Source organism: Mucilaginibacter sp. AK015 (assembly GCF_014200785.1).
Lineage (GTDB): Bacteria > Bacteroidota > Bacteroidia > Sphingobacteriales > Sphingobacteriaceae > Mucilaginibacter.
This window is the reverse complement of sequence record NZ_JACHCV010000001.1, coordinates 1-57,671: the sequence shown is the minus strand read 5'-3', so window position 1 is coordinate 57,671 and position 57,671 is coordinate 1. Positions and strand designations below refer to the sequence as shown.

Genomic DNA, 57,671 nt, shown 5'->3' with positions numbered 1-57,671 from the left:
TAAGGCCCGATTTGCCGTCAAACAAAATTATCGCGTCTGACGGGGCTTCGCCCACGGTTTTACCTGCTGTTACTACGTTTGGTACGGGTTCCCATACTTCGGTATCTTCCGGTTTACCGGTTTGTGCATTTGCCATATAGAATCCTCCTGTAAGCAAAGCTGTTAATATTACCTTGTATTTCATTTGTTTATAGTTTGTTATTTGCTGATTTATATGTGCAATGAATTTTTCATGTAAGCGCTGCTCTGCGCAAGGCTCTTGTACGGATCTATATTGGTGTAATTTTCCTGCTCCACAATAAAGTGCTTAATGCCTGCAAGTTTGGCCTTACCCAGTATAGTTTTAAAATCGATGGTTCCGCTGCCAATTTCGGTGTTCAGTTCGTGGTTACCTTTATCCATATCCTTCACATGCACCATAGCAAAACGCCCCGGGTGCTGCTGAAATATCTTAACAGGATCGTGCCCGGCACGTACCACCCAGTAAATATCCATTTCCATGCTTACCAGCGATGGGTCTGTTTTAGCTAAAATGGTATCGTAAAAAGTAGTGCCTTCTACCTTTTCCCATTCAAAGTTATGGTTATGGTAACCCAGTTTTAACCCATGCGATTTGCAAATAGCGGCCGCTTTATTCATCTTGTCGGCTATCTTGTTGAAATCGGAGGCGGTTTTTATAAAGTTGTGGTCTAAGCTTGGTATAACTATATAAGTTTGGCCGGTGGCTAATGCAGCATCAATGTAGCTGTTAAAGATATCCATTTTACCGGTGCCAAAAAACTCATCCAAACCGTAGTGGCCGCTTGGGGTTTTTAAACCATTTGCCTTTAACAATGCGCTAAACTCTTTTGCCTTAAGTCCCCAGAAACCATTCTGGGCAGAGTAACCAAAGGTTTCCACCTCGCTGTAGCCGGCCTTTGCAACTTTGGCAATAACGCCCTTTACATCTTTAGGCAACTGATCGCGCAGGCTATACAGCTGCAGGCCAACACCATTGGGGGTTTTAGCCGATAACAAATTTGGTGCAAGCACCATACCTGCCGAGGCTAAGCCCGCCTGTGTTAAAAATTTTCTTCTGTTTATCATTTATTTAATTGGTTGATGTAATTGTATTGTATAGACGTAATGCCCGCCTTATGGTTTAAACGTCGCAGATATGTACTGCCTTACCCAGGGATAACAGCTTGTCTTTTTGCTTAGGGATAAACTCCTGCGCAACAAAACCCTTATGGCCTACTTCTAAAACGGCTCGCATAATTGCCGGATAAAATAATTCCTGCGTCTCGTCGATCTCGTTACGGCCAGGTACACCGCCGGTGTGGTAGTGGGCAATGTACTGGTGATGATCGCGAATGTTGCGGATTACGTCGCCCTCGTCTATCTGCATATGATAGATATCATATAGCAGCTTAAAATTTTCAGACCCCAGCCTTTTACAAAGTTCGGCGCCCCAGGCGGTGTGGTCGCATTGGTAATCCTTATGGTCAATTTTGCTGTTAAGCAACTCCATTACCAAAACAATGTTGTGCTGCTCGGCCAGCTTAACCATTGGTTTCAGGCCTTCAACACAGTTCTTCCATCCTTCTTCATCGGTTTTACCCCGGCGACTGCCGCTAAAGCAGATCAGGTTTTTATAACCCGCTGCCGCCACTTTGGGTATCATGGCCGTATAGTTTTTATGCAGTTGCGCGTGAAACTGCGTATCCCCGAACCCATCGGTAAGGTTTATTTCGGCGCCATTGCACATGGACGAAAACAGCCCGTATTTTTTTAGCGTAGGCCAGTCGTCCGGGCCAACCAGATCGATACCCTTTATGCCTATATCCTTAGCCGCAGCGCAAAGCTGCTCAACACTAATATCGCCATAGCACCAGCGGCATACCGCATGGTTTATATTACCTTTCAGTTTATCGGCCATTAATTCGTTCCCTTCCGGCTTGAAAGACGACAGCATACCCGATGCGCCTATTGCCGCGGTACCCGCAAGCAAATTCTTTATAGCCGACCTCCTGTTTGTACCTGCCATGATTATACTTCTACCCTGCCTGCGTTTGGTTCTTCGATATCTAAACCCGGTTTTGCCTGTATCTGGTTGGTATCTTTAAAGAAAATAACAAACACCAGGAACACGAACGCGGCTATACCCGCCGGTATTAACCAAATGGTTGTCCAGTTATGCGAAGTATCAGATGTTTTCCAATGGTCGACAACAGGGCCTGATATGTATGATCCGATAAGCATACCCACCCCATAAGTTGCAAGGGTAATAAAACCCTGCGCAGCACTTTTAAAGCGTTCGCCTGCAAGGTTATCGGTATAAATTTGCCCGGTTACAAAGAAAAAATCGTAGCAGATACCATGCATTACTATACCTGCTATAAGCATCCAGTAGTTTGAACCGGTATCGCCGTAGGCAAAGAATATATAACGCAACACCCACGCCAGCATACCAACCGCAAGCATTTTTTTAACACCAAGGCGCACAAAAAACAACGGCATCAGGGCCATAAATACCAGCTCGGATATTTGCCCCATCGATTGTTTGCCGGCTGCAGCTTTCATACCAACCTCGTTAAGAAAGGGGTTTGTAAAATTGTAATAAAAAGCCAGCGGCACGCATATAGCAACGGATGCCAGGAAGAATATTAAATATGACCTGTTTTTTAACAAACCGATAGAATCCAATCCCATGATATCGCTTAGCGATGTTTTCTGACCTTTTTTTGCCGGCGGGGTTGCAGGCAATGTGAAACTTAATAAACCTAATATTAACGAGGCGATAGCAGCCATTTTAAAGGTTAATACAAGCGAATTGCTTTGCTCCCAGCCGAGCCATCCGATTGTTAAACCGGCGATGATCCAGCCTGCTGTTCCGAAAATACGTATTGGTGGAAACTCCTTGCTTGGATTTAACATTTGCTTAAACGATACCGAGTTTACCAATGCCAGCGTAGGCATGTAGATGATCATGTAAGCCAAAATAACCGGGAAAAAACCCTCGAAATTAGGTATGGTTGTTATGTAGTACAACAACGCCGCGCCTGTTAAGTGTAAAATTCCCAAAACCTTCTGGGCCGAGAAAAACCTGTCGGCGATTAATCCGATAATAAAAGGCGCGATGATGGCACCCCACGATTGGGTTGCATAAGCGTTACCATTTTGTACACCCGTTGCACTTAATGTTTTGGTTAGATACGTCCCCATAGTTACAAACCATGCACCCCAGATAAAAAACTCCAGGAACATCATGGTGGATAACTTAACGCGTGTTGTTGCGGTCATAATTTTTTAAGTTTAAATTGGTTTAGGGTTGCTTGGTTTATTCTTTTACTGATAAAATATATTTCACCATTTCTTTCGCGTCGTTTACAGCCAGGTCCGGGTGCGCGGTCATAGGTACCGTACCCCAGTTACCGCTGCCACCTTTAATCACCTTATCAGCAAGTTTATCAATATCCGATTCGGTATATTTCTTGGCTATATCAACCAGCGCGGGCCCTATTACCTTACTATTGGTATTATGGCAGGTATTACAATCGTTGTTTGCCATCAACGCCTCGCCTTTGTTATCAGGCGTACCGGCCGCTTTGGTTGTACCGATGTTATTTGCTGCGGTATCATTAGCTGCATCAGAGTTATGCGCTACCGCCGCCTGGTCTGTCGCTTGCGCGCTATCGGCCTCACTGCCACCGGGAGGTTTTGATTTATCGCCGCCGCCGCAAGCTGCCAAAGCCAAACTTAATCCTAATATTACAAATATCTTTTTCATGTGTGTTTTAGTTTTATTAGTAGATTGATGTGTTTTTTTATAATCCTATCAGCGATCTGTTAAATGCATCGTCGCTGCCCGATGCTGCAAAATCATCAAAGGCCCGTTCGGTAACCCTGATAATGTGGTCTTTTATAAATTGAGCGCCTTCGCGTGCGCCATCTTCGGGGTGCTTAAGCGCGCATTCCCACTCAAGTACCGCCCAGCCTTTATAATCGTACTGGGTAAGCTTGCTGAATATCGCCTTGAAATCAACCTGCCCATCGCCTAACGAACGGAAACGGCCCGCGCGGTCAATCCAGTCTGAATACCCCCCGTATACGCCCTGCCTGCCGGTAGGGTTAAATTCGGCATCCTTTACATGGAACATTTTTATACGTTCGTGGTAAATATCAATGTATTCCAGGTAATCCATTGCCTGCAACACAAAGTGCGACGGATCATATAACAAACAAGCGCGCTTATGGTTGTTTACCTTGCTCAAAAATCTTTCGTAGCTAACGCCATCGTGCAGGTCTTCGCCGGGATGGATCTCGTAGCAAAGATCTATGCCATTCTCATCAAAAACATTCAGGATGGGTTCCCAGCGTTTGGCAAGCTCATCAAAAGCCGCGTCAACCAGGCCTGCGGGGCGCTGCGGCCAGGGGTATACCATATGCCATATCAAAGCGCCGCTAAAGGTAACGTGCGCATTAAGCCCAAGATTTTTTGATGCCTTGGCAGCCGCATGCAATTGCGATACCGCCCATTTTTGCCTTGCGGCGGGGTTGTTTTTATAAGCATCGGGCGCAAAGGCGTCAAAAAGGCTATCGTAAGCAGGATTTACCGCTACCAATTGCCCCTGTAAGTGTGTAGAAAGCTCGGTTATTTGTAAGCCGGCCTCGTTCACGATGCCGTTTATTTCGTCGGCGTAGGTTTTACTGTCGGCAGCTTTTTGCAGATCAATAAAACGCAGGTCGTTTGTAGGCAGCTGCACCCCTTTGTAACCCAAACCGGCTGCCCATTGGCAGATAGATCTGAGGTCGTTAAAAGGCGCTGTATCACCAATAAACTGTGCTAAAAATATGGCCGGTCCTTTTATGGTAGTCATACGTTAGATAGTATATTTTGTCCATTTTTCGTCGCTTGCGTTTGATGCAACAACGTTATTTATAAATGCCATTCCGCGTATACCATCATCAACCGACGGGAAATCTATCCACTCGGGTATTTCGCGGCCCTCGATTTTTGCGCTAAGTGCCAACGCGAAGTTGCGGTACAAATTACCGAATGCTTCCAGGTAACCCTCAGGGTGCCCGCCCGGTGTACGGCAGTTTGATGATGCTGCACTTGATAAGTTAGCAGTGCCTGCACGTAAGATCTCGGCAGGTTTGTCGAGCCATCTTACAATGAGCGTATTAGGTTCCATCTGGTGCCACTCAAGCCCGCCATTCTCACCGAAAACACGGATAGTTAAAGCATTTTCTGAGCCGGCAGCCACCTGGGAAGCGATAAGCGTTCCGGTAGCCCCGCCATCAAAACGAAGCAAAACTGCCCCGTCATCATCAAGCATACGCCCATCAACTACAATGTTTAACGAAGCGCTCAATTCCGAGATCTTTTGACCTGAGATATATTCTGCCAGATGAGCAGCGTGTGTACCAATATCACCCATAGCACCCGCTTTACCGGATTTAGACGGATCGGTACGCCATGAGGCTTGCGCGTTACCCTCACGTTCTGAAAGGCGGCTTAACCAGCCTTGCAGATACTCAACATATATTTTTCTTACTTTACCTAATGCGCCGCTTTTGATAAGCTCGCGCGCCTCTTTTACCATCGGGTAACCGGCATAGGTGTGGGTAAGCAATAGCATCAATCCTGTTTCCTCAACTTTTGCTTTTAGTTGCTGTGCTTCCTCAAGGGTAAAAGTTATCGGTTTTTCTATAACCACATTAAAACCGTTTTCCAAAGCCTGCATTGCCGGGGCAAAGTGGGCAAAGTTTGGTGTAACTATCGTTACAAAGTCCATACGTTCGTCGGCCGGGCGTTGTGCTTCGGCCTTAAACATTTCATCGTAAGTGTTGTAAACTCTGTCCTGGTCAAGGAATAGGATACGCCCGCTTTCCTGGGCTATATCCGCGTGCATGCTCAAAGCGCCGCAAACCAGCTCTATCTGCCCGTCCATGTTGGCTGCAATACGGTGGATAGCCCCTATAAAGGCATCCTTTCCGCCGCCTATCATGCCCATGCGCAATTTTCTGTTACTCATATAGTGTAGATAAACTTTTAAAAACCACTCCGCTGCTTAAGCCGGGTGGTTTTTAAGAGTATAAAATTAGATTTAAAAGTAAAACCCCTCCGCCGTAAGCGTAAGGGCTTGTTAATATTTACGAAAGCGCCCAGGCCTTGTCGCCCTTTTTGTAAGGGTAGTCGCCTATGTACTTACCCGGTACCGGCACATAACGCAATGCCTTTGTAGCACCGACTTCTGATGTGAAGAAACCAAGCAATGTCAGCTGTTTTATCATCGAGAAATAGTGGTTAGGATCTTCGGGCTTTTTGGTTTTTGAGTATTCTTTCGCCTCTTTATCCAGTTCGGTCAGCAACTCTGTGCGTTGTTTGGCATCGGCTTCCATAAAGGATTTTTTGAATTTTTTGTTGCTGGCATCTTCCAGTTGAGACAGACCTTTTTTGAAAACCTTTTGGTCGTCTTCCGTGTAGCAATCCCTAACCATTATGGCCATAAAGCCACCAACATTTGCCGCTTTTGCACCGGGCGTTGATGTTTCGGGTAAAATGGTTTCGCCTACTTCGTTTAAAAAGGCGGTAGTATCTTTTGCAAACAAGTCGTCAGTATTTACTTTACTGCCCGATTTGCAGCCTGATATAAAAAGTTCGGCACCAATTACCGTTCCTCCTATTATCAAACCCACTCTGCTTATCGCGTCTCTTCTATTCATTTTATTATTGATTGAATTAGTGAACTATGATTTAATGATTAAGCTTTCAACTCGAAACCTGCAGGGTACTGGCGTTTAACGTACTGGTTAACAGCGTCAAAGTTAGTAACCTTCATGGCCTGGTTATCCCATGTGTATTTAATGGTACCACCTTTAAGGTCGTGGCCGCGCACTGCAAGGTTTGCCATCAGCAAAGCCTCGGTTAACGGACCCGCAACTTCAAACGGAGAGCTTACTTCCATTTTTCCGTAACCGGCAAGGCAAGCCTCAACCCATTGCGCGTAGTGGCCGTTGGCACCGCCCGGTACACGCTTGTATTTTTGCGGCGCGTTAGCTTCCTGCGTGCGCGATTTTGGCAGCAGGGTAGCCGCATCAGAGTAGGTGCTGGCGTACATTTTACCTTTTGTACCAATAAATAGGGTACCGTTACCTTCTTCGCCGCCCCATTTTTCGTTAGGGCCAAGCTCATCAGGTCTTTCGGGCTGTATACCCCCATCCATCCAGTGAAGGGTTACATCACCTTTGGTTTTGTTGGTTTTAGGGAAGGTTAATGTAATGTGGCTTGACGGAGGGCAGCTTTCAGGGAAAACGCCTTTTTTAAACTCATCTACATAAACACTGCCTACACTGGCCTGTACATCTTTAACATACTGTATGCCCAATACGCGGAACGGCGCTTCAACCAGGTGGCAGCCCATATCGCCAAGGGCGCCGGTACCGTAATCCCACCATCCGCGCCAGTTAAATGGCACTAATTTATCTACGTAATCTTTTTTAGGCGCTGTACCCAGCCAAAGGTCCCAGTCAAGCTCTTTCGGGATCTCGGCCTTGGTGGTGGGCCACTGTATACCTTGCGGCCATACAGGGCGGTTTGTCCAGCAGTAAACGGTATGCACATCGCCTATCAGGTCGGCATCATACCATTCTGACATTAAGCGGGTACCATCATTTGATGCACCCTGGTTACCCATCTGTGTAACTACTTTGAATTTTTTTGCAGCGTCGGTTAGTAAGCGCGCCTCCCAGATATCATGGGTAAGCGGTTTTTGCACGTATACGTGCTTACCCATCTGCATAGCGTTATAAGCTATTATAGCGTGGTTATGGTCAGGAGTTGATACCGATACCGCATCAAAGTGCTTGTGCTCCTTATCGTACATCTCGCGCCAGTCTTTATAATACTTGGCTTTAGGGAACGATGCCCTTGACTTTGCCGCGCGACGGTCGTCAACATCGCACAGGAAAGCTATGTTTGCCTTGCCGCTTTTTGCAAAATTGGCAATGTCGCTTTCGCCTTTACCGCCGGCGCCAACGCCTGCAACATTCAGCATATCGCTTGGCGCTGTATAACCGTTACCGCCCAATACAAAGCGCGGTACTATCATGAATCCTGCGGCCGCCAGCGCGCCCGACTTTATAAAATTCCGCCTTGACGGATTTGAGCCTGTGGTTTCTTTTTCTTCAGTCATTGTTAGTCGAATTTCAATTCTGTTTAAATATTACCTTTTTTCAATTCATCAACGGCAAAGTTTGCCGCACGTGCTGTAAGCGCCATGTAAGTTAACGATGGGTTTTGACAAGCCGCCGAGGCCATTGCCGCGCCATCTGTAACAAATACGTTTTTAGCATCCCAAACCTGGTTGTAAGCGTTTAATACCGATGATTTTGGATCGCGGCCCATGCGTGCTGTCCCCATCTCGTGGATACCGCGGCCTAATACCGGCTCGGATGTATAGGTTTGCACGTCTTTAACGCCTGCGTTCTCCAGCATTTCCTTTGCGTCGTTCATCATATCTATACGCATTTTGCGCTCGTTATCCTTACACTCCGCGTCAATAGCCAGTATTGGCAGGCCCCATTTATCTTTTCTGGTTTTATCCAGGTAAACACGGTTTTCGTGATATGGCAGGGTTTCGCCGAAGCCACCCATACCAAAGCTCCATGAACCCGGTTCTGATAACGCATCTTTAAAGTCACCACCGATATTCATCTCTGCAATATCACGGCTCCAGCCGCTGCGGCTGCCCCCGCCCTGGTAACCAAAGCCGCGGATGTAATCGCGTTTTTCGCCATTCAGGTTGCGGTAACGTGGTATGTATATACCGTTTGCACGGCGACCAAAATAATATTTATCCTCAAAGCCTTCTATGCGGCCGCCTGCGCCAACACCAAGGTGGTGGTCCATAACGTTGTGGCCAAGCTGGCCGCTGCTGCTGCCTAAGCCGCCTTCCCATACGTCGGTAGCCGAATTCATTAACACCCAGGCACTATTTAGTGCCGATGCGTTAACAAAAACTATTTTAGCATAAAACTCATAAGTCTTGTTGGTTTCTGCATCCAATACTTCAACGCCTTTTGCTTTTTTGGTGTCTTTATCGTAAAGTATCCTGGTTACGATAGACCATGGGCGAACGGTTAAGTTACCTGTTGCCATAGCTGCCGGCAAAGTAGCCGACTGCGTGCTGAAATAAGCGCCAAACGGACAGCCTAACCAGCATTTATTACGGTACTGGCAGTTTGTACGGTTATTGTGCGGTACGGTGATGTTAGCAGTACGGCCAATTATAAAATGCCTTGCTTGTTTGTAAAATTCGTCGTAACGTTTTTTAATATCCTTTTCTACAACATTCATTTCCATCGGCGGCATAAAATCGCCATCCGGAAGGATTGGAACGCCATCGCGGTTACCAGAGATACCCGCAAATTTTTCTGCATAGCTGTACCATGGCGCAAGGTCCTTGTAACGGATAGGCCAGTCGGTACCTATACCATCTTTTAAGTTCGCTTCAAAATCGGTATCGTGCCAGCGGTACGATTGTCTGCCCCACATTAACGAACGACCACCAACATGGTAACCCCTAAACCAGTCGAAACGCTTAATTTCGGTGTACGGGCTTTCCTTTTCGTTGGTCCAATAGTCAAGGTTGGTTTCATTTAAAGGGTAATCACGCTTTAAAACCGGGTAATCCTCTATCATTTTTTGCGTTCGGCCACCTCTGTGTTCAAATTCCCACGGGCCTTTATTAGCGTTCACATAATCTTTAATGTGCTCGATATTTTTACCGCGCTCTAACATGATGGTTTTTAAGCCTTTCTCGGTCAGTTCTTTTGCAGCCCAGCCGCCTGAGATACCTGAACCAATGACTATCGCGTCATAAGTGTTTGTAGACATAAAAGTATAGCGTTAAATATATTTGTTTAGTAATTGGATGTCTCGTCTAATGTATGAATAAAAATTATTTTACAAATATTACATTGTGTTTTTTTTACACAATGCATCAGTTGGCAGTTTCTTGCAGGCAGTTGACAGTGTTTACTGCAAACTGCTTACTGCAAACTCGCTTACACGTTCCCCTTTTTCATTTCGCTTACGGCGTGGTCAACCGCGCGGGCGGTAAAGGCCATATAGGTAAGCGATGGATTTTGACAACTGGTTGATGTCATGCTGGCCCCGTCTGTAACGTAAACGTTTTTACATGCGTGCAGTCGGTGCCATTTATCAAGCATCGATGTTTTTGGATCATTACCCATGCGTACACCACCCATTTCGTGAATATCAAGCCCGGGCGCCCGGTGATCTGTAGATGCCTGGATATTGGTGAAACCCGCCGAGGTGAACATCTCTGTCATCTGCTCCACGTAATCCTTTTTCATTTTCTCGTCGTTATCGTCGTAATCAACAGAAATTCTTAGCTGTGGAATGCCCCACGGGTCTTTCAATGATTTATCTAACGTAACGTAATTTGTTTCTTTGGGGATGGTTTCGCCCATCATGTGCGAGCCTACGTGCCAGCCACTCAGGTCTTTTTTAACCAGGTTGTCTTTCAGGGTTTGGCCAATGCCCTCGCTGCTGTTCTGTTGCCAGCGGTAAGCGCTGAAACCGCAGGCATACCCGCGTAAGAAATCGGTTTCTTGCTTGTAAACGTTCCTGAAACGGGGAATGTAACCACCGCCCGCAGGGTTTCGGCCATCGGTTGTCCATTCCTTAGCGCCGTCGTACTCGGCATTTATGTGTGCCGAATAATTATGAAAGGCTACGTATTTACCCAATGTACCGCTATCGTTACCTAACCCGTTAGGGAAACGGTTTGATGTTGAATTAAGCAATATCAGGTTACTGTTTAATGCCGCTGCGTTTACAAAAATAACATCAGCATAGTATTCAATAGCTTCTTTGGTGTTGGCGTCAATAACCCTTACCCCCGATGCCTTGCCTTTCTTTTCATCGTAGATGATTGACTCGACAACCGAATGCGGCCTTAAGGTGCAATGACCAGATTTTAAAGCCCACGGTATAGTAGATGCATTCGCGCTGAAATAGCCGCCAAACGGGCAGCCGCGCTGGCACAGGGTACGTTCCTGGCATTGCGCCCGGCCCTGGTCCAGATGTATTTGGGTGGGTTTTGATAAGTGGGCGCAGCGCGCGCTTATTACGTGCCTGTTCTTATACGTTTTTTTTACGTGGTTGCTAAAATAGGTCTCTACCGCATTTAGGGGGAAAGCCGGTAAAAACTCACCGTCGGGCAATTCGGGGATGCCATCGCGGTTGCCGGATATACCCGCGAATTTTTCTACATAGCTATACCATGGTGCGATATCCTTATAACGGATGGGCCAGTCAACCGCAAAACCATCGCGGGCAGGGCCTTCAAAATCAAAGTCGCTCCATCGCTGGGTTTGGCGCGCCCAAAGCAACGATTTACCGCCTGTTTGGTAACCGCGAATCCAATCGAACGGCTTTTCCTGCACGTACGGGTGTTCGGCATCCTTAACAAAAAAATGTGCCGCATCTTCGCCAAAGGCGTAGCAACGGTTTACAATGGGGTTTGCCTTTTGCACATCATCGGGCAACACGCCATGATGCGGGAACTCCCAGGGATATAAGTTTGTTGTGGGATAATCTTTTATATGCTTAACATCGCGGCCGCGTTCAAGCACAAGCGTCTTAAGGCCTTTGTCTGTAAATTCCTTGGCTGCCCAGCCCCCGCTCATGCCCGATCCGATAACTATGGCATCAAACGTACGATCTTTAACACTATCTATATTTAAATTGGCCATAATTATACCGCTGCGAGCTTTTTAACCGGGTAGTAAGCATTATATCTTCCCGGTACCAGTTCATAAACTATTTGCTTTGTCATAAAGTATTTAGAGGTTGTGTACCCAAATACCGTTTGTTCTTTTACCATCCTGTAAAATGCCATCAGCTTTGCATTATCCTTATAATTTTTATCATTGCTGTGCTGTTCAATACCGCTCACAAAGGCGGTACGGTCTTTTACCGAACATTTGCTAAAAGGCTGCCCGTGCTGTTTTTTTACCGCGCTCTCAAAATCATCAAGGCCGGCAATAAAATCGTCCTGATGTTCTTTATCGTAGCAGTCGTCTATCATTTTAAAAACAAATAAATGCAGGCCAAGGTCTTTTGCGCCTGGTGTAGCCGTTTTGGGCAAAATAGTTTCGGTAAGTTCTGTTACCAGCGTTTCCTGGTCGGCATTAAGCTTAAGGTGTTTCAGCTGCACGGTGGGCTTGCCCTTGTCGTTAAGGCACGACGGCAGTATGGCCGCACTGCCTAATATGAGGGCCATATTCCTTATCGCTATCCGCCGGTTTATCTTATTATCCAATATCTTTAAAATTAGTAAGTGTTGAAAATACAGTTACTGGGTGTAAGGTAGTTTTTAACTATTAATATCCCCACTTTTTCATGGTTTGTAAATCAATTTTTACACAATCGAACGGATCTACTCCCTGGTACGATTCCTGCTCGATAATCAGGTAAACGGTTCCGCCTGTTTTTTTGGCTGCCTTTAACACATCCTTAACCGGTAACACGCCCTTGCCTAAAATGGTGCTCTCGTAACCGGTGCCTTCGGTATTGGTGGCACTTTTTACCTCGTCTTTTACGTGCATGGATACAAACCGGCCCGGGTATTTCTCGATCAGCGAAATGGCGTTATTCTCGCGGCCGAACATGTTACCAATATCCAGCTGCTGCGAAACCTTATCAGGGTCGGTGTTTTGAAGGATGTAATCGAACAGGCGCATATCGCCTACCATTGTGGTAAATTCAAAATCGTGGTTATGGTAGCCAAACTTCATGTTGTGCTGCTGGCAAAGCTCGCCGCTTTTGTTAAACTGCTCAAGTGTGCGTTTCAGCAAGTCGGTATCATGGCGTACCTTTTCGTCCATCCAGGGGCTTATCACAAATTTCTGGCCCATATAGGCCGCGTCTTCCACCGTATATTTCCATACATCTGTAAAATCGTTTTTTGCGGCATCCCAGTGCTGCGGGGTCATTACGGTGTGGCCGCTTGGCATTTGCAGCCCCAGGTCGTCCAGCACTTTCTTAAACTCTTTCGCTGTCCAGCCGTAAAATTTGCGGTTAACATAGTTAGCATGCTCTACGTGCTGGTAGCCCATATCCGACAGTTTTTTTAACGAGCCGGCGGGATCCTTCATCATGGCATCGCGTACGGAATAAAGTTGTAAGCCAACTCTTTGAATGCGGCCCGGCGCTGCAAACAGGTCGCCCGGCATTAAAGCTGCTGCAGTGGCTGCAATAGCGCTGTTTTTTAAAAAGGTTCTGCGGGATGATGTCATTTTATTTTGAGATTTAGTTGATGTTAGTGTTTACTTATAGGAAACGCCGGAAATAATAAATTGGTATTGCTTACAAAGGCAATGTGCTTACTATCAGGCGACCACGACGGCGTATTGATAGTACCCTGGCCACCATATAAATAGGCAACGACTTTTGACGGGCCGCCGCCAACCGGCATTACACGTATATAAACGTGTTTATAAAAGGGATGATCGCCCGGAGCCACTTCATTTTTAAGGAAGGTGATGTACACTATCCATTTGCCATCGGGCGATACATGCGGGAACCAGTTATTATAATCGTCGTTTGTTATTTGTGTTTGTTCGGTACCGTCGGCTTTCATGCGCCAAACCTGCATCAGGCCTGTACGTACCGAATTGAAGTAAATGTATTGGCCGTCGGGCGTGTATTCGGGCCCGTCATCAAGGCCGGGGGTGTTAGTAAGCCTTTCTTCGTGGCCGCCGGCAACCGGCACGCGGTAAACGTCATATTCTTTATTGCGCTCGCCGCAAAATACCAGGTATTTACCATCCGGCGACCAGCCGTGCATATAAGATGCGCCTTTGCCTGTTTCGGTAACCCTGCGTGGCTCGCCGCCGGTAACCGGTACCACGTAACCTACCGAAGGTGCACCGTTATCGTTGTTACTGATAGTTAACCATTTGCCGTCAAATGATAATACATGGTCGTTGTTATTGCCTTTAGCCGAGCCGGTGTTTAACACGGCGGGCGCGTTGGTAGCCAGGTTATATTTATACAATAAGCCCTCGCTGTTATATATAAGCGACTTGCCATCGACCATCCAGTTTGGCGCCTGCAACGATTTTGGAGATTGATAAATGATACGGCTGTTTTGCGTTTGCATATCCAGCACCTCTATGTTGCTGCCAAGGTATTGTTTATAGGCTACCAGGCTTGCAGGTGCAGGTACCACTATCCGAACGTTATTAAAAACGGTCTTTTCTACCACGTTAGGATTATGCGAGCACACAAATATGCCTACATAAACTTCATCGCCCAGATCGATATCAACCCTTTCTTCGGGGCCGAATACATCGCCTTTGCGGGCTGCCGACATGGTGTAGGTTTTGCCCTTTCGTTCTAACTGAATAACCCCCGCGGCAGTAATGGCAGATTTTTGTTCTTTGGTGCTGTCGCCATCGGCGGCGCGGTATTGCAATGATGTAAGCCCATCGCCATGCACAACCGCGTTAACATGCGCCGAGTTACCTGCCAATGATTTGCGCACCATTAAGCCGAATTTGCGGTGAGCTTCGGTACCTTTGCCAATAAAGGCGGCATTGGTACGCAATATAAAATCACCTTTCATGCGCTTCCATACAAAATGGAATTCATCCTTATTAAACCAGATATTGGTACCTGAACCTGCAACCGTGTATTGCTGAGCGGCGGCATTGTAGATAACACTTCCCTTATTTTTTACAGCACCTATATCGCCATTGCCATCAAATATGCCTATCGGCTTATTTTGCGCGAATGCTGCCGTAACAAATATTACACCTGCCAGCAAGCCGGCAAATACACAAGTGGTTTTTTTAAGCATTGGCTTTTTAGGGATTAGTATAATTGGTTTGCCTAAGTTATATATTCATTTGTAAAAATCACAGTTTAGGCGTGGTTTTTAGACAAAAAAAGGGGCACTTGCGTGCCCCTGTCTCTCATCCCTTAAACATAGGGTTAAAAAAGTATCATCATTTGTTAAATAACTTCAGTTGCAAATATTTGCTTGCCGGTTGTAGGGCAAAACACGGGTTCGGCAATCAGCTTAACACCTGGTTTAATATATTCCTTATAAAATTGCTTCTTTGAATCGTGATAATGGCTGATAGCGCCAATCATGTGCATAAATTTAATGTAGTACCACGCGCTGTCAACCTGGTAAGGTTTAAAGCCCGAACGCGCGCTTTTAGGAAACAGGTGGTGGTTGTTATGCCACTCGCCGGCCACAATACCCGGCCAAAGCTGGTTAACCGACATATCCTTGCGGTTATGATCTATCCCCTCGCGGCGTTTGTCCTGCCCCTTACCGTGGCCTTCGTAGTTAAAAGTGCGCACGCCAACGGCCCAAAAACCGGCCGCGCCAAATATGGCACAAGCAAGGCCCATACCGCCAAGCAGGTAAAATACCGTAAACCAAAATGCCCAGTTGGCAATAACACCCAATATCATGTGGAACGGGTTTGCCACCGAGCCCCATTTTTTATATTGGGCATAAGTATTACAGGTAACGCCTGTGTGTTTCATTAAAGTAAGGCAGCGATTGTACCCTTTTTCGTCAAGGTTACGGTTAACGGGCTGGTGATTTGCATCTGCCAAAAAGCAATACAGGAATCCGCCCTGCGCATTATAAGGGTCGCCCGGGGTATCTGATAAGGCGTGGTGTACGTGGTGCGATATGGCGTATATCTCCTCGGGGATGATTTTAAGGGTAAGGTTTTGCGTAATAAACCGCCAAAAGTTATTCCTGAATTTGAAAGCGCCATGCGTGCAGTACCTGTGATACCAAATGGTGCCATGCGTACCCATTACCATCATGCTGTAAACAAAGGCTATAATTAAGCCTGTTATAGTGAAATATTTAAAAGCAAAAAGGAACAGGAATGGCGCCAAACAAAACACCATCGCCCAGCTTGTAAACGAAAGCCAGTTTTTTTTGTCTTTAAATATATTTAGTCGTGAGAAAAATTCAGAGAATATTTGTTTTGGAGTGGGCTTAGACAGGTTACCATCGGCATCTTTCCAACCATATGAGGGTTCTTGTAGCACATCGTGTATAAATGCCATTAGCAGCGGATTTTATTTTTAATCTTTAAGTTTATAGGGGAAATTTACGGAATAAAGATAGTCAAAGTTTTTTAAAAATCGTTAAAAAAATTAAAGTATAATTAATTTGTCAGTGTAATGTCTGGTACTTAGCATAATACAATACTAACGGGGTTAAACTTATTGCTGCCTTCATTGTCATATATACAACTGTAACGTTATAATACCGGCAGCGTTGATGCCATGGTTGGTTAGCTTTACTTATATTTAGGGCATGGAAACCACAGATCAGATCTATACATCAAAAAAAGGTTTTGTCATTTACTGCGTTTTGGGGCTGATTTCCATAATGCTGGTAAGCTACTGCTTTCACAAGCTTTACCTGCCGGCAATACTTTGTTTTGCGGCAACAGGTATAATTATTTTGCCGATAGTATTTAATACCAATTATACTATTACCGGCACCGGTAATTTAAAAGTTCGCTGTGGTTTTTTTGTTAACCTGACCATACCGGTTGCCGATATTAAAAAGATAACGCCTTGCAAAACTATATTAAGCGCGCCCGCCCTTTCATTCGACAGGCTGGAAGTATTTTATAATAAATACGACTCTGTGGTGATTTCGCCGGTAAATGCCGACGATTTTATTGCACAATTACAAGCGCTAAACCCGGCAATTGAATATACCCATAACGCAAGCTAAAACCTCTTACTTACAAATGCTAAAACGCTACATATTATTATTCGCGACCGTTTTTTTTATTAACCAGTGTTTAGGGCAGGACACCATCCAGGTAAAACGGAAATTGTCTAACCAGGTAACCGAAGTGTTCACGGTATTAAAAAGCAATGTTAATATAAGGCATGGATCGTTCAGCGCCCTTTATAAAAACAAGGTGCCGGTTGCCAGCGGCACGTATGGCAACGATAAACGTGTTGGTTTATGGCGGTTTTACAACCCCAAAGGTGTGGTGCTGCAAACCTATGATTATAGCCATAGCCGCTTATTTTACGAAGCGCCTGAAGACAGTACATCACATCTTTCTTACCTGGTAGATAAGGAACTTAAAGCCGGCGACAGAGTTATAAAACCTATAAAGATAGGCGGCACATTTTATGGTTATCTGCCCTATTTAACATTGTTTAAACTGCCTAAAGATCTTGATTTTTACCGGAACCAGCTTACTGCTGTTGTAGAATTGCTGGTAAGCCCGGGGGGACGCCTTGCCGACTATAAAGTAAACTTTTACATAGGTGATATTTCGGCTATACCTTTCAGAACCATCAACATGAACCTAAAACTGCCCGACCCTGCCTACCTGATGTTTATACCCGCCCGGTTAAATGACGAACCTATAGCATCTACCATAAAAATAAGATGCGTGGTGAACGGTGCAGGCCATCTTGATTTTGAATAAGGATTTGATAGCCATAAACAGCAAGAGACGCGAAGCTTCGCGTCTCTTGCTGTTTATATGCTGCTGCTATTAATGTGCATGATGACCATCCGGGCCGTGCGCGTGGCCGTGCGATAACTCTTCGAGCGTTGCAGGGCGCACATTTAGGATCTCGCCTTTGAAGTGCAGTTCCTGGCCTGCCATAGGATGGTTAAGGTCCACAATTACTGAATCCTCGGTAACCGAAACAACCTGGCCCTGAAAACGGTTGCCATTGTTGTCCTGCAAAGGTAAAACCTCGCCTATTTGCGGTAGGTCCTGCCCCTGAAACATCTCTTTTGGCAGGTTAGCTACGGCTTCTTCATCAAACTCGCCATAACCTTCGGCCGCTGATATGCGGAAATCGTAAGTATCCCCGGTTGACAGGGTACTTAATTCTTCTTCAAATTTTGGTATCATTTGCCCGGCGCCAAACAAAAAAGTTAATGGCTGCTCCTGCGTCGCGCTTTCCTGTAACCCTTCGGTCCCGTCCTCTTTTTTTACATACAGGTCGTATGTTAATGATACTACGTGTTGTGGTTGAATTTTCATTTCATAGTTGTTTTAAAGGCTTGGAACTCCATCCCTGGCGTTAGCCGGGGTTATCACAATACCTGTTTATTTGTATAAGGAATTAATTATTTATTTGTTTTAACGCGTCGGTGATATTATACACCGGCAGGCCGCAGGTTTTATCCCTGCATACAAATATCCGGGTATCACTGTTAAACCTTTCAGCCAGCAAAGGTAAACTTCCATCCTTACCTCCCAACATTATTTTATTAGGGATGTAATTTTGTTCCATTTCAACACGCTTCGCTTCGGCATTGTTACCGGTGATGGCCACCTCATAGGTGCCAAAAACTTCGTCGAGCAGCAGCATGGTCCAGTTTGCATAAGCCGTACTGTATTTTGCCAGGTGGGGCACAATATTTCGCAGTAATTGTGCCGATACCTCCAGGTAACCCTGGTTATCAAAAAACAGCCCCAGTTTTTTAAGGTTACGCGCCATAACCGAGTTCGATGCCGGTATCACTCCATCCATAATTTCAGATTTACGGGCGATGAGTTGCTCGTCGTTATCGGCTGTGTAGTAAAATATGCCGCCGTCTGCATTGTAATAATGTGCAAGGGTATAGTCGGTCAGCTTCTGGGCCTGTATCAGCCAGTCCTCGTTAAAGGTAACTTCGTACAGGGCTATAAACGCGTCGATGACGTTGGCGTAATCGTCAAGAAAAGTGGCCGCATTATCCTTGCCGTCCCTTTTATATACCCTTGAAAGTTTGGCACCATTTAGCATATTATCATTTATAAACTCCGCGTTCTTCAACGCCAGCGTTAAATATTCGGGTTTATTAAAAGCACGATAAGCTTCGCAAAGGCCTTTCAGCATCAGACCGTTCCATGACGCTAATATCTTATTATCAAGCCCCGGGCGCACGCGTTTACTGCGTGCTTCTAAAACTTTTTGCCGGGCAGTGTTAATCCGGCTCGTCAGTTCCTCAACGGCCAGGCCCAGCTTTTCAGCCAGTTCTGCATCCTCCTCGCGGCGGAGGAAAACGTTTGATGCCTCTTCTTCCCAGTTACCATCTTCGGTAACATGGTAGTAGATATTGAACAGGTCGGCATCATTGCCTAAAATCTCTTCTATTTCAGCTTTGGTAAAAATGTAATACTTACCCTCCTTGCCTTCGCTATCGGCATCCAGCGCCGAGTAAAAACCATTTTCGGGCGATGTTAGCTCACGGCTTACAAATGCGATGATCTCGTCGGCAATGGTTTGGTACAGCGGGTTGGGTTTCCAGGTGTGGGCTTCGGCGTATAGATTAAGTAACTGGCCATTATCATAAAGCATTTTTTCGAAGTGGGGCACATGCCAAACCCCGTCGACCGCGTAACGGGCAAAGCCGCCGCCAATATGGTCGTAAATACCGCCAAAGGCCATTTTTTTTAAGGTTAGCCTTACATTCTGGGCAACTCCTTCATCCTTCATCAGGTAGGCATAACGCATCAGAAATTGCACGTTAGCCGGCATCGGGAATTTTGGCGCCCCGCCAAAACCACCTTCAACCGGGTCAATGTACCGGCGCCACGTAGCCATTATCGTTTCCAGGTCGGCCCTGGTATATTTCGGCTGTTCGGCAACAAAAGCCACCGATTCGTATTGTTTAATGCCTTCGGTCAGTCGCACAGCGTATTCTTCGGCTTCTTCGGGTTTGGTCTTGTAAAAATCGGCCAGGTTTAACAGCAGCGATGCCCAGTCGTTCTTGCGGAAATAGGTACCGCCGTATATTGGCCGCTGGTCGGGCAGGCAAATGCAGTTTAGGGGCCAGCCGCCGCGGCCGCTCATCAATTGTATGGCGCTCATGTAGATCTGGTCTACATCCGGGCGCTCTTCCCTATCCACTTTAATGCACACAAAATATTCGTTCATTACGGCGGCCACACTTTCGTCCTCAAAGCTCTCATGCTCCATAACGTGGCACCAGTGGCAAGCCGAGTAGCCAATGCTCACCAATATCAGTTTATTCTCGTCCTTTGCTTTTTGCAGCGCTTCGGTACCCCAGGGATACCAGTTGACCGGGTTATTGGCATGCTGCAGTAAATATGGCGATGTGGAGTTGGCAAGCTTGTTCATAGGGTGGATGTTGTACTTAGATAATTGGCTAAATTGTTAATTGTTTTGAGGATGTGCAAATTGCAGTGCGTCATTGTTACCCTTCTTTACTCACCCGGTCATTGCTTCGCCCGACCACCCTCTCTCCGCTGCGCGCAAAGAGGGTCGAAAAATCTTCTCCTCACCCTCTTTGCGCAGCAGAGAGGGTCGCGCACGTAGTGCCACGGGGGAGTCCAGCTCCGGCAGATCATTTTACTCACCTGGTCCTTGCTGGCCCGACACCTTTTTCTTCGCTTATGCGGAAAGACGGAAATACAAAATTCCTCACCCTCTTTGCGCAGCAGAGAGGGTCGCGCACGTAGTGCCGCGGGGTGAGTCGACCGATAATTTGCTATATTCACAAAACTAAACATGTCTGATACCACCAAACTCAAAGCCGCCAAAACTATCATGTTGCTGGCCGCTGTCTATAATATTTTTTGGGGAATCGTTATATCGGCTTATCCGCAGATCATACTTTTCGGCAACCCGCCTACCGATTTCCTGCTTATCATTCTGCGTTGTGTAGGGATGCTGGTTGGCGTTTACGGCATCGCTTATTACTTTGCATCTAAAGACCCGGTTGCTTACTGGCCCCTGGTATTGGTAGGCTTTATCGGCAAACTGCTGGGGCCAATCGGCTCGGTATATTACATCTGGCTGGGCAAACTGGCACCCTCCTTTTTTTGGGTAAACGTTTGGAACGACTTGATATGGCTGCTGCCCTTTGGCTGGATAATATATCAGGCTGTGAAAAAAAAGCTATAAACCCATCGGAATAACTCAAGCCTGGCTGCCATTTTTTTTTGGCAAAAACGGGCTAAAACGAATACGAGTTAAACGCATGAAGGCCGTTTCAAGGTCGTTTTTGTCCTTAAAAAGGCCGTTTAATGGTGCTCATATTTCAGCGTAATTTCAACTATAAAGAAACGTAGCTTTACCCGGCGAATGCTCAACGTTGATAAGATTAGGCGCCGTGGAAAATTTCAGTTGCCAATTTATTTAGCTTTCCCGAGCAAAACACTAATTTCGCGGTACAAGAAAAGAGGAACTGGATTTGGATTATTTAGCAGGGTTAAACCCCGAACAAAAAGCCGCCGTACTACAAATAAAAGGCCCGGTAATGATCATTGCCGGCGCGGGTTCGGGTAAAACACGTGTGATCACATACCGCGTTGCACACCTTATACGCAGCGGTGTGGATAGCTTTAACATACTGGTACTTACCTTTACCAATAAGGCTGCCCGCGAAATGCGCGAGCGTATTAATCACATTTGCGGCCCCGAGGCCAAAAACATCTGGATGGGTACCTTCCACTCGGTTTTTGCGAAGCTTTTAAGGGTCGAGGCTGATAAAATTGGCTACCCCAACAACTTTACCATTTACGATACCGACGACAGCAAAAGCGTTATCCGCGCCATATTAAAAGAGATGCAGCTGGATGATAAGCTGTATAACCAGAATTTTGTATACAACCGCATAAGCGCGGCAAAAAACAACCTGGTTGGCTGGCAGGAGTATCAAAATAACGACCAGATACAGGCCGATGATTTTAGCAGCGGGCGCGGTATGCTGGGTAAAATATACGAAACCTATGCACAACGCTGTTACCGCGCCGGTGCAATGGACTTTGACGACCTGCTTTTTAAAACTAACGAACTTTTAAAGAACCACCCCGACGTACTGAACAAATACCAGCAGAAGTTTAAGTACCTGATGGTGGACGAGTACCAGGATACCAACTTTTCGCAGTACCTTATTGTAAAACGCCTTGCCGCCGTAAACGAAAATATTTGCGTGGTAGGCGACGATGCGCAGAGTATATACGCCTTCCGGGGTGCCAATATCCAGAATATCCTGAACTTTGAAAAGGATTACCCCGACCTGAAAGTGTTTAAACTGGAACAGAATTACCGGTCGACCCAAAATATTGTAAATGTTGCCAACAGCGTAATCGCCAATAACAAAGAGCAGCTTAAAAAGCATGTTTTTTCGGAGAAGGAAAGCGGCGACAAAATAAAGGTGATGCGCGCGTTTAGCGACAATGAAGAAGGCAAACTGGTTGCTGATGCCATTATGTACCAGCGAACCTCAAACGGCCTTAAATGGCACGATTTTGCCATCCTTTACCGCACCAACGCGCAATCGCGCTCCATGGAAGAGGCCCTGCGCAAAAACGGCATCCCTTACAAAATATACGGCGGTTTATCGTTCTATCAGCGTAAAGAGATCAAGGACCTTATAGCGTACTTCAGGCTTACATTTAACCCTAACGACGAGGAAGCGCTTAAACGTGTTATCAATTACCCAAAACGTGGCATTGGCGACACCACTGTTGACCGGATAATTGTAGCTGCCGACAAAAACAACATCACCCCTTTCGAGGTGATCTTGCAGGCTAACCGGTATATTGATAAAGTACCCGCATCGTTAAACGCCTTCGCGGCTATGATACAAAGCTTCCAGGTAATCACCAAAAACCAGAGTGCTTACGAAGCGGCGCTGCACATTGCGCAGCATTCCGGTTTGCTTAAAGACCTGTACGAAGATAAATCTGTTGAAGGACTTAACCGTTACGAAAATATACAGGAGTTGCTGAACGGTATCAAAGAATTTTCGGAACGGGAAGATATTGAGGAAAAGGGCCTGGATGTTTTTATGCAGGACGTAGCCTTATTAACCAACGACGATAACGACAAGGATAAAAATGCTGATACCGTATCGTTAATGACCATCCACTCCTCAAAAGGCCTGGAATTCCCGCAGGTACACATCGTCGGGCTCGAAGAAAACCTGTTCCCGTCGCAGATGTCGCTTAACTCGCGCAGCGACCTGGAAGAAGAGCGCAGGCTGTTTTATGTGGCCATTACCCGCGCCGAATATAAGCTTACTATCAGCTACGCGACATCGCGTTTTAAGTTTGGCACGCTGATAAGCTGCGAGCCCAGCAGGTTTTTAGATGAAATTGATGCCAAGTATCTGGAGCTTGATTTTACAGCTAAACCAGCCGCCTCCGCAGGTTCGTTTGACGACGAGCGCAGTGCCTGGAGCCGCCGTGCCGATACTTTTTCGAAACCTAAGGCAGCGAGCGCGCCGCCGGTTAAAACAACGTCAATACTGGCAAAAGCACATGTACCGTCGCCGGGCTTTAAACCGTCAGATACATCAAACCTGCAGGTGGGTATGCAGGTTGAGCATGAGCGTTTTGGTTTTGGAAAAGTGCTGACCCTTGAAGGTAACAAACCTGACGTTAAAGCCACTATATTTTTTAAAGAAATAGGCCAGAAACAACTACTGTTGAAATTCGCGAAACTAAGTATAGTAAGTGGGGTAGAGTAAAATTTTATTCCCACTATATGTAGAACAAATTCCACACTTATAAAAACACACATTAACTATTTGTTAATTACGCTTAATTAAGCCGTATTTAATAAGTGGCACTTGGTTTGGATAATAGTTAATACCCTTTTCCCTTAATTAACTATTATTATGTACATGATGAGCGAGACCATAAAAAAGAAGACCAACAAATCAGCTGGTAAAAACATCCGTACACTTCGCCACGAGCGTGGCTGGAGCCAGGAAGATGTTGCAAACCGGTTGGGTATTTCTATCCCTGCCTTTTCGAAGATCGAAACAGGGGTCACCGATATTAACTTATCCCGGCTTGAACAAATTGCCAATATTTTTGAAGTAAGTGTTGTTAATCTTCTTTCGCTTGAGTATGTAGAAGAACCCAGCACCCAGGACGTGAGCCTTAGCATAGTCCAGAAAAAACTAATTGACAGGGAGACCGAGATAACCAATTTACAGCGTAAAGTTATTTTACTGTACGAAGAATTGCTGAGCAAAAACCAGGTAGCGCTGTAAGGGTGTTCGCTTAAGTGTTCAATATAAACAACAAACAGTACTGTTTAGGCGGTAATCATTCGCTTTTTTTGTTTCACTATATGTAATTTATTTAAGTTAATCTTAATTATTTGCATCTCGTGAAAATAAAAGGCGTTTTATTGCCGCTTTGCTGTTTTTTTGCTTTTTTAAATAACCCGGAACAGTCCTTTGGTTTTATAATTGTACAACATAGGTATAAAAAAATAGCTATGTCAAATTACATGATCTCGATTGCGAACGACGACCTGCCAAAGGATGGGACCATTCATGACAGGCGTAGCAAATTGAAAGTAAAAGCATCCGGTTTTTTCAGGTCGCACCTGAAACCGCGTGAAGGTGAGGTAAGGTTTTTTGTAACAGCCGGCAACGAAACGCTGGCCTTTGAAACAGAAGGTTATAAAAGGCACAGGCAGTTACTTATACTGCAAATGATATCACGGTACTGTGTTTATCTGGGGTTATTTGAGGCGCAGATACACAGCACTTACCCGGGTTAATAACAAGCGGTTAAACGGGCGCCCTGCTGGTATCGTTAAGCATTTCGCTCATCTCGATAATTTTCTGATCGATATCAGATACGCACTTGTCCATCATTACAATACATTCTTTTTCGTCAACAAGCTTTTCCTTTTCCAGGTTCATTAAACCACGAAGGGTAGCTATGGGGCCGCGTATCTGGTGCGATAAGTATGACGAATACTCGGATAGCTTTTTATTCTTTATTTGCAGGTCTTTGGTACGCTCGTCAATAATTTCTTCAAGGTGATGGTTTACGCGGTCCAGGTTATCCTTTTGGCGCAATACTTCGCCGTTAAGCTCGGTAAGTTTTGTATTGGTTGCCGCTTTGCGCTTAACATTGCTAACCAGCAAAGCTATTACCACTAACAACAAGCCTGCTACAACGGTAACCGCCCAAAATTTTATCCGGTCGTTTTGCTGGCGTTGAATGGTCAGTTCGTTTTCGCGCTGCTTTGCCTGCTGCTTAAACTGCACCTGCAGCATATTTATTTGATTGGACTCGTTTGACGCATAAATGGTACTATCCTGCCTGAATATCTGCTGCAGGTAATACAAAGCACGTTCGTAGTTTTTGCGCTTGGCCTCTAATTGGTAAGTGGTGTAAATATAGTCCGATTCCAGTTTCTCATCCTTCACCGCTTGCGAATATGCCTGCCCTTCCTGCACAATTTTTTCGGCATCGTTAAACCGCTTTTGCGCGATATATAAAGATGCCAGCGTAAGGTTCGTACTGGCAACAGGCTTATTCAGGTCGCGTTCTTTTGCGGCTTTATTGGCTGCAAGCAGCAGCTTTTCAGCAATATCATATTGGTTAAGGTTAAAGTAAATTACCCCCCTGTTTTGCAGCGCCTGTATAAGGTTTACCGAATCTTTAATAGCAACAAAAATATCATTTGCCTTGTTGTAATAATTTAAAGCCTGGTTAAAGCTTTTTTTACGGTAGTAAACATTGCCAATATTTAAGTATAACGAGCCGGTTAGCTGCTTATCGGCCAGCTTAAGGGCAATCTCTAAAGACTTGTTCAAATACTCTAATGAACTGGCGTAGTTATTATCCAGGTATAAGTTCCCTATATTATTATAAACTTTCGCCTCGCTTCGCAGGTCTTTAATTTTCGAGAAAGTGGATAGCGCCAGCAAATAATCATGAATAGCGGCGCTGGCCTGGTTTAAATAGTAATTACCAATACCCCTAACCCGGTAAGCTTCGCCTATGCCTTTATCATAGCCGGCCTTCTCTGCAAGTTCAAGGGCCTTGTTAGCATAGCTAACGGTTTGGTCGGGGCTGGTTAAGCGGTTATCGTATGCTTGTTTATTCAGTTTAATTACTTCATTACTATCCTGTGCCGCAACACCGTCAATACCCTTCGCGTATATAGTTGTACCAAGCAAAAAAACAAGAAGAGTAAAAATTTTATTCATTACGGCTCTGATACGTTATATTATGGTGAAAGTTATAAAATTATTATAAACAATGGTTACCGGGTTAAATTTAATAAAAAACAGCAAGAAAATTTTTTTTTCATTATTGCCTGATAATTAAAAAACATAATTATATTTGTCTTGTTAATTTACTGATTGTTAATAAGTTACACGGTTATTAACATATTATTGTATCAAACAATAAACGGTAAAATATACGATTTTTATTAACTAATAGTTACTAAATAATTGTTAAACTACCAAAAATAGGTGAATAATTAAAAGTTGCTTAAAGGCTAACTAAAAATGAGAAATTGATTAGTGAAAAATATAAGAATAAATCTGTTGGCCTGTGTGGTTGTATTAATTGGGTTGCTTTTATCCTCGTGCGTTAAACAAAAAAATATACGCGTGACAATGGATATGTTTTTAAAAGCAACCACGGGCACCAGGAAAGATATTGGAACAGCAGACTGATAACAAAAAGGAAAAAAGAACTTAATAAAAAAACACAATGAAAAAGTTAATTATCGCAGCGGCACTAATTTTAACAACCGGCATTTTACCATCGTACACCAAACAGGCAAATGTTAAACCTGCCGCCATTGTTGAACAAAGCAACATCGCATTTAAAAAAGACATCGGCACCGCCGACTAATTAACCCATCAAAAAAGTAAAAGTATAACCCTGATATATTACGGATATGAAAAAATCGATAATCGCAGCAGCATTACTCATATTAAGCGCAGGCATCTTACCATCATGCACTAAAGAGCCATCGGTAAAACCTACCGCAACTTTTGAAAAAAGCACTACAGCCAACAAAAAAGACGTGGGCACCGCCGACTAATCAATCATAGAAAATTAATCAACAATAGATAACAACACTTCCCAAATAACAGTCATGAAAAAATTCATCGTAGCAGCAGCATTAGTATTAAGCACAGGCGCATTATCAGCCACAGCGTTAACCGTTAACCATAACACCGTTACTTCAAACAAAAAAGACGTAGGTACCGCCGATAACAAAAAAGACGTAGGTACCGCAGATAACAAGAAAGATGTAGGCACTGCCGATAACAAGAAAGATGTAGGCACCGCAGATAATAAAAAAGATGTGGGCACCGCCGATTAATTATACAACAATTACCAATTAACAACATATAAAACTCCATTAAATAGCAATCATGAAAAAATTAATTATAGCAGCAGCATTAGTATTAAGCACAGGCGCATTATCAGCAGCAACGGTTACCGTTAACCATAACACCGTTACTTCAAACAAAAAAGATGTAGGCACCGCCGATAACAAAAAAGATGTAGGCACCGCAGATAATAAAAAAGATGTAGGCACCGCCGATAACAAGAAAGATGTAGGCACTGCAGACAATAAAAAAGATGTGGGCACCGCCGATTAATTATACAGCAATTACCAATTAACAACATATAAAACTCCATTAAACAGCAATCATGAAAAAATTAATTATAGCAGCAGCATTAGTATTAAGCACAGGCGCATTGTCAGCAGCAACTTTACCGGTTAATCACGCTACTTTCTCGAACAAAAAAGATGTGGGCACCGCTGACAACAAAAAAGACGTAGGCACTGCCGACAACAAAAAGGACGTAGGCACTGCGGATAACAAAAAAGATGTGGGTACGGCAGATAACAAAAAAGACGTAGGTACGGCCGACTAATTGGCAAACACACAGCAATTAACAAACACGCAACACCATCTATTAGATAACGATCATGAAAAAAATAATTATAGCAGCAGCATTAGTATTAACCTCAGCAGTTACCGCATTTTCGCTTACTACCAAAGCCGATAACAAAACCGAAAGCACCCAAGTAAACACGGATAGTTCCGCAATAAGCGTTGCTACACCATCATCGGCTCCAAAGGCAGATATCGGAACAGCCGATTAATAATCTGCACAGCCTTAGTTAAAAAAAATGCCCCGCTAAATCTTAGCGAGGCACGTAGTACTATTACTATATAATCTTTATAATGCCGGTTTTGCGGCAGATTTAAACTTAGCACAATTGTCGATCTGATAGGTTATTGAATAGGCCGCAGCTTCGTCTGTCACCTGCCGTCCGTCGGCAGTTACCTTAAAGGGTTTTTGTAACAGTTGCTGGGCCGATAGTTCAAAATCAACCGCAATTGAATCTTTCATACCTTCCTGCATAAAAGTCCATACGGCTTTTATTTCGTTACCTGATATAGTGCCGTTCAGCATTCCTTTACGTGCATCTTTTTCTTTCGGTATCCATTGCATCTCGCCGGTAACCTTTTCACCTTTCGTTGATAAATGAACAGCAGTAGTATCCTGGTTGCTTGTACCCTCGGTGCGTAAAAAGCAGTATTCCATATTTTGGGCCGGTGCGTCCAGTTGGCCCGCCTGCGTAGTATCTTTTGATATCGCTGCAGTAGTATCGGCATTTTTATTTCCACTGCCCGTGCACGATGCAAGTGCCAGCGCGCATAGGCCAATTACGGTGTATGGTTTCATGTTGAATAGTTTTGGTTGAAAGATAAACGTACAAATACATAAAAAGTTCGGCGCCTTATTTATTAGCCGTTTTACACCTATATTTAAAAACATAAACATGCTTACATTAAACCTGCACCCCTCTCCCGCGTTATTAACAGATCGGCTTAAATTAAGGGCTGTTACACCCGCCGATGCCGAAGATCTTTTTCAGCTGCGAAGTACTGAAGAAGTTAGAAGATATACGGGTATACCCCGCCCCGCATCTGTATCCGAAGTTGAAGGCTGGATTAAAGCGGTAAACGAGGCACAGATGAAAAACCAATCCATCCTGTGGGCTATAACCCTGCGCGGGTCAGATAGCCTGATAGGTACAATATGCTACTGGCAAATACAGCCGGAGAATTACCGTGCCGAAATTGGATATATACTTTCGCCGTTATACCATCGCAAAGGACTAATGACTGAAGCGCTGACCGCGGTGATACAGTACGGGTTTAAGGTAATAAAGCTGCACTCGATAGAAGCGAACACCAGCCCGGCTAACCTGGCTTCCATAAAAGTGCTCGAAAAAACAGGTTTTGTGCGCGAGGGATACTTTAAAGAGAACCTCTATTCCGATGGTAAATTTCTCGATTCGGCCGTTTATTCGTTAATATGTGCAAAAAAATGACCTTATGGATAATTTGTTAGTTAAGTATAAATACATATATTGCCTTCATTATTACAAAATATTACCTATTAGGGCCAAAACTAACTAACAGGTAATAAAACAATACTTAATTAATCGAGTTACAATTAAAAACTAAAAAAAATTAACATGGCAGCTTCAGGAATCACCGCGTATTCAGTAAAAACAAAAACTAAAAATGTTCCAATGATCGATCCGGTTATCGACATTAAATCTGGAAGGTACATTGCAACAGGCAAAGATGCAGATGGTAACAAAATGGCTGCCATCATGGGCAAAGCTACCGCAGAAGAGCATATTAAAAATGGTAATGCAAAAAAAGGTTCTGGCTGGTAAAAAATATTAATACCGAACAAACAAAAAAGACCTGCCTTTTTTTGGGGCGGGTCTTTTTTGTTTGGCGTGTTTATCTTACTTCCATGTATTATAAGGATAAACCGAAAGGGCGGCGTTGGTGTAACGTGTATCGGTGCTAACCTCCCGCCCTATCCAGTCGGGCTTTTCAAAGGTCTCATCTTCGTGCTGTAACTCTATCTCGGCAACAATTAGCCCGTTGTTTTCTCCGGCGAAAACATCTACTTCCCAGGTATGCCCGGCAACTTCCACATTATATCTTGTTTTTTGAATGCCCGACACGGCAAAGCTGGCCAGTATTTCGGCCCCCTCGGCTACCGGTATCTGGTATTCATACTCGCTGCGGGTTATGCCGGCAGACGGGCCTTTAAGTGTAAGGAAAGCGGCATCGCCGGTAACGCGTATCCTAACGGTACGTTTTTCCTCGCTTAAAATATAACCTTGTTTGTAATCTTTACCGGCGGGTTTGGCAACTGCTGCCCATTTTTCGTGATCAAATAAAAACTTTCTTTCTATTTCGGTTGGCATTTACTTTTGTTTTGTAGCATGTAATTTACAAAATACTATTTTTAAAAAATCGTTTATTGGGTACATTTAAAAGTGGTTTTGCACGCGGTACAAGTTAACGATATGTTAAAACCACAGCCTTTCAACATGCGGTAAGGCTAAATGTTTATATTAGCCACCCTACTTAATTATCTTATGAGCCTGAAAAAATTCGCGTTGGTTATAGCCCTTATATCTTGTTTAGCTGCCCCGGCATTTGCTCAAAGGGACACTGTTAGCTTAAATACCATTATTGCCAAAACCGCTAAATACGCGCTTAGCTTCCCTGTAGAAAAAGTTTACCTGCATTTAGATAAACCTTACTACAGCGCCGGCGACACCATCTGGTTTAAGGCCTATGTAACCATTGATAAACACCTGCCTACTACGCTAAGCAATATTGTTTATGTAGATATTGCCAGCCCCGATTCGATGGTACGATTTCTTGAACTGCCGGTTGTAAACGGTGTTGCCCACGGCAATATCATACTCGATCCGGGGAGCTTTAAGCAGGGCAACTACCATTTAAGGGCATACACCGCCTGGATGCGCAATTTTGATGCTGATTATTTTTACAATAAAAATGTAACCATAGGCAACGCCATACAAGGCGCCGTTAACACCGATATTACTTTTAACACCACACCCGGCCAGCCTAAGGTAAGCGCGGCAATAACTTACAAACAACCCGGCGAAGTGCTGGCAGGCAAAAAAGTGAACTGGAGCATAACCAATGCAACCGGCGATGAGCTAAGCAAAGGCAAAGGCACTACCGATCAAAACGGTGTGCTTAGTGTAGTTTTAAACGAAAACTCCGCCACGTCCTTAAAAAATGCCACCTTAACCACCTCTATTGACCTGGGTAACCATAAAGAATCGTTAAACAAATTCCCCCTAACCAACGCCATTGCCGAGCGCGATGTACAGTTTTTTCCGGAAGGTGGCGAACTTACCATGGGCATACGCTCTAAAGTGGCTTTTAAAGCCGTAAACACCAACGGGCTTGGTATGGATATTAAAGGCACCGTTACCGATAATACAGGTGCGGTAGTGGCTAACCTGGAGTCGCAGCACCTGGGGATGGGTGTGTTTGCCATGATGCCGGAGGATGGCAAAACTTATAAAGCCAACATCACTTTTGCCGATGGCATTAAAACAACCTACGATATGCCACGGGTAAAACCCGCGGGCATTACCCTGGCAGTGTACAATAACGACCCTGAGAACATCAACGTAAAGCTATCGGCAAACGATCCTTATTTTAAGGCTAACCAAGGCAGGGCCTTTTATATTATTGCCCAAAACGCAGGTATTATATATTTTGCAGCGCAAACTACGCTGCAGGAACAAAGTTATAGCGCCAGCATCCCCAAAAGCAAATTCCCTGCGGGTGTTATACAGTTAACCCTTTTTAGCGAACGCGGTATAGCCCTAAGTGAGCGGATCGTTTTTATTAAGCGCGCTGCCGATATGCTTACCCTTACACTTACCCCCGACCGCAAGACTTTTACAACAAGGCAGAAGGTTAAGTTCGCGGTGTCGGCAAAAAACAACGCGCTGCCGGTTGCCGGCGAATTCTCGGTATCTGTTATCGATGAATCTAAGGTGCCTTATGACGAGAACGCCGAAACAACCATCATGACAAACCTGCTGCTTACTTCAGACATTAAGGGGTATATCGAAAAGCCTAATTATTACTTCATAAGTAGGGATGTTAACGCCGATGCCAACCTGGATATTTTGATGCTTACGCAAGGTTACCGCCGCATATCTTACCGCAACATTTTAACCGCCAGGTATCCGCAGATATATTTATACCCCGAGCAGCATGGCCTTGAAATTAGTGGTATACTACGCAACAATACGGGTATGCCAATAGCTAAAGGCAATTTAACCCTGCAGATACCGTCGAAAAAAATATATACGCAAACCGTAACGGATATGACGGGTAATTTTAAGTTTTCGGGGCTCAACTTCCCTGATTCATCGCAGGTAGTGATCAGCGCGCGAAACAACGTAAACAGCAAGGCTTTAATGATAGGCGTAAACGGCGACAGCTATCAGCCCGCTACAAAAAACATAAACGCTTTGGATGAGGTGCCCAATATCGACAGCTCGTTAAAAACGCTGCTGCTAAACAGCAAACGCCAGTACGATAACCTGCACATTCTTAAAGAGGTTGTCATCAAATCTACATCGCTGGTTAAAAAGGCCAGCCATAGTGATTACGGCACCTTATCGGCTTTGCCCGTAATAGCCGACCAAACCATTACCGGCGAGCGGTTTAAAGGTTGCACCAACCTGTATCAATGCCTTCCGTCAATGTTGCTGGGTGTTAGCGTAGATGATAACAACCTGTTTTTTACAAAAAACCTGTCTAATAACAACCGCCTGCCCATACAGGTTTTTGTGAACGGCAAACCGGTTGATTACAGTTACCTGAGCAGCTTATCGGGCACTGATGTAGAGACGATAGAGGTTTTTAAAAACGACGGACTAAGTAACATTAATCAAAACTACCAGTCGGATGGTATCCTATCCATTATTACCCGTAAAATACAGACAACCAAAATAACATTTGCCCAGTTACAGGAAATGCTGCCAAAAGGCAACCTGCTTACCTTTAACGCCCAGGGGTACACCGTAGCGCGCGAGTTTTACTCGCCAAAATACGACGCTTTAAAACAGGGCGGCGCTTTGGGGGGCGACCTGCGCAGCACCATTTTCTGGAGCCCTAACATAAAAACTGATAAAACGGGTGTCGCTTCGTTCGATTATTTTAATTCAGACGGAAAAGGAACCTACCGCGCCACTATTGAAGGTATAGATGCGGACGGTAACCTGGGAAGGCAGGTGTTTCGCTATACGGTGAAGTAACACAGGCGCTTAGGCTTGTATATTTGTATTCTAATTTTTACATTTAGGTACAATAAAACCTAAACGTATGGATACATCATTAATTAACTGGCCGGCCGTTATAGTGGCCGCCCTTTCGGGGTTTATAGTTGGCGGCATCTGGTATGCCCCGCCTGTATTTGGCAACGCCTGGATGACGGATAGCAACCTTACTACCCAACAGGTGCAAAAAGGTAACAAGGCAAAAATATTCGGCTTTACGCTGCTGTTTTCGCTGATCATGGCGGCCAATCTTGCAGCCTTTCTGGCGGCTCCAAAAACCGATGTGTCGTGGGGCGCTACGGCTGGTTTTCTGGCTGGGGTGTGGACATTCGGCGCCATTGCCATACATAGCCTGTTCGAGTTGAAAAGCTGGCGTTATATCTTTATTAACGGTGGCTACAGCGTGGTGTCGCTAACCATCATGGGTGCCATCATTGGTATCTGGCGATAAAGGCGCGTAATTATCATATTTGTTGAAACTTAATTACCGCTTAATTGGGTGATATGACATTTGCATGAATCATCTTACCGAACAATAAAGCCCGGTTAGCGTTAAATCATTTTATACATTATATATGAACAACGCAGCAACATACCCAAAAACATTCAGCATTGGCGGCGACCTGCCCGTTAACCGCATAGGTTACGGCGCCATGCGTATCACCGGCAAGGGCATTTGGGGTCCGCCAAAAGATAAAGACGAAGCTATACGTGTTTTAAAGCGTGCGATAGAACTGGGCGTAAACTTTATTGATACCGCCGATAGCTATGGCCCGCATATTTCTGAAGAGTTGATAGCCGAAGCACTGTACCCTTATCCGCCGGATCTGGTAATAGGTACCAAGGGAGGCTTACTGCGCACCGGGCCCGACCAATGGCCCATAAATTCCAGTCCGGCGCATTTAAAAGAAGCTTTAGAAGGCAGCCTGAAACGCTTGAAGCTTGATCAGATAGACCTGTACCAACTTCACCGCATAGACCCCAATGTACCAGCCGAACAAACCTTTGAGTTTTTAAAACAAGCGCAAGCCGATGGCAAGGTACGCCATATCGGCCTCTCCGAGGTGGATATAGACGATATCAAAAAAGCGCAGGATTACTTTGAAGTGGTATCGGTACAAAATATGTACAGCGTAGATAACCGTAAATGGGAAGGTGTGTTAAATTATTGCGAGGATAACGACATAGCGTTCATCCCCTGGTTCCCGCTTAACGCGGGCAATGTTTCGGCCCAGGAAAAGCTGCAGCAGGTGGCAGAAAAACACGGCGCAACCGTTCACCAGGTTGCTTTAAGCTGGCTATTAAACCATTCCAAAAACATATTACTGATACCCGGCACATCAAGCGTAGCGCATTTGGAAGAGAATATGAAAACAGCCAATGTAGCGCTCGACGCGGAAGATATGAACGAACTGGATAGCATATCGCCACCGGTTGGATAAACAGATCATCAAATATTAAAAAAAAGATGCCGGGTAACCTGCATCTTTTTTGCTTTTGTACTTTTACAGCAAATGAAAAGTAAAGAAGAAATACTGAATAGCTATTATACACAAGGCGCCGATGGCATGCCCGAAATAACTGCCGACGGGTTATCACAGGCCATGGACGAATACCGGCTGCAAGCCGAAGAAGCCGCGTTTAACGCCGCCCGCGAGCTTAACGGCGATCAGCCTGCATTTGCCACCTTTGCAGATTATAAAGCCACCCTGCAGGCTAAAAAGGACCAGCAGCCGAAACAAGACACCATAAGGCTTATGGCCGATAGCATTATTGAACAGTTCCTTCCGGATGACCCCAATCAGCTTACTTTTGAATTTAGCTTTAAGGCCGAAGGAGAAAACCACACCGTGCGGTACAACAGGAACGCCGCAGGCCAATGGGAATATGCGGGGAAGCGATAAATTAAAAGTTGAAAGTAAAAAATCAAGTAAATCCTGTGTTCGTGCTCCCGCCGAAGTCAGGCTAATAGTAAGCTACTTTTAACTTTCTACTTTTCACTTTTGACTTTTCACTTTTGACTTTCCACTTTTCACCTAACGCACGTTTGCTACTTTAAACGGTTTAATATCTACTGTTTCCCAAATTTTTTGGGTGATATAAGGCTCGCTTTGCTGCCATGCCGCAAGTTCTTCTTCGGTGTCAAACTGCAGCACCATTACCGATCCTGCCATTTCTCCCTTATCATTTAAAATTGCGCCGCCCAACACATAGTTGCCATTCTCTTTTAAAGTTTTGGCCGCATCAAGGTGGTGCGGGCGTACACTCATACGGCGCTCAAGGGCACCTTCGTCGGTATAATCATAAGCGGTTACAAGATACTGGTTCATGCTTTCGGAGGGTTATTTGTTTGATGATTAACAATTATCAGCAAGTTCTGTTTAGCATGCAAATTATGGTTGTAAAAAAAAATAATGCGCGGTTACAGGAATAACTGTATATTTTACAATATTTGTTTTCCAATTACAAAACCATTTATGACAACCGATCTGAAAAAGGAATTTATTAAGCAATACGGTAAAGAAGCTACTGAAACTTATTTTTCGCCCGGAAGGGTAAACCTTATAGGCGAGCATATCGACTATAACGGCGGCCTGGTTATGCCATGTGCCATCACCTTTGGTTCGTACTTACTCGTATCGCCCAATACAGATAATATTTTCAGGTTTAAAAGCCTCAACTTTGCTGAGCAGGCCGAGGTGCCCCTATACGGCGAGCATCAAAAAACCGGCGAGGTTTGGTATAACTACCCCGTTGGCGTAATCGCTCATTTTTTAAAAGATGGCAAGGAACTTCAGGGGCTTGATATGCTGTTTTATGGCGATATCCCTATTGGTTCAGGCTTGTCCTCGTCGGCATCTATCGAAGTGGTGACCGCTTTTGCGTTAAACGATGTGTTCACGGCAGATTACAGCAGGCTCGACCTGGTAAAGCTATCGCAATCCGTCGAGAACAAATTTATTGGGGTAAACTGCGGCATTATGGACCAGTTTGCCGTAGCGTTTGGCGAAAAGAATAAGGCACTGATGCTGAACTGCGACACGCTGGATTACCAGGCGGTTGACAGTAACCTGGGCGACTACCTGCTGGCCATTATCAATACCAACAAACCCCGCAAGCTGGCCGAATCAAAATATAACGAACGCGTGCAGGAGTGCCAAACCGCCCTTGCCGCCCTAAAGCAGCAGCTGGATATCAATTACCTGTGTGATATAGATGCTGACACTTTCGACAAACATAAGCACCTGATAACCGACTTGGTTGTGCAGGGCCGCGCCAAACACGTAGTAGAAGAAAACGACCGGGTTAAGCTTGCCGCGAAAGCCCTTAGCAATAATAACCTGGCCGAGTTTGGCCGCCTGATGTATGCCTCGCACCAGTCGCTGCGCGATCTTTATGAAGTGAGCGGCCTTGAGCTGGACACGGTTGTAGACTACTGTAAAACAAACCCGGATGTTGCAGGCGCGCGCATGACGGGGGCAGGCTTCGGCGGCTGCGCCATAGCGTTGGTCAAGAGGGATGCTTTTGATAAGTTCAGCGAAGAGGTAACCGCTTATTACAGCGATAAGGTAGGCTACGCGCCATCTGTTTATGCGTCTTTAATAGGCGATGGCGTAGGTATACTGAATGAGGTAGTAGGCAGCAAATAGTGAGGGCCGGGCAGCGGATGATGATACCATTGTTATATTTGCTGCTTATTTGCTACTAAAAACTCATACGCCCACAAAATGCGCAAACTAAAGCTTGACGAACTGAACCGTGCCACTATTGATGAATTTAAGGCGCAGGATAAGCTGCCGGTAGCCGTAGTGCTTGATAATGTACGCAGCATGCACAATATTGGTTCTATATTCCGCACTGCTGATGGCTTCGCGGTAGAGCAGGTTTGCCTTTGCGGTATAACCGCCCAGCCCCCGCACCGCGAAATAGAGAAAACTGCCCTGGGCGCAACACAATCGGTAAACTGGGCCTACTTTGAAACCCCCATGCAGGCTGTTGAACGGTTACGCGCTAATGGCTACAAGATAATAGCCATTGAGCAAGCCGAAAACAGTGCGATGCTGAACACCTTTACCCCCGCACCCAACGAAAAGTACGCGCTGATATTCGGCAACGAAGTTAACGGCGTGAGCGATGAGGTGATGCGGCACATCGATGCCTGCATTGAGATACCTCAGTTTGGTACCAAGCACTCGTTTAACATCGTGGTATCGGCGGGCATCGTGCTGTGGGACTTTTTTGCGAAGATGACCACATAATTCCCGATTATTTGTCATATTTTTATCAAGACTATCCCTTATAAAAATCAATGACTAAACCTAACTTATCTAAACTACAACGTATTACTGCCTTTTTTTTATCTGCAAAAAAACTCCCGTTAATCATATCATTATCCATTACGGTGTTGGGCGCCTACGCGCAGCAACAAAAACCCTCGTATACGCTACTTTGGAAAATAAGCGGTAAAGGGCTAAGCCGGCCATCCTATATTTTTGGCACTATGCACGTTAAGGATAAACGCGTTTTTAACTTTAGCGACTCGGTTATGCTCGCTATTCAAAGTTGTCCTTCTTTCGCGCTTGAAGTACATCCCGATACCCTTATCAAACAAATGTTTGCTACGCTGCACAGCAACGACAGCAACAGCCTGCGCAAATTGCTAAGTAAAGGCGAGTACGACGAACTATCAAAACGTTTTGAAACAAAGAATGGTTATCCGTTAGGCGATATTAACCCTATACAAGCAGAATCAATGATGCGGCCCGTTAAAGACAAGCCGGATGATAAAAAAACGTTTGTGGACGCTTATCTATATGGCGTAGCCAGGGGCCTTAATAAAAACATTTACGGCTTAGAAAACACCACCGACCAACTAAAAAGTTATAGCGACAGCAGTGAAATAAAAAGCAGGCTGCAGGAGATGCTGGAATCGGATGAGGAGGAAGACCTGGAAGAAACCGAACAGATGATAACTATTTACAGTACCGGCGTTCTTAAACAGATTTATGATTATTTAGGCGATGAGAAACTGGCAGATTCTGTATTGATAGGCCGAAACAAAGTAATGGCCAAAAGCATCATAATGCATATGGCTACCCAGCCCATATTTTCAGCGGTTGGTGTTGCCCACCTGCCCGGTGAGAACGGACTTATTGAGCTGTTAAAGAACGAGGGCTATACTGTAACGCCTGTTACCGCTAATTTTACAAATGTAGCCGCTAAATTTAATACCGACTATACAAAACTTAAATGGGTAACCTATACAGATCAGCAACAAGGTTATTCGATAGATTTCCCCTTTGACCCTGTAAAAACCCCGATAAGTGACAATGTTGAGGCGGTAATATATTCAGATATGGCCAACGATATGTTTTTTGGCACATACGCTACACTAACAGGGGCAAGTTCAAGAGCCGGAGCTGCCGATGCAGCTATGAAAAGAATAATCAACAATTTAAAAAGCAAGGATGGTAAAATTTTAAGCAATAAAATAATTTATGTTAATGGGTTAAAAACAACAGAGTTAGTGGTAAAGCGCAACAAACGGTCTACCATGCGTTACAGATTTTTAATGGCCAATAACTACCTGTACTGTATCTATGCGGGTAATGATCTTCCCGGCATAAGTCAGCCCTATGCAAACCGGTTTTTTAATTCGTTTAAAAGTTTTGAACCAGCCGTTATCGCTAATAAAAATTGGATAAATTATAAAAATGATACAGCAGCGTTTAGCATTGCTTTACCCATGAAACCAATTATTGTAAAGCAGCAAATACCAAGCCCGCAAGATCCGAAAGCTAAATTTGATTTGCACATGTATGTAGCTACCGATAGCGTTAAACTAATTAATTACCTGGTAAGGTATAACGACTATCCCGCAGGGATGTACCTGGGTGATAAAAAAGCAGGTTTAGAGGCTATAGCAAAAGAAATCAAACGTAAAGGGGTGAAAATCGTGAAAGTTACAACCATATTTAAAGATGGCTATGAGGGGCGCGAGATAACTTTCGAGATACAGGGTTATACTTGTAAAGCCCAGTTATTTTTGCGCGGAAACCGGTCATACATGTTGCTTAAACAAAATCTGCAGGGTGGCGTTATAAACGACGGGGTAGACTTTTTTAAAACATTTAAATTTGAACCCTACCAGGCATCAACTTTATCACCCTTTGTTATAAATGATAACTACAGGGCAGGTGTATTCGAAAAATCCAAGGTCTCTGCAGATTCCTCCAAAACTTATACATCATATTTACATACCACAAAAACCGTTTTTTCTACAAACCCTGCAACCGGAGGGGTGTTCGGCTTTGAACATGCCAATATCAACAAGTATTACAGGGCTCAGAACATCGATAGCTTATTTAAGCTAGTGCAAAACGACATCGTATCGTATACCGACACCTTACTAAAAAACGATACTATTTATGTTAATGGCATGCGCGGCCGGGAGTATATCACTCAAAATAAAACAACACAATCAAAAGCCCGAAGCCGGGTTCTGATTGATAACGGTAATGTATTTTATCTGGTAAGCCATACTGCCGACGAAGATCTGTTCAGCAACGGCGCCAATATGATTTACAACTCCTTAGTAAAAACATCGCCAACACCATCAATCGATTTAAGCGCATCAAAAGCCCCAATAATTACAACAGATCTTTTAAGCAAAGATACTACCACTTTTAATTACGCTTTAGGCGCACTCTCCTACTACCAGTTCGACAAAACCGAACTTCCATATCTGTATAGCGCACTAAATAAAAGTTATGGTAACGATACCGCTGAAAATGCTACAAAACCAAAACTGATACGGGCGATTGCAAAAGTAAAAGACGAAAGCTCGGTAAATAAGTTAGTTGGGGTATTTAATGCAGCTGGTACAGATACTAAAACCAAGGTGGCCATACTTAATGTAATTGCCAATATAGATAAGGGTAAAGGACTTGAAACGTATTTTAACTTAATAAGCAATATCGGGGATATAAAAACTGATAATGCTTACATGATGTTTAGTTCGATGTACGATTCGCTGGAATATACAGCTGCAAATTATAGCCGGATAATACCTTTATTAAAATATCCGCATTATCGTAGCCCAATATTATCCGTTACCATTTCAATGTTATCTCAAAACAAGTACACGGCGTTGATAAAAAGCCATTTTAAGGAGCTTACGGCTTACGCAAACGACGACCTGGAAAATTACCTGATCAATGATACCACACAAAATAAATGGGGCTATCCTATATATAACTACCTGCAGTTGATGACCAAAATAAAGAATGAACCATTAACTGAAAACTTTACAAACAGGTTAATAAAGCGCGATACCTACTCGGGTTTTAAAAGCGAGGCTGTGCTTGCCCGCTTCGCAAACCACTTACCTACCAACCAGTTGATAATTAATAAATTGTTAGATAGCTTAGCGTTGCGCTACGATGTTTTAGAAGCGTTAAATAAAAGCGGCCAACTTGCTAAAGCACCGCAAAAATATCGCAGACCGGTAGCATTTGCGGAAGCATCGCTTTATAAGTATCTAACAGATCAGGATGAAGGCAATATTGAGCATGTATCTCTTGTGGGCACTTTAACAGAAAAAGGCAGTACGTATTATGTGTTTAAGTTTGATACGGAATACGATACACAAAAGCAGCAGCGTATTGCAATTTGCGGGCCTTATAAGCCGGGCACCACTAAATTAGATTTTAGCGGTTACCATGCCTATAGCGATTGGGAAGAAAAGAAGGCGAACTGGCAATTGCAAGCAAAAAAAATGATCCCTGAATTAAAAAAGCAAAATGCAGAGTTACTTAAAAACAACACAATTAACTGATGAGTCCCCTTGCTAAAAAACTGCTTATAAAGGCAGGTCAGCGCTGGCTGATAATGAATGCCCCCGAGGATTACCTGGCCGCCCTTGAGCCACTGCCGGATGATGTACAATTATCTTTCGATCCGGCGGGTACTTTCAACGGCATACAGGCCTTTGTAAAAAACAGCACCGAATTAGCGGCGACGATGGCGCTGTTAAAACCGCTTTTAACAAACGAAACGGTTTTGTGGGTCATCTATCCAAAAAAAAACTCGGGTATTGATACAGATCTGGAGATGATGAGCGGATGGGAGGTTACTAAGCCTTACGGACTAAGACCGGTGGCGTCCGCGGCGATCAATAACGTATGGACCACCTTGCGCTTCCGTCCCGAACACCTGGTAAAACACTCCGACAGCAGCAAAGAGTCTATCGCGAAACAAAATGAATATTCCGCTTATATCGACCCGGATAAAAAACAGATAACCCTGCCTCCCTACCTGCAGCAAGCACTGGCCGCCGAGCCCGCAGCCATGGCTGCCTACGAAAAGCTGGCCTGGTCGCACCGTAAGGAATACGTGGTTTGGATATTGAGTGCAAAACAGGAACAAACCCGGGCCAACCGCATATCGAAAATGGTTGAAATGTTATTGGCCGGCAAGAAAAATCCGTCCGATAAATAGGGTGTCTTTACAAATCGATATAAACCAGAAAGCGATAGATATCCGCCCGAAAAACCCTTAAAAAACTTTAATTTTTTCAAGAATTTTTAAGTGATTCATCGGTATACCGCCAATTTCCAAGAGCATAGATACATATACAAACGGAACTTTTTCTCCCATAAAAAAACCCTTGCAGAATTAACTGACAAGGGTTCGGTCTATAACTGATTAACTAAAACTAATAAAACACTTGTTCAAATTGGTTAACGGCGTCTTTGCTTTCCAGGTTAGAGTGTCCCATTAAAAACTCATCGACCTTGCGGGCGGTCTCACGGCCTTCGGATATGGCCCAAACCACAAGCGACTGGCCGCGGCGCATATCGCCTGCTGCAAACACTTTGCTTACGTTGGTGCGGTAAATGCCTTCTTTGGCCTTCACGTTCCTGCGCTCGTCAAGCTCAACGCCCAACTGCTCTAAGGTGCCTTCAAACTGTGGGTTTACAAAACCCATAGCCAGGAAAACACGCTGGCAAGGTATCTCGCGCTCGCTGCCTTCCACCTCGTTAAATTTAATGGGCCTGCCCATTACATCTATCTCCCAGCTAACATCAGTCACTTTAAGGGCTTTAAGCTCGCCGTTCTCGTCGCCAATAAACTCTTTAGTGTTGATACCCCAAAAACGCTCAACACCTTCCTCGTGCGAGCTGGTGGTCTTCAGCACCATTGGGTAAGTCGGCCACGGCATATGCGGCGTGCGCTGCTCAGGCGGCTGCACCATTACCTCAAACTGCTTTACAGACCGTGCGCCCTGGCGGTTTGATGTGCCTACACAGTCGCTGCCGGTGTCGCCACCGCCTATTACTACCACATCTTTATCTGTAGCTAATATATCTTCGCCCTCAACAGCAATGCTGCTAACGCGTTTGTTTTGCTGTTTCAAAAAGTCCATAGCAAAGTAAATGCCCTTAAGCTCGCGGCCCGGTATAGGTAAATTACGCGGGATAGTTGATCCACCGGCCAGCACCACCGCGTCGTGGTTACGCACCACCTCATCGGCAGCTACATTCTTACCCACTTCGGCGTTACATCTAAATTCTATACCATCTTCTTCCATGATCTGGATGCGGCGATCAATCACCCATTTTTCCAGCTTAAAATCGGGGATGCCGTACCGCAGCAGGCCGCCGGGGCGGTCGTCGCGTTCGAAAACGGTAACGCTATGGCCTGCTTTGCTCAATTGCGCGGCCGCAGCCAGCCCCGCAGGGCCTGAACCTATCACAGCCACCTTTTTGCCCGATTTGATCAGCGGGGCAACCGGTTTAACCATGTTTTTTGAATAGGCTACTTCAATGATATGTTTCTCAATTTCCTCGATAGCAACAGGCGGCTTGTTGATGCCTAACACACATGCCGACTCGCATGGAGCAGGGCAAATACGGCCGGTAAACTCGGGGAAGTTATTTGTAGACGAAAGAATCTGGTAGGCTTCGTCCCAATTTTTACGGTAAACCGCGTCGTTAAACTCTGGTATCACATTACCAAGCGGGCAACCCGAGTGGCAAAATGGAATACCGCAGTTCATGCACCGAGCCGATTGCTGGTTTAGCTTTTCGTCAGAATACAAACCAACAAACTCGTTATAGTTTTTTATCCTTTCGGCAACAGGTGCTTTAGCGGGAAGTTCCCTCGTAAATTCCTGAAATCCTGTAACTTTTCCCATACTATATTTAGCTTACGGTTTGATATTGTGATTTTTCTAACACTTTTTTGTACTCCTTAGGGAATACTTTTACAAATTGCGACGAAGCCCTGCCCCAGTCCTTAAGGATGTTTTGCGCCACCTTACTGCCGGTTAAATTGATATGCTTTTTCAGCAATACGGTTATCTGCTCTTCGTCTTTTAATGATAGCGGGTCAAGGTCTACCATTTCGGTATTGCAGTTGTCGGCAAAGGTCCCCTTCGGATCATAGATCCAGGCGATACCTCCGCTCATACCTGCGGCAAAGTTTCTTCCGGTTTCACCAAGTATTAGTGCCCGCCCGCCGGTCATGTACTCGCAGCCGTGGTCGCCTATACCTTCAACAACCGTTGTAGCACCCGAGTTACGCACCGCGAAACGTTCGCCTGCCATACCTCGTACAAACAGCTCGCCGCTGGTAGCGCCGTATAAGGCTACGTTACCAATGATAATATTGTCCTCGGGTTTAAAGGTGGCGTTTGCTGCCGGATAAATTGCCAGTTGCGCACCTGAAAGGCCTTTGCCTACGTAATCATTTGCTTCGCCTTCCAGCTCAAAAGAGATACCCTTTGTAGTGAACGCGCCAAAGCTTTGACCTGCCGACCCCCTGAATTTATAGTTGATAGTATTATCGGGCAATCCTGCCGAACCATACTTTTTAGATATCTCGTTTGATAGCAGCGTGCCTATGGTACGGTCAACGTTCTTCACGTCAAACGTAGCAAATACTGGCGTTTTATCTTCCAGGGCAGGCTTAGCCTGTTTCAACAGTTCCCAATCGATGATGGCATCCATCCCATGGTCTTGCTTTTCGCTGTTATAAAGCGTGGTGCCTTTGGTAAAGGTAACCGGGTGCAGCATTCCGCTCAGGTCAATTTTATTGGCTTTCCAGCTCTTCAGGCCGTCTTTAACCTTCAGGAACTGTACGCGCCCAACCATTTCGTTTATGGTACGGAAACCCAACTCGGCCATGATCTCGCGCAGCTCCTCGGCCATAAAGCGGAACAGGTTAACGATATGGTCCGGGCTGCCGCTGAATAACTTCCTCAGTTCAGGGTCTTGCGTAGCCACGCCTACCGGGCAGGTATTTAAGTGGCATTTCCGCATCATAATACAGCCGCCTGCAACAAGGGCCGCAGTTGCAACGCCCCATTCTTCGGCACCCATCAGGGTGGCAATGGCTAAATCGCGGCCGGTTTTTAGCTGCCCGTCTGTTTGCAGCACTACGCGACTACGCAGTTTGTTGCGCACCAGTGTCTGATGCGCTTCAGCAAGGCCAAGTTCCCATGGCAGGCCCGCGTGTTTTATAGAACTTATGGGCGATGCGCCTGTGCCGCCATCATAACCGGCGATAAGGATAACATCGGCGTGCGCTTTGGCAACACCCGCAGCTATGGTGCCTACCCCCGCTTTTGATACCAATTTAACATTGATACGTGCGGCACGGTTGGCGTTCTTTAAATCAAAGATAAGCTGCGCCAGATCCTCGATCGAGTAAATATCGTGGTGCGGTGGCGGCGAAATCAGGCCAACGCCAGGTGTAGAGTGGCGGGTTTTAGCGATCCATTCGTCAACCTTATGGCCCGGCAACTGCCCGCCTTCGCCAGGCTTTGCGCCCTGCGCCATCTTTATCTGCAGTTCATCGGCATTGGTAAGGTAATTGGAGGTTACCCCAAAACGAGCCGATGCAACCTGTTTGATGGCAGAGCGCATCGAATCGCCGTTTGGCAATTTGTCGTAACGCATCTCATCCTCGCCGCCTTCGCCGGTGTTGCTTTTACCACCTATACGGTTCATGGCAATAGCCATAGTGCTATGCGCCTCGTGCGAAATTGAACCGAACGACATGGCGCCTGTTGCAAAGCGGGTCATGATGTTCTCTATCGGCTCAACCTCATCAATACTGATGGCTTCGCGGTGATGGGCAAAATCGAGCAGTCCACGGATGGTGAAATGCTTTTCGGTTTGCTCGTTTATCGCGTTAGCATAATTTTTATATACCTGGTAGCTGTTGCTGCGGGTAGCATGTTGCAGCAAGTGTACGGTAGTTGGGTTAAACAAATGGGCTTCGCCGCGGCGCTTCCACTGGTAAATACCACCTTCGGGCAACAAATGGTTCTCTGTTTTGGGGCTGTTAAAACCTATTTTATGCTTACAAAGCGATTCGCGCGCTATTTCGTCAAGGCCTAAGCCCCCTATGCGGGTAACCGCGCCGCTAAAGTATTTGTCAACCACAGTTTTGTTCAATCCAAGTATTTCAAACACCTGCGACCCGTGGTATGATTGCAATGTAGAGATCCCCATTTTTGAGAAGATCTTCAGCAAGCCGTCGTTAACCGACTTAACATAGTTCTTGTAAAGCGATTTAAGGTCAAGGTTGGTCTCTAACTGGCCATTGTTTTTTAATGTTTCGATAGTAGATAGCGCCAGGTAAGGGTTTATGGCGGTAGCACCAAACGCTAACAAGGTAGCAAAGTGGTGTACTTCCCAAACGTCGCCCGTTTCAGCAACAATACCTACCGCGCCACGGCGGCCTTTTTTAATTAAATGGTGGTGCACTGCAGATACCGCCAACAGCATGGGTATAGGCGCATGTTCCGAATCGATGGCACGGTCGCTTAATATCAATACTTCAAAGCCATCGTCAACCGCATCCTCGGCATAACGGCAAAGCCTTGCAATCCCTTTTTCTAACGAGCCGGGGTTGCCGTCGGCGTTGTAATAAGTTTGCAGTGTTTTAGCGTGGAATAAACCGGTATCTATCGAGCGCAGCTTTTCCAGCTGGTGGTTCTTTAATATCGGGTGGTTAAGCACAACGCAATGGCAGTGCATTTTATCCTCGTCCAATAAATTGCCGTTGTTACCGATGAAGGTGGCCAAACTCATTACCAAACGCTCGCGGATAGGGTCTATCGGCGGGTTGGTAACCTGGGCAAAAAACTGTTTAAAATAGCTGGAAAGGTGTTGCGGCTTATCTGACAGGATTGCCAAAGGCACATCCGTACCCATTGAACCTATCGGTTCCTTACCATCCAAAGCCATTGGCTTTATAATAGTATCTATATCTTCGCGGCTGTAACCAAAAACCTGCTGATAGCGGTAGACTGCATCGGCGCTAAGGCTGGCGAATGATAAACGCGGCTCGGCCAGTTCACCCAAACGGATCTTATAGTTATCCAGCCAGGTGCCGTACGGCTGCTGGCCGCTTATTTCCTTTTTTATTTCATCATCTGTGATGATACGTCCTTTTTCAGTATCTATCAGCAGCATTTTGCCCGGCTGCAAGCGCCCTTTTCTAACCACGGTGCTTTCGTCGATAACCAGAGTCCCGGCTTCTGACGCCGCTATAACGCGGCCATCATTAGTGATCACATAACGCAGCGGGCGCAGGCCGTTACGGTCAAGCAGGGCTCCAACCATTTTACCATCGGTGAATGATATTGCGGCGGGGCCGTCCCAAGGCTCCATTATGGTAGCGTGGTACTCGTAGAACGCCTTTTTTATCGGGTCCATCTGCTCGTTGCCATCCCAGGCCTCGGGGATCAGCATCATCATAACATGCGGTAACGAACGGCCTGTATGCAGCAAAATCTCGATAATATTATCCAGACATGCCGAGTCGGACTGGTTGTTATCAATAACCGGCAACAGCATCTCCATCTCTTCGTTGGTAAAGTAGGCTGATGCAAAAGATTTTAAGCCCGAATAGAACCAGTTAAGGTTCCCTGTCAGGGTATTTATTTCGCCGTTGTGGGCAATTAAGCGGAATGGTTGAGCCAGTTTCCACGATGGAAAGGTATTGGTTGAAAAACGCGAGTGTATCACCGCGAAACCCGATGCCATACGCGGGTCGGCCAGGTCGGTAAAGTACTTACGCAGCTGGTAAGTGGTAACCTGCCCTTTGTAAATTATGGTACGGCAGCTTAGCGATGTAAAGTAAAAATACTCCGCAGCGGCGGGGATGGCTTCGGTAATGGTTTTATTGATATAACGGCGCAAAATATAAAGTTTACGCTCAAAATCATCGGTATTGGTAATGGTATGCGGCCTGGCAATAAACAGTTGCTCGCAATCCGGTTCCGCCTGGCGGGCGGTTTCGCCAATTGCTGTTGAATCTACCGTTAATTTACGGTAGCCTAATATTTTCAGTCCAAGTTTTTCTACTGCTGCAGCAATAATGTTGCGGCTCGCCTTTTTTAATGCCGACTCTTTCGGGAAAAATATCATCCCTACACCGTACTCGCCGGGCTCGGGCAGGCTTATCTCCAGGTCGGAGCATTCTTCCATTAAAAATTCGTGTGGAAGCTGAATCAGGATACCTGCACCATCACCGGTCTCAGGGTCACAGCCGCACGCGCCGCGGTGCTCCATGTTCTCCAGCATGGTTAATGCATCATCAATAATATGGTTAGATTTATGACCGTTTATATTGGTTATAAACCCTGTTCCGCAGGAATCATGCTCAAATTCCGACCTGTATAGGCCCTGCTGGTTGCCATCTGTTTGATCCATTCTTATTATCCGCTTTTTTGTGACGCGGGTAATAACGAAATTATTAAATTTCCATATTTTTATAAAATGGACATTAATTTTTCAAAAATCATTAAAACACTGTATATTTTTTATGATATAATTATTAAGTCGACAAAAATAGTGTGCTTAATATACGAAAATGATAATTCTAAATGTTAATTTAATATGCACACATAGTAAATGCACCGATTAACCTAATTTTGCCAAAATTGACTTATACCATATAATATATGCCCGAAAAAATTAAAGCAGTATTTTTAGATCGCGATGGGGTTTTAAACCAGGAAATGGGCGATTACGTGTGCCGTTTTGAGGACTTTCACGTGCTGGACAATTTTGATGCCCTTAAAGAATTGCAAGACCGCGGCTATATGCTTTTGGTAGCCACCAACCAGGGCGGCCTGGCCAAAGGCTGGTATGATGAGGCTGAGCTTACAAAAATGCACGCTCATTTAAAACAGGTTTACTATGAACATGGGGTTGAGATAACCGATTTTTTCTATTGCCCTCACCACCCCAACTTTACGGGCGATTGCGATTGCCGCAAGCCAAAACCGGGATTGCTTTTACAGGGCATCGAAAAATATAATATCGATCCATCCAGGTCATACTTTATAGGCGACCGCGAGCGCGATGTTGAGGCGGGTGTCGCTGCCGGTGTAAAAGGAATTTTGATTAACAGCGACCAGCCCATTAGTACCATATTGGATCTGATAGATTAACTATGAAAAAATTATTGGTGCTCCTGTTGGTTTTAGCAGCAGGGATTGGTACGAAAACAATTGCCCAGGACGAGAATTACCAGGCCAGACAGCAGCTTCACAGCTTTAAACTAAAGGACAAATTAAAGCCCGAAAGCGGCGAGGTCAATTTTCGGGGATTATCAAAACCGGAACTGCAGCCCAAACTAAACAGCTTATTAAATGTTGCAGCTGATGACTTTCTTAGGATACTAAATGATGGGGCAACGGATAAGAGGTTTCAAGAAGTTATAGCAATAGGGTTATCCCGTTTTAACCCATATTATGAGAACCTTGATACCGAGGACAGGACACGCATCTGTAATTATTTTGAAGAATTAATGGATGATGTAGGTCTTGAAAGTTCGGGGGGAGCCATAAATAAGTGGATGTACGGCTTTGATCCCGCTGTAAAACAGTAAACGATTTAAATGCAGATATCTGAAAAATTAAAAAACTACGACACGCTGCTTTTTTCGGCAATTGCTGCACTTGCTGTGTACTTGTTTTGCAGCTATAGCGGCATCGGTATATCGCCCGATTCGATCATGTACACCAGCGCTGCCCGCAGTTTTGTAGCCAATGGTACGCTGCTTACCTTCAATCATATCCCAATTGTTGATTTCCCGGTATTTTACCCGCTATTTTTAGGCGTCATAAGTTTTATAACCCGTACAGATCCTGTTGTTTTTGGTGCAGTGCTTAACATGGTATTATTTGCCGCGCTTATATACACCAGTGGGTGGATCATGTCGCGGTTTGTACCTTCATCACGCATATACAAGTGGCTGGTACTGGCAGCTATCATCCTAAATCCCGGCTTACTGCAGGTTTACTCCTACCTGTGGTCCGAAACACTATTCATCCTCGAGGTGCTGTTCTTCATGGTTGTTTTCAGGAAATACCTGTTAACCCACGCGGGTAAGTGGCTGGTATTTGCAGCGTTAATTGCGGCCGTGGCCTGTATAACCAGGTACGCGGCAGTAACCATTGTGGGTACGGGCGGCTTACTATTACTGCTTGACCGTACCCTGCCTATCCGGAAAAAAATCGGTCATATATTATTATATGGGTTTATCTGCATCTCACTGCTGGTTGCTAACCTCACGTTTAATGCCCTGCACACCGGTACGGTTACTGGTCCGCGCGAACCATCGATCACCTCATTTGGTAAAAACCTGTTTTATTTTGGTTCGGTGTTCTGCGAGTGGATGGGCATGACGCCCAACATGTACACCTCGTTTGCACTGCCGCTCGCTATAATCATACTCGCAGGCTTTATAGTAGCCCTGGTTTTTAACTATACACGCCGCCGGCTGGATAGCTTCGAGAATTTGGCCATCACCTTCGCGCTGGTTTACGGGTTGTTTATTGTGCTCTCATCAACATTTTCGCGGTACGAGCGTATCAACCCGCGTTTGTTATCGCCTATGTACATCCCGGCTTTATGGGGTTACACCAGTTGGGGCTTGCTGCTTTTGAAACGGATTTCGGTTAAACGCGTGCGAATGGCAGTGGCGGCTTTATTCATAGTAATGATGATGGGTTATATCACTAAGATTTACCTGATAGACAAAAAACGCTACGACGAGCAAATAGCCGACGAATACGGCAACCCGGGTTATACAGATAACGAGTGGATGGAATCGGAATTTGCCAATTACCTGAAGCATATTGATAAGCGCATTTTCGACCCGAAAGTGACCATCTATTCGGACGCGCACGAGGCTGTCTACTTTTTCTCGGGCCTGTCATCATACCTTGTACCGCACAAGTTCTTTAAAAAGGATGTGGCCAGGTTTTACCAGATCAAACGCTTCTATCTCATCTGGTTCAATAACCTCGAAAACTCCGAACTGATCAATATCAAAGACATCCAAAAAGTAAAAAAACTAAAGGTGATCAAGCAGTTTGACGAAGGCGCGATATATGAGTATGAGGGAGAAATACCAACGGCTAAATAAGGGATCCACTAATTACATAAGTGCTTATACATATTGTCATTCTTATAAAAAAGCGGTGGGAAATTTGAATTTTTAGCAATCAATTTCACATTAAATTTTGATTTAATAAATCGATACCTATATTTGCATCGCTCATCTATAGTATTACTATACAAAATGGAAAGGTTTAAACTACATCATCCGCATCTGCACCATCACCACCCGGTGATGAATAGATAATGTATGTTTCTACGCGAAATAACAACCTCCGTTTTTTTAATTATAGTACCTTAATATCAACTTGTGAAAACACTAAAAATAGCGATCCAGAAATCGGGTCGGCTCAACGAAAAATCCGTTGAATTGCTAAAAAATTGCGGCCTTAATTTTGAAAACTATAAAAGTTCACTGATATCGCCGGTATCAAACTTCCCGTTAGAGATACTTTTTTTGCGCGATGACGATATTCCCGAATACGTACAGGATGGCATTGCCGACCTGGGTATAGTTGGCGAAAACGTGATACAGGAAACCGAAGTTGAGGTAAGCTACCTGCAAAAACTCGGCTTTGGCAAATGCTCGTTAAAGATAGCCGTGCCGAACAATAACACCATAAACAGCCTCGAGCAACTTAATGGCAAGGCTATTGCTACCACCTACCCGGTAATACTCGGCAAATATTTAAAAGAAAAAGGCATTACGTCGGATATCCGCACCATATCCGGCTCGGTAGAAATTTCGCCGGGTTTGGGTTTAAGCGATGCCATTTGCGACCTGGTATCTACAGGCGGCACACTGAAAAGCAATGGCTTGATGCCTTTTGCGGATGTAATGAGCAGTGAAGCCGTTTTAATTGGCCGCAAAGGCAGCGAAGACGACCATTTGGTGCAGGAACTGATACAGCGTATCCAGTCGGTACTGCGGGCTAAGGAAACTAAGTACGTGGTGCTGAATGTAGAGCGTAAAAACCTGCCGGCAGTATTAACTTTGCTGCCGGGGGTTAAAAGCCCTTCGGTGGTGCCATTGGCCGAGAGCGAATGGGTGGCGGTACACACCGTAATACCTGAACGGGATTTTTGGGACAGGATAAGCCAGCTAAAGCAGGCCGGCGCACAAGGCATTGTAGTAATGCCGATAGAAAAAATAATATTATAGCTGGCAGTTACCGGTTTGCAGTTTGCTGCAAGCTGCAAACTGCGTACTGCAAACTAATATGAAAACATTCAAATACTCCGACCTTTCATCTGCAGATATCTACCGCCTGGTGCAGCGCAATGTTGATCCGGCAAACGAGATACGCGCTTTGGTTGAAGACATAATTGACCATGTAAAACAACACGGCGACCGCGCCTTGTATGATTACGCCGATAAGTTTGATAAGGTTGAGTTAACCCAGCTTTACCTGGATAAAGCTGAACTGGAAGAACTGGCATCGGCCGTGTCGGAAGATCAGCAGCAGGCGTTGCAAACCGCTTATAACAACATCTATAAATTTCATCAGTCGCAGCTAAAAACCGAAGAAACGGTAGAAACTATGCCCGGCGTAACCTGCTGGCGCGAAGTAAGAGCCATCGAAAAAGTTGGCTTGTATATCCCCGGCGGTACCGCGGTGCTGCCATCAACATTTTTGATGCTGGGCATCCCCGCGCGCATTGCGGGCTGCAGCGAAATTGTGGTTTGCTCGCCACCGCAAAAAAACGGCAAAGTAAATGCTTTTATAGCTTATGTAGCCTTAATGCTGGGCATTTACAGGGTGTACCTGGCTGGCGGGTCGCAGGCTATAGCCGCTATGGCTTACGGCACCGAAACTATCGCTAGGGTGGATAAGATATTTGGGCCGGGCAACCAGTTTGTAACCAAAGCAAAAACCATTATACAAAGCACTACCACAACAGCCATTGATATGCCTGCCGGCCCATCAGAGGTGTTGGTAATTGCGGATGAAACAGCAAACCCCGCTTATGTAGCCGCTGACCTGCTGGCACAGGCTGAGCATGGTATTGACAGCCAATCGATATTGGTATGTACCTCAGAAAGCATCGCTAAGCAAACATTTGCCGAAGTTGAAAAGCAATTGGCCGTTTTACCGCGTGCGGAGATCGCTAAACAGGCACTTGATAATTCTTATATCATTATCACCGATGATCTTGGTGAAGCGATGGATTTCAGTAACCAATACGCCCCCGAACACTTGATACTGGCTACTGCAAGCTGGAAACAGCTAACCGCAGGCATAAAAAACGCAGGTTCGGTATTCCTGGGTAACTTAACGCCTGAAAGCGCGGGCGACTATGCTTCCGGCACCAACCATACGCTGCCCACCAGCAGCTACGCGAGGGCTTACTCGGGCGTATCGGTAGATTCGTTTGTAAAGAAGATAACTTTCCAGTATTTAACTGAAGAAGGCATACAAAATATAGGGCCATCAGTAGAGATACTGGCGGAAATGGAAGGCCTGCACGCACACCGGAACGCGGTGAGTGTAAGGGTGAATAAGTAACAAAAAAACGTCATTGCGAGATACGAAGCAATCTTCGGTAGAAAAGCAGGCTACAAGCATGTTGAAGATTGCTTCGTACCTCGCAATGACGGAGAAAATTAATGATTACAATGTTCGACATAAATAATATACTACGCCAAAACATCAAAAACCTAACCCCCTACTCATCCGCGCGGGATGAGTACACCGGCGAGGCGAGCGTGTTTTTGGATGCGAACGAGAATGCTTTCGGCTCGCCGCTAAGTAATGCGTATAACCGCTACCCCGACCCATTGCAGCACCAGGTAAAGCTGCGCCTTAGCCAGATAAAAGGTGTGCCGGTACGCAACATATTTTTGGGCAACGGCAGCGATGAAGCTATCGATATCCTGTTTCGCAGCTTTTGTAACCCGGGGGTTGATAACGTGATCATTGTACCCCCTACCTACGGCATGTACCAGGTATCGGCCAACATTAATGATGTAGAAGCCCGCAAGGTGCTGTTAACTGAAGATTATCAGCTTGATCTGGAGGGCATTGCCGAGGCCATCGACAAAAACACAAAACTGATATTTGTCTGCTCGCCAAATAACCCAACCGGCAACTCCATTAACCGCGACGATATTGAAACGCTGCTGGCCAATTTCAACGGCATTGTAGTGATAGACGAGGCGTATATCAATTACAGTCGCCAAAAAACTTTTATACAGGAACTTACCGAATATGCCAACCTGGTTGTGCTGCAAACCCTATCAAAAGCATGGGGACTGGCAGGCTTACGGGTAGGCATGGCCTTTGCCAGCGAAGAGATCATCGAAGTGATGAACAAGGTAAAGCCGCCTTATAATATCAACCAGGCATCGCAGCTTTTGGCCCTTGAGGCCCTTGGTAATGTAGCGCAGGTAAACGCGTGGATAAAGGAAACCTTAGAGCAGCGCGATAAACTGGTGCTGTCATTAAAAGATCTTGATTTTGTTGTAGACATTTATCCCTCTGATGCCAACTTTATTTTGGTAAAAACTACAAACGCAAAAGGCATATATGATTATTTGGTGCAGCATGGCATCATCATCCGCGATCGCTCCAAAGTAGAGCTTTGCGAAGGTTGCCTGCGCATTACGGTTGGTACGCCCGATGAAAACAAAACATTGATACAAACCTTACAGCAATACAAATAATAATGAGCAAGCTGCAAAAAGTACTTTTTATTGACCGCGACGGGACGATCATCAACGAAACACCAGATGAGCAGATAGATTCGTTCGCCAAGCTTACGTTCTACCCCGGCGCTTTGCAATACCTGCCAAAAATAGCTGCCGAACTGGATTACGAGCTGGTTATGGTAACCAACCAGGACGGTTTAGGCACGGCGTCATATCCGGAAGATACATTTTACCCGGTGCATAACTTCATCATCAAAACATTCGAGAACGAAGGGGTGCATTTTTCGGAACAAGCTATTGACCGCACCTGGCCTACCGATAACGCCCCTACCCGCAAACCGGCTACCGGCTTGCTGACAAAATATCTCGACACTACAAAATACGACCTGAAAAATTCCTTCACTATAGGCGACCGTAAAAACGACATTCTGTTGGCCAAAAATTTGGGTGCAAAAGGCATCTGGATAAACAACCACAGCGGTTTGGGCGATGCCGAATTTAAGGCGGAGGCAGATGCTGATATCGCAAACGTATTAGCGCTGCAAACCACTGAATGGAAAGATATCTATGAGTTTTTGAAATTGGGCCAGCGCGTTGTAGAGCATAGTAGGGTTACGAAAGAAACCGATATCCGCATCAAGCTTAACCTGGATGGAACAGGCGAAGCAAAAGTTTCAACCGGGCTGCACTTTTTCGACCACATGCTTGACCAGATAGCCCGCCACGGTGGTATCGACCTGGAAGTAACTGCCAAAGGCGACCTGCATATTGACGAACACCATACTATTGAAGATACCGGCATTGCCCTGGGCGAAGTTTTTGCTGCCGCTTTAGGCAATAAAATGGGTATTGAGCGTTATGGTTTTTGCCTGCCGATGGACGATTGCCTTGCACAGGCGGCAATTGATTTCGGCGGACGTAACTGGATTGTTTGGGACGCTGATTTTAAACGCGAAAAGGTGGGCGATGTACCAACCGAAATGTTCTATCATTTTTTTAAATCGTTTAGTGATGCTGCAAAATGCAACCTGAACATTAAGGCTGAGGGACAAAACGAACACCATAAAATAGAAGCTATTTTTAAAGCCTTTGCAAAAGCCATAAAAATGGCCGTAAAGCGCGACGTTAATAAAATGGTTTTACCAAGTACAAAGGGACTTTTGTAGAGAAGCAAGACATCAGGAAGCAGGAATCAGGACAAAAATGCTCTTGATTCTTAGGTCTTAACTTCTTGATTCAATTAAAAACATATGATAGGCATTATCCGCTACGGCGCCGGCAACATCTTCTCGCTTACAGCTGCTTTAGAGCGGCTGGGCATTGCCTATGGCATGGTGAACACCGAGGCCGACCTGGAACTATACGACCGTTATATTATCCCGGGGGTTGGGCATGCGGGCGCGGCTATGCGCAAGCTGGAACAAACCGGCCTGGTACCTGCCATAAAGGCATTAAAAAAACCAACTTTGGGCATTTGTGTGGGCATGCAGCTATTAACGTCGTACAGCGAAGAGGGCGACAGCAATTTATTAGACCTGTTCCCGATCAAAACGCTTAAATTTCCTGATACGGGTGTGTTTAAAGTGCCCCACACGGGTTGGAACCAGGTTGACGTTGAAAAAGAAAGCCCACTATTTGAAAATATACCCACCGGTTCACACTTTTACTTTGTACATTCATACTTTATTGAGTATAACAAACTATACACTTTATCGTCAACCAGTTACATAAACAAATTTTCGGCATCAATTTGGTATAACAACTTCTACGGCGTGCAGTTTCACCCCGAAAAGTCGGGCGCGTATGGCGAAACATTATTAAGAAATTTCTCTAAAATTTAAAACATGTATATTATTCCTGCCATTGATATTTTAAATAAAAAGGTTGTTCGCCTTCGCGAGGGCGATTACGAGCAGGTAACAGAATATGATGTTACACTCGAAGAAATGATTGAACGATACCAGAGCAATGGTACAAACTTCATCCACATCATAGACCTTAACGGCGCTAAAGGCGACTTTAGCAATCAGCAATACCTGTTTGATGTTATACATAAAACGGATATGCAGGTACAATACGGCGGTGGCATCCGTAGTATCGACCAGGTAAAACAACTGATAGATGCCGGAGTGCACCGCGTTATTGTAGGCACACAGGCCATTACCAACCCAAGTTTTCTGGAAGACCTGAGCAAGGCCATTTGCGGCCGCGACAAATGCAGCAACCAGGTAGTTATAGCTATAGATGTACTGGACGAGGTGATCAAATACTCGGGCTGGATGGAAAGCTCGCCCATTAAACTGATGGACTATGTTGACAAATGCCTGGCGCTTGGTTTCTTCCGCTTTTTGTGTACCGATATCAACAAAGACGGTAAACTTGGCGGCGCCGGTGTGGAGCTATACAGCAAACTGCTCGATCATTCGCCGTTTATCAAACTCATCGCTTCGGGCGGGGTAAGCTCTATGGCCGACATCGAGGAGTTAAGTAAAATAAAGGTTGAAGCCTGCGTTGTTGGCAAAGCCATCTACGAAAACCATATCAGCATAGAAGAAGTAAAAAACTGGAATTTGGAATCACTGATGTCAATTTAATCGCGCCCGAAGGGCGCATACCCAACCCGTCATTGCGAGGTACGAAGCAATCTCCAAATTTTGCATCGTCACTTAGCATGTGAAGAGATTGCTTCGTACCTCGCAATGACGCTCTACTAACCCCTATGCTTGCTAAACGAATCATCCCCTGCCTTGACGTTAAAGACGGCCGCACCGTAAAAGGTGTTAACTTTGTTGACCTGCGCGATGCCGGCGACCCGGTTGAACTTGCCTGGAACTACTCGCAGCAGGGCGCCGACGAGTTGGTTTTCCTGGACATTACAGCCACGGTAGAGCGCCGCAAAACCATGGTCGAGCTGGTGAAGTCAGTTGCACGGCAGATCAATATACCATTCACCATCGGCGGCGGTATCAACGAAATTGCTGATGCTGATGCACTGCTTAACGCAGGCGCTGATAAGATCTCCATCAATTCGGCCGCGGTGCGTAACCCGGCTTTGATTGATGAGCTGGCCAAAGCATTCGGTGTGCAGTTTGTAGTGATAGCGGTTGATACCAGGGTTATGGGTGATAAAAACATCGTCCACCTGAATGGCGGGCGTTTACCAACCGACAAGGAAACATTAAACTGGATTGTAGAGGCACAAAACCGCGGCGCAGGCGAAATACTGCTTACCTCGATGGACCACGATGGCACAAAGGCAGGTTTCGACAACGGATTACTTAAATTGGTTAACGATACGGTTAGCATCCCGGTGATAGCATCGGGCGGCGCCGGGTCGGTACAGCACTTTGTAGATGTGTTCCAAAAAAGCAATGTTGATGCCGCGCTGGCCGCTTCGGTATTTCATTACGGCGAGATATTGATACCCGATTTAAAAGCCGTTTTAAAAGAGAATGATATTAAGGTGAGGATGTAGATCCTCATCCCAACGCGTCATCCTATGTTTGTATAGGAGTTGTTTACAAGGAGAATAAGAATAATTTTATTGCAGAAGAAAAGGGTAAAGAGAAAAGATTAAGGCGTGTCA

Annotated in this window: 55 protein-coding genes (1 of these 55 running past the window's edge); 32 read left to right on the top strand and 23 right to left on the bottom strand. The window is 45.2% G+C overall.

Annotated features, from left to right (window positions below):
- The 15 genes from HDC91_RS00275 to HDC91_RS00205 form a co-directional block, all read right to left on the bottom strand.
- Positions 1–184, bottom strand: partial view of a DUF1080 domain-containing protein gene (locus HDC91_RS00275; protein ID WP_162432828.1) — the beginning only. It extends 584 nt beyond the left edge of the window; only the first 184 of its 768 coding nucleotides appear in the window; the start codon lies at positions 182–184; its stop codon lies beyond the left edge, outside the window.
- Between the two features lie 26 nt (positions 185–210).
- Positions 211–1,086, bottom strand: coding sequence for a sugar phosphate isomerase/epimerase (locus tag HDC91_RS00270; protein WP_183547264.1), 876 nt, complete (start codon positions 1,084–1,086; stop codon positions 211–213).
- Positions 1,087–1,141: 55 nt separating this feature from the next.
- The gene (locus tag HDC91_RS00265) at positions 1,142–2,026 is read right to left on the bottom strand and encodes a hydroxypyruvate isomerase family protein (RefSeq protein WP_183547261.1); all 885 of its coding nucleotides are present in this window, start codon (positions 2,024–2,026) and stop codon (positions 1,142–1,144) included.
- 2 nt (positions 2,027–2,028) lie between these two features.
- The gene (locus HDC91_RS00260; protein ID WP_162432831.1) at positions 2,029–3,282 is read right to left on the bottom strand and encodes a nucleoside permease; all 1,254 of its coding nucleotides are present in this window, start codon (positions 3,280–3,282) and stop codon (positions 2,029–2,031) included.
- Between the two features lie 37 nt (positions 3,283–3,319).
- A complete protein-coding gene (locus tag HDC91_RS00255) occupies positions 3,320–3,769 on the bottom strand; it encodes a c-type cytochrome (protein ID WP_162432832.1) in 450 nt (149 codons plus the stop codon).
- Between the two features lie 37 nt (positions 3,770–3,806).
- Positions 3,807–4,859: a sugar phosphate isomerase/epimerase gene (locus HDC91_RS00250; protein WP_183547258.1), complete on the bottom strand. Its 1,053-nt coding sequence runs from the start codon at positions 4,857–4,859 to the stop codon at positions 3,807–3,809.
- A 3-nt stretch (positions 4,860–4,862) separates the two neighbouring features.
- Complete coding sequence (locus HDC91_RS00245; RefSeq protein ID WP_221262081.1) at positions 4,863–6,020, bottom strand: Gfo/Idh/MocA family protein; 1,158 nt, start codon at positions 6,018–6,020, stop codon at positions 4,863–4,865.
- 118 nt (positions 6,021–6,138) lie between these two features.
- Positions 6,139–6,711 carry a gluconate 2-dehydrogenase subunit 3 family protein gene (locus HDC91_RS00240; RefSeq protein WP_183547255.1) on the bottom strand — a complete coding sequence of 191 codons (573 nt, stop codon included), beginning with the start codon at positions 6,709–6,711 and terminating at the stop codon, positions 6,139–6,141.
- A gap of 38 nt (positions 6,712–6,749) precedes the next feature.
- On the bottom strand, positions 6,750–8,180 hold the full coding sequence (locus HDC91_RS00235; RefSeq protein WP_183547252.1) for a Gfo/Idh/MocA family protein: 1,431 nt from the start codon (positions 8,178–8,180) through the stop codon (positions 6,750–6,752).
- Between the two features lie 23 nt (positions 8,181–8,203).
- Positions 8,204–9,883 carry a GMC oxidoreductase gene (locus tag HDC91_RS00230; protein WP_183547249.1) on the bottom strand — a complete coding sequence of 560 codons (1,680 nt, stop codon included), beginning with the start codon at positions 9,881–9,883 and terminating at the stop codon, positions 8,204–8,206.
- A 170-nt stretch (positions 9,884–10,053) separates the two neighbouring features.
- Positions 10,054–11,769 (bottom strand): GMC oxidoreductase, encoded by a 1,716-nt coding sequence (locus HDC91_RS00225; protein WP_183547246.1) that lies wholly within the window; start codon positions 11,767–11,769, stop codon positions 10,054–10,056.
- Between the two features lie 2 nt (positions 11,770–11,771).
- The gene (locus HDC91_RS00220) at positions 11,772–12,338 is read right to left on the bottom strand and encodes a gluconate 2-dehydrogenase subunit 3 family protein (protein WP_183547243.1); all 567 of its coding nucleotides are present in this window, start codon (positions 12,336–12,338) and stop codon (positions 11,772–11,774) included.
- 61 nt (positions 12,339–12,399) lie between these two features.
- A complete protein-coding gene (locus HDC91_RS00215; protein WP_162432839.1) occupies positions 12,400–13,314 on the bottom strand; it encodes a sugar phosphate isomerase/epimerase in 915 nt (304 codons plus the stop codon).
- A gap of 23 nt (positions 13,315–13,337) precedes the next feature.
- Complete coding sequence (locus HDC91_RS00210; RefSeq protein ID WP_183547240.1) at positions 13,338–14,879, bottom strand: PD40 domain-containing protein; 1,542 nt, start codon at positions 14,877–14,879, stop codon at positions 13,338–13,340.
- A 155-nt stretch (positions 14,880–15,034) separates the two neighbouring features.
- On the bottom strand, positions 15,035–16,120 hold the full coding sequence (locus HDC91_RS00205) for a fatty acid desaturase (protein ID WP_183547237.1): 1,086 nt from the start codon (positions 16,118–16,120) through the stop codon (positions 15,035–15,037).
- A gap of 253 nt (positions 16,121–16,373) precedes the next feature.
- Here HDC91_RS00205 and HDC91_RS00200 point away from each other — a divergent pair, with 253 nt between their 5' ends.
- Entirely contained in the window at positions 16,374–16,802 is a 429-nt protein-coding gene (locus HDC91_RS00200) for a PH domain-containing protein (RefSeq protein WP_183547234.1), read from the top strand.
- Between the two features lie 16 nt (positions 16,803–16,818).
- On the top strand, positions 16,819–17,517 hold the full coding sequence (locus HDC91_RS00195; RefSeq protein ID WP_183547231.1) for a hypothetical protein: 699 nt from the start codon (positions 16,819–16,821) through the stop codon (positions 17,515–17,517).
- A 69-nt stretch (positions 17,518–17,586) separates the two neighbouring features.
- Here HDC91_RS00195 and HDC91_RS00190 read toward each other — a convergent pair whose 3' ends face one another.
- Both HDC91_RS00190 and HDC91_RS00185 read right to left on the bottom strand, forming a co-directional pair.
- A complete protein-coding gene (locus tag HDC91_RS00190; protein WP_183547228.1) occupies positions 17,587–18,087 on the bottom strand; it encodes a peptidylprolyl isomerase in 501 nt (166 codons plus the stop codon).
- A gap of 82 nt (positions 18,088–18,169) precedes the next feature.
- Positions 18,170–20,173 (bottom strand): thioredoxin domain-containing protein, encoded by a 2,004-nt coding sequence (locus tag HDC91_RS00185; protein ID WP_183547225.1) that lies wholly within the window; start codon positions 20,171–20,173, stop codon positions 18,170–18,172.
- A 390-nt stretch (positions 20,174–20,563) separates the two neighbouring features.
- Between HDC91_RS00185 and HDC91_RS00180 the strand changes: the two genes are divergently transcribed.
- The 4 genes from HDC91_RS00180 (at position 20,564) to HDC91_RS00165 (ending at position 24,580) form a co-directional block, all read left to right on the top strand.
- Entirely contained in the window at positions 20,564–20,959 is a 396-nt protein-coding gene (locus HDC91_RS00180) for a hypothetical protein (protein ID WP_221262080.1), read from the top strand.
- A 289-nt stretch (positions 20,960–21,248) separates the two neighbouring features.
- Positions 21,249–23,531 (top strand): ATP-dependent helicase, encoded by a 2,283-nt coding sequence (locus HDC91_RS00175; protein ID WP_183547222.1) that lies wholly within the window; start codon positions 21,249–21,251, stop codon positions 23,529–23,531.
- Between the two features lie 159 nt (positions 23,532–23,690).
- Positions 23,691–24,062, top strand: coding sequence for a helix-turn-helix domain-containing protein (locus HDC91_RS00170; protein ID WP_183547219.1), 372 nt, complete (start codon positions 23,691–23,693; stop codon positions 24,060–24,062).
- A gap of 230 nt (positions 24,063–24,292) precedes the next feature.
- On the top strand, positions 24,293–24,580 hold the full coding sequence (locus HDC91_RS00165; protein WP_162432847.1) for a hypothetical protein: 288 nt from the start codon (positions 24,293–24,295) through the stop codon (positions 24,578–24,580).
- Positions 24,581–24,590: 10 nt separating this feature from the next.
- Here the strand turns inward: HDC91_RS00165 and HDC91_RS00160 are convergent, their stop codons facing one another.
- Entirely contained in the window at positions 24,591–26,024 is a 1,434-nt protein-coding gene (locus tag HDC91_RS00160; protein ID WP_183547216.1) for a tetratricopeptide repeat protein, read from the bottom strand.
- A 514-nt stretch (positions 26,025–26,538) separates the two neighbouring features.
- Between HDC91_RS00160 and HDC91_RS00155 the strand changes: the two genes are divergently transcribed.
- Genes HDC91_RS00155 through HDC91_RS00130 form a run of 6 tightly spaced genes read left to right on the top strand, consistent with a single transcriptional unit; the run spans position 26,539 to position 27,955 of the window.
- A complete protein-coding gene (locus tag HDC91_RS00155) occupies positions 26,539–26,682 on the top strand; it encodes a hypothetical protein (protein WP_162432849.1) in 144 nt (47 codons plus the stop codon).
- Between the two features lie 46 nt (positions 26,683–26,728).
- Positions 26,729–26,875: a hypothetical protein gene (locus HDC91_RS00150; protein ID WP_162432850.1), complete on the top strand. Its 147-nt coding sequence runs from the start codon at positions 26,729–26,731 to the stop codon at positions 26,873–26,875.
- A 54-nt stretch (positions 26,876–26,929) separates the two neighbouring features.
- The gene (locus tag HDC91_RS00145) at positions 26,930–27,160 is read left to right on the top strand and encodes a hypothetical protein (protein WP_183547213.1); all 231 of its coding nucleotides are present in this window, start codon (positions 26,930–26,932) and stop codon (positions 27,158–27,160) included.
- 52 nt (positions 27,161–27,212) lie between these two features.
- A complete protein-coding gene (locus tag HDC91_RS00140; protein ID WP_162432852.1) occupies positions 27,213–27,443 on the top strand; it encodes a hypothetical protein in 231 nt (76 codons plus the stop codon).
- 52 nt (positions 27,444–27,495) lie between these two features.
- Positions 27,496–27,723 carry a hypothetical protein gene (locus HDC91_RS00135; RefSeq protein WP_162432853.1) on the top strand — a complete coding sequence of 76 codons (228 nt, stop codon included), beginning with the start codon at positions 27,496–27,498 and terminating at the stop codon, positions 27,721–27,723.
- 55 nt (positions 27,724–27,778) lie between these two features.
- Positions 27,779–27,955 (top strand): hypothetical protein, encoded by a 177-nt coding sequence (locus HDC91_RS00130; RefSeq protein WP_162432854.1) that lies wholly within the window; start codon positions 27,779–27,781, stop codon positions 27,953–27,955.
- A 77-nt stretch (positions 27,956–28,032) separates the two neighbouring features.
- Here the strand turns inward: HDC91_RS00130 and HDC91_RS00125 are convergent, their stop codons facing one another.
- Positions 28,033–28,542, bottom strand: coding sequence for a hypothetical protein (locus tag HDC91_RS00125; RefSeq protein WP_183547210.1), 510 nt, complete (start codon positions 28,540–28,542; stop codon positions 28,033–28,035).
- 97 nt (positions 28,543–28,639) lie between these two features.
- Between HDC91_RS00125 and HDC91_RS00120 the strand changes: the two genes are divergently transcribed.
- The gene (locus tag HDC91_RS00120) at positions 28,640–29,194 is read left to right on the top strand and encodes a GNAT family N-acetyltransferase (protein ID WP_183547207.1); all 555 of its coding nucleotides are present in this window, start codon (positions 28,640–28,642) and stop codon (positions 29,192–29,194) included.
- Between the two features lie 147 nt (positions 29,195–29,341).
- Positions 29,342–29,548 (top strand): hypothetical protein, encoded by a 207-nt coding sequence (locus tag HDC91_RS00115; RefSeq protein WP_162432857.1) that lies wholly within the window; start codon positions 29,342–29,344, stop codon positions 29,546–29,548.
- Between the two features lie 75 nt (positions 29,549–29,623).
- On the opposite strand, the gene HDC91_RS00110 is transcribed toward HDC91_RS00115, so the two are convergent.
- Positions 29,624–30,094, bottom strand: coding sequence for a CYTH domain-containing protein (locus HDC91_RS00110; protein ID WP_183547205.1), 471 nt, complete (start codon positions 30,092–30,094; stop codon positions 29,624–29,626).
- Between the two features lie 174 nt (positions 30,095–30,268).
- Between HDC91_RS00110 and HDC91_RS00105 the strand changes: the two genes are divergently transcribed.
- The 4 genes from HDC91_RS00105 (at position 30,269) to HDC91_RS00090 (ending at position 34,914) form a co-directional block, all read left to right on the top strand.
- Positions 30,269–32,989: a carboxypeptidase regulatory-like domain-containing protein gene (locus HDC91_RS00105; protein ID WP_183547202.1), complete on the top strand. Its 2,721-nt coding sequence runs from the start codon at positions 30,269–30,271 to the stop codon at positions 32,987–32,989.
- Between the two features lie 67 nt (positions 32,990–33,056).
- The gene (locus HDC91_RS00100; RefSeq protein WP_183547199.1) at positions 33,057–33,461 is read left to right on the top strand and encodes a DUF1761 domain-containing protein; all 405 of its coding nucleotides are present in this window, start codon (positions 33,057–33,059) and stop codon (positions 33,459–33,461) included.
- Between the two features lie 124 nt (positions 33,462–33,585).
- Entirely contained in the window at positions 33,586–34,452 is an 867-nt protein-coding gene (locus HDC91_RS00095) for an aldo/keto reductase (protein ID WP_183547196.1), read from the top strand.
- 72 nt (positions 34,453–34,524) lie between these two features.
- On the top strand, positions 34,525–34,914 hold the full coding sequence (locus HDC91_RS00090; protein ID WP_183547193.1) for a hypothetical protein: 390 nt from the start codon (positions 34,525–34,527) through the stop codon (positions 34,912–34,914).
- A gap of 132 nt (positions 34,915–35,046) precedes the next feature.
- Here the strand turns inward: HDC91_RS00090 and HDC91_RS00085 are convergent, their stop codons facing one another.
- Positions 35,047–35,340 (bottom strand): YciI family protein, encoded by a 294-nt coding sequence (locus tag HDC91_RS00085; RefSeq protein ID WP_183547191.1) that lies wholly within the window; start codon positions 35,338–35,340, stop codon positions 35,047–35,049.
- Between the two features lie 147 nt (positions 35,341–35,487).
- On the opposite strand from HDC91_RS00085, the gene HDC91_RS00080 reads away from it, so the two are divergent.
- The 4 genes from HDC91_RS00080 (at position 35,488) to HDC91_RS00065 (ending at position 41,509) form a co-directional block, all read left to right on the top strand.
- Positions 35,488–36,660 (top strand): galactokinase, encoded by a 1,173-nt coding sequence (locus tag HDC91_RS00080; protein ID WP_183547189.1) that lies wholly within the window; start codon positions 35,488–35,490, stop codon positions 36,658–36,660.
- A gap of 78 nt (positions 36,661–36,738) precedes the next feature.
- Positions 36,739–37,269, top strand: a complete 531-nt coding sequence (locus HDC91_RS00075; protein ID WP_183547187.1) for an RNA methyltransferase — start codon at positions 36,739–36,741, stop codon at positions 37,267–37,269.
- A gap of 50 nt (positions 37,270–37,319) precedes the next feature.
- Entirely contained in the window at positions 37,320–40,847 is a 3,528-nt protein-coding gene (locus HDC91_RS00070) for a TraB/GumN family protein (protein ID WP_183547185.1), read from the top strand.
- Positions 40,847–41,509: a YdeI family protein gene (locus HDC91_RS00065; RefSeq protein ID WP_183547182.1), complete on the top strand. Its 663-nt coding sequence runs from the start codon at positions 40,847–40,849 to the stop codon at positions 41,507–41,509. The genes HDC91_RS00070 and HDC91_RS00065 overlap by 1 nt, the downstream gene beginning before the upstream one ends.
- Positions 41,510–41,726: 217 nt before the next feature.
- On the opposite strand, the gene HDC91_RS00060 is transcribed toward HDC91_RS00065, so the two are convergent.
- Together HDC91_RS00060 and gltB are read right to left on the bottom strand one after the other, a co-directional pair.
- Positions 41,727–43,208 carry a glutamate synthase subunit beta gene (locus HDC91_RS00060; protein ID WP_162432868.1) on the bottom strand — a complete coding sequence of 494 codons (1,482 nt, stop codon included), beginning with the start codon at positions 43,206–43,208 and terminating at the stop codon, positions 41,727–41,729.
- 7 nt (positions 43,209–43,215) lie between these two features.
- Positions 43,216–47,739, bottom strand: coding sequence for a glutamate synthase large subunit (gene gltB / locus HDC91_RS00055; RefSeq protein ID WP_183547180.1), 4,524 nt, complete (start codon positions 47,737–47,739; stop codon positions 43,216–43,218).
- 251 nt (positions 47,740–47,990) lie between these two features.
- Here gltB and HDC91_RS00050 point away from each other — a divergent pair, with 251 nt between their 5' ends.
- From HDC91_RS00050 to hisF, 10 genes are all read left to right on the top strand, one after another.
- On the top strand, positions 47,991–48,482 hold the full coding sequence (locus HDC91_RS00050; protein WP_183547178.1) for an HAD-IIIA family hydrolase: 492 nt from the start codon (positions 47,991–47,993) through the stop codon (positions 48,480–48,482).
- Between the two features lie 2 nt (positions 48,483–48,484).
- Positions 48,485–48,922: a DUF4844 domain-containing protein gene (locus HDC91_RS00045; protein WP_183547176.1), complete on the top strand. Its 438-nt coding sequence runs from the start codon at positions 48,485–48,487 to the stop codon at positions 48,920–48,922.
- A 9-nt stretch (positions 48,923–48,931) separates the two neighbouring features.
- Positions 48,932–50,464: a hypothetical protein gene (locus HDC91_RS00040; protein WP_183547174.1), complete on the top strand. Its 1,533-nt coding sequence runs from the start codon at positions 48,932–48,934 to the stop codon at positions 50,462–50,464.
- Between the two features lie 282 nt (positions 50,465–50,746).
- Positions 50,747–51,598, top strand: a complete 852-nt coding sequence (gene hisG / locus HDC91_RS00035) for an ATP phosphoribosyltransferase (protein ID WP_183547172.1) — start codon at positions 50,747–50,749, stop codon at positions 51,596–51,598.
- Between the two features lie 58 nt (positions 51,599–51,656).
- Complete coding sequence (gene hisD / locus HDC91_RS00030) at positions 51,657–52,943, top strand: histidinol dehydrogenase (RefSeq protein WP_183547170.1); 1,287 nt, start codon at positions 51,657–51,659, stop codon at positions 52,941–52,943.
- A gap of 110 nt (positions 52,944–53,053) precedes the next feature.
- Entirely contained in the window at positions 53,054–54,100 is a 1,047-nt protein-coding gene (hisC, locus tag HDC91_RS00025; RefSeq protein WP_370576780.1) for a histidinol-phosphate transaminase, read from the top strand.
- A 2-nt stretch (positions 54,101–54,102) separates the two neighbouring features.
- Positions 54,103–55,251 (top strand): bifunctional histidinol-phosphatase/imidazoleglycerol-phosphate dehydratase HisB, encoded by a 1,149-nt coding sequence (gene hisB / locus HDC91_RS00020; RefSeq protein ID WP_221262079.1) that lies wholly within the window; start codon positions 54,103–54,105, stop codon positions 55,249–55,251.
- An 84-nt stretch (positions 55,252–55,335) separates the two neighbouring features.
- Entirely contained in the window at positions 55,336–55,926 is a 591-nt protein-coding gene (hisH, locus tag HDC91_RS00015) for an imidazole glycerol phosphate synthase subunit HisH (protein WP_183547167.1), read from the top strand.
- 3 nt (positions 55,927–55,929) lie between these two features.
- Complete coding sequence (locus tag HDC91_RS00010; RefSeq protein ID WP_162432877.1) at positions 55,930–56,679, top strand: HisA/HisF-related TIM barrel protein; 750 nt, start codon at positions 55,930–55,932, stop codon at positions 56,677–56,679.
- Positions 56,680–56,804: 125 nt separating this feature from the next.
- Complete coding sequence (gene hisF, locus HDC91_RS00005; RefSeq protein ID WP_183547164.1) at positions 56,805–57,560, top strand: imidazole glycerol phosphate synthase subunit HisF; 756 nt, start codon at positions 56,805–56,807, stop codon at positions 57,558–57,560.
- The last annotated feature ends 111 nt before the right edge of the window (positions 57,561–57,671 follow it).

Bases quoted from the DNA above. Each gene is read 5' to 3' on its own strand.
- hisH (WP_183547167.1), top strand. From the start codon at position 55,336: ATGATAGGCATTATCCGCTACGGCGCCGGCAACATCTTCTCGCTTACA.
- HDC91_RS00060 (WP_162432868.1), bottom strand. From the start codon at position 43,208: ATGGGAAAAGTTACAGGATTTCAGGAATTTACGAGGGAACTTCCCGCT.
- gltB (WP_183547180.1), bottom strand. From the start codon at position 47,739: ATGGATCAAACAGATGGCAACCAGCAGGGCCTATACAGGTCGGAATTT.
- HDC91_RS00240 (WP_183547255.1), bottom strand. From the start codon at position 6,711: ATGAATAGAAGAGACGCGATAAGCAGAGTGGGTTTGATAATAGGAGGA.
- HDC91_RS00110 (WP_183547205.1), bottom strand. From the start codon at position 30,094: ATGCCAACCGAAATAGAAAGAAAGTTTTTATTTGATCACGAAAAATGG.
- HDC91_RS00135 (WP_162432853.1), top strand. From the start codon at position 27,496: ATGAAAAAATTAATTATAGCAGCAGCATTAGTATTAAGCACAGGCGCA.
- HDC91_RS00270 (WP_183547264.1), bottom strand. From the start codon at position 1,086: ATGATAAACAGAAGAAAATTTTTAACACAGGCGGGCTTAGCCTCGGCA.
- hisB (WP_221262079.1), top strand. From the start codon at position 54,103: ATGAGCAAGCTGCAAAAAGTACTTTTTATTGACCGCGACGGGACGATC.
- HDC91_RS00095 (WP_183547196.1), top strand. From the start codon at position 33,586: ATGAACAACGCAGCAACATACCCAAAAACATTCAGCATTGGCGGCGAC.
- HDC91_RS00235 (WP_183547252.1), bottom strand. From the start codon at position 8,180: ATGACTGAAGAAAAAGAAACCACAGGCTCAAATCCGTCAAGGCGGAAT.
- HDC91_RS00130 (WP_162432854.1), top strand. From the start codon at position 27,779: ATGAAAAAAATAATTATAGCAGCAGCATTAGTATTAACCTCAGCAGTT.
- HDC91_RS00205 (WP_183547237.1), bottom strand. From the start codon at position 16,120: ATGGCATTTATACACGATGTGCTACAAGAACCCTCATATGGTTGGAAA.
- HDC91_RS00100 (WP_183547199.1), top strand. From the start codon at position 33,057: ATGGATACATCATTAATTAACTGGCCGGCCGTTATAGTGGCCGCCCTT.
- HDC91_RS00075 (WP_183547187.1), top strand. From the start codon at position 36,739: ATGCGCAAACTAAAGCTTGACGAACTGAACCGTGCCACTATTGATGAA.
- hisC (WP_370576780.1), top strand. From the start codon at position 53,054: ATGTTCGACATAAATAATATACTACGCCAAAACATCAAAAACCTAACC.
- hisD (WP_183547170.1), top strand. From the start codon at position 51,657: ATGAAAACATTCAAATACTCCGACCTTTCATCTGCAGATATCTACCGC.
- HDC91_RS00105 (WP_183547202.1), top strand. From the start codon at position 30,269: ATGAGCCTGAAAAAATTCGCGTTGGTTATAGCCCTTATATCTTGTTTA.
- HDC91_RS00265 (WP_183547261.1), bottom strand. From the start codon at position 2,026: ATGGCAGGTACAAACAGGAGGTCGGCTATAAAGAATTTGCTTGCGGGT.
- HDC91_RS00070 (WP_183547185.1), top strand. From the start codon at position 37,320: ATGACTAAACCTAACTTATCTAAACTACAACGTATTACTGCCTTTTTT.
- HDC91_RS00215 (WP_162432839.1), bottom strand. From the start codon at position 13,314: ATGACATCATCCCGCAGAACCTTTTTAAAAAACAGCGCTATTGCAGCC.
- HDC91_RS00140 (WP_162432852.1), top strand. From the start codon at position 27,213: ATGAAAAAATTAATTATAGCAGCAGCATTAGTATTAAGCACAGGCGCA.
- HDC91_RS00255 (WP_162432832.1), bottom strand. From the start codon at position 3,769: ATGAAAAAGATATTTGTAATATTAGGATTAAGTTTGGCTTTGGCAGCT.
- HDC91_RS00245 (WP_221262081.1), bottom strand. From the start codon at position 6,020: ATGAGTAACAGAAAATTGCGCATGGGCATGATAGGCGGCGGAAAGGAT.
- HDC91_RS00250 (WP_183547258.1), bottom strand. From the start codon at position 4,859: ATGACTACCATAAAAGGACCGGCCATATTTTTAGCACAGTTTATTGGT.
- HDC91_RS00210 (WP_183547240.1), bottom strand. From the start codon at position 14,879: ATGCTTAAAAAAACCACTTGTGTATTTGCCGGCTTGCTGGCAGGTGTA.
- HDC91_RS00160 (WP_183547216.1), bottom strand. From the start codon at position 26,024: ATGAATAAAATTTTTACTCTTCTTGTTTTTTTGCTTGGTACAACTATA.
- HDC91_RS00165 (WP_162432847.1), top strand. From the start codon at position 24,293: ATGTCAAATTACATGATCTCGATTGCGAACGACGACCTGCCAAAGGAT.
- HDC91_RS00195 (WP_183547231.1), top strand. From the start codon at position 16,819: ATGCTAAAACGCTACATATTATTATTCGCGACCGTTTTTTTTATTAAC.
- HDC91_RS00190 (WP_183547228.1), bottom strand. From the start codon at position 18,087: ATGAAAATTCAACCACAACACGTAGTATCATTAACATACGACCTGTAT.
- HDC91_RS00230 (WP_183547249.1), bottom strand. From the start codon at position 9,883: ATGTCTACAAACACTTATGACGCGATAGTCATTGGTTCAGGTATCTCA.
- HDC91_RS00200 (WP_183547234.1), top strand. From the start codon at position 16,374: ATGGAAACCACAGATCAGATCTATACATCAAAAAAAGGTTTTGTCATT.
- HDC91_RS00145 (WP_183547213.1), top strand. From the start codon at position 26,930: ATGAAAAAATTCATCGTAGCAGCAGCATTAGTATTAAGCACAGGCGCA.
- HDC91_RS00040 (WP_183547174.1), top strand. From the start codon at position 48,932: ATGCAGATATCTGAAAAATTAAAAAACTACGACACGCTGCTTTTTTCG.
- HDC91_RS00225 (WP_183547246.1), bottom strand. From the start codon at position 11,769: ATGGCCAATTTAAATATAGATAGTGTTAAAGATCGTACGTTTGATGCC.
- HDC91_RS00050 (WP_183547178.1), top strand. From the start codon at position 47,991: ATGCCCGAAAAAATTAAAGCAGTATTTTTAGATCGCGATGGGGTTTTA.
- HDC91_RS00115 (WP_162432857.1), top strand. From the start codon at position 29,342: ATGGCAGCTTCAGGAATCACCGCGTATTCAGTAAAAACAAAAACTAAA.
- HDC91_RS00155 (WP_162432849.1), top strand. From the start codon at position 26,539: ATGAAAAAGTTAATTATCGCAGCGGCACTAATTTTAACAACCGGCATT.
- HDC91_RS00045 (WP_183547176.1), top strand. From the start codon at position 48,485: ATGAAAAAATTATTGGTGCTCCTGTTGGTTTTAGCAGCAGGGATTGGT.
- HDC91_RS00180 (WP_221262080.1), top strand. From the start codon at position 20,564: ATGTCTGATACCACCAAACTCAAAGCCGCCAAAACTATCATGTTGCTG.
- HDC91_RS00065 (WP_183547182.1), top strand. From the start codon at position 40,847: ATGAGTCCCCTTGCTAAAAAACTGCTTATAAAGGCAGGTCAGCGCTGG.
- HDC91_RS00170 (WP_183547219.1), top strand. From the start codon at position 23,691: ATGAGCGAGACCATAAAAAAGAAGACCAACAAATCAGCTGGTAAAAAC.
- HDC91_RS00150 (WP_162432850.1), top strand. From the start codon at position 26,729: ATGAAAAAATCGATAATCGCAGCAGCATTACTCATATTAAGCGCAGGC.
- HDC91_RS00120 (WP_183547207.1), top strand. From the start codon at position 28,640: ATGCTTACATTAAACCTGCACCCCTCTCCCGCGTTATTAACAGATCGG.
- HDC91_RS00260 (WP_162432831.1), bottom strand. From the start codon at position 3,282: ATGACCGCAACAACACGCGTTAAGTTATCCACCATGATGTTCCTGGAG.
- HDC91_RS00080 (WP_183547189.1), top strand. From the start codon at position 35,488: ATGACAACCGATCTGAAAAAGGAATTTATTAAGCAATACGGTAAAGAA.
- hisF (WP_183547164.1), top strand. From the start codon at position 56,805: ATGCTTGCTAAACGAATCATCCCCTGCCTTGACGTTAAAGACGGCCGC.
- HDC91_RS00125 (WP_183547210.1), bottom strand. From the start codon at position 28,542: ATGAAACCATACACCGTAATTGGCCTATGCGCGCTGGCACTTGCATCG.
- HDC91_RS00010 (WP_162432877.1), top strand. From the start codon at position 55,930: ATGTATATTATTCCTGCCATTGATATTTTAAATAAAAAGGTTGTTCGC.
- HDC91_RS00090 (WP_183547193.1), top strand. From the start codon at position 34,525: ATGAAAAGTAAAGAAGAAATACTGAATAGCTATTATACACAAGGCGCC.
- HDC91_RS00085 (WP_183547191.1), bottom strand. From the start codon at position 35,340: ATGAACCAGTATCTTGTAACCGCTTATGATTATACCGACGAAGGTGCC.
- HDC91_RS00185 (WP_183547225.1), bottom strand. From the start codon at position 20,173: ATGAACAAGCTTGCCAACTCCACATCGCCATATTTACTGCAGCATGCC.